This is a genomic window from Rhizobium sp. G21 (genome assembly GCF_014158035.1).
In the GTDB taxonomy this organism is placed as follows: Bacteria; Pseudomonadota; Alphaproteobacteria; order Rhizobiales; family Rhizobiaceae; genus Rhizobium_E.
Window position 1 is genome coordinate 1700839 of record NZ_JACFXW010000001.1, and the last position, 56560, is coordinate 1757398.

Sequence of the window (56560 nt, forward strand, 5' to 3'; positions counted from 1 at the left end):
TCAGCAAGCAGGAAGCTCGGGGGAACAAGGGGGCAGTCCGCTTCCTGCGGGGCTCAACGAGATCGAACAGGAAAGGTTCCCCGGCGCCGCGAGAATATAGCGATTTATCCAGTTTATTTTTTGATCATTGTCCCGCCGCGCGCCTCGGGGCATCCTGCTCGACCTGGCTAGGAATATCGTCGACCGGACCGGACAGGTATTCATCGTCGTCTTGGACTCTCGATTCGTCTTCAGCCTCCGACTGTGTCACGGGTTCGACCCGGCTCGGATCATCCGCCTGCACCGCAATCGCCTGATCGACGTCTTCATCGATCTCTGGGCCGTCGGCGGGGTCAGGATCTACGGCGTTTTGCATCTTCAGCTGCGCCACCACGCCGTCTATCGCGCCGAGGGCCTCGTCCGTGCTCCATCCGGCGGCGTTGGCATTGGCGATCATTGTCTGGATCGCGCGATCGAACGCCCCGGTCAGCGCCTTCATGCGCCTTTCATTCAAGCCTTTGGTCATTTGCCTCTCCTTTTGCCACATCAACTCCGCAGGATTTTCGAAGTTCCGGAGGAGGCGATCTGGCGGGAACCGAAGAGGAGGCAAAGCGGTTCTACCTATGGAAAGACCGCGCCGACGACGGTCTCGATGAGTAAGAGGAAATCCTATGGCGAGCAAAGACGATTTTCGAAACGACCGAAATCGCGAACGGACCTATCGAGACCGTGAGCGCTTCGACGTCGACCCGTTCTATGGGGCCCGTGGCTATCCCGATTGGGATCGCACCGGCTCCTTCCGTGAACGCGAGCGCGAGGATGTGAATTTCGCTGGCGATTGGCGCCAGAAATCTCCCGGCTTCGGCCGCAATGACGCTGGCTATGCGCAACCCGAATATCGCTATCGGGAACGGGATAGAGACGATAACGGCCGCCGCTATGGCGATCGCGAGGAAAAGCGCGATTTCATCGATCGCGCTTCGGACGAGGTCGCCTCATGGTTTGGCGATGAAAACGCCGAACGTCGTCGCGAACAGGACAAGCATCGCGGCAAGGGCCCCAAAGGCTATATACGCCGCGACGAGCGCATCCTGGAAGACGTCAACGACCGTCTGATGCAGGATCCCTACCTCGATGCGTCCGAGATCGAAGTGATGGTCGCTCAGGCTGAGGTGACGCTGACCGGCACTGTGGAAAGCCGCCAGGACAAGCGCCGGGCCGAGGATCTCGCCGATTCCGTCTCCGGCGTCGCGCATGTCCAGAACAACATCCGTGTCAAAACGGGAACAATCGCCAATATCGTGAGTTGAGGCGTTTGTTCGGCGGGCTCATCGAGCCCGCCTCCCAGGAGCGAGACATGCCCGCAAGATCGAAAGCCCAGCAGAAGGCGGCCGGCGCCGCCCTCGCCGCCAAAACGGGCGACGCGCGTGAAAGCCAACTGCGCGGGGCCTCGAAGAGTATGGCGGCCTCCATGTCCGTGAAAGAGCTTGAAGATCTGGCGTCCACCCCACGAAAGGGGAAGCCGGAACATGTGTCCAAAGATTGACCCGCGACAAGTTGTGCGTAACGTCGGGAAGGAAACATTATGACTGGCCTGTATCCCCAAATCATCTGGGACGTCATCGATCGCAGCATCACCATCATCGATGGCGATCGCGTCGTCGACCTGCGCGAGCGTTTTAGGAACCGAGAAGACGGCATTCGCGCGGCAGAGGCCTATTGCCGCCGTCACATGCGGCGTGAGGCCGACGCAATCCGTGTCGCCGGCTGAACCGACAGCATTTCCCGATTTTCGGGAAAGTAGAATCGCGCCGCGACCCAAGCGAAAGTTTTGAGCCGGGCGCGGCAGACGATCCCGCGATCATAGGCGCGGATCAGCAGCGACACGAATTTTTCCTGCCGCTCCCTGCATGCCGGATACCATTGCTCCGTCTCCAACTCTCGGATGACGCTGCGCAAGAAGGAGACTTCCGAGCCCGCAAAAACGCCTGGACTATGGATCTGGGTGTGTAGCGACATTCATCGTCCTCCACCGCCTCAGGCGAAACATGCTACGGCAGCGCTTCGTATTTGTGGCTCATTTATGTCGCAAGTGAAATAGCAAATATTAGCCCCCTGCATTTTGAGGGGTTTTCCCCATTCGCACTTCTTCGCGCGCGAGGAAGAACACTGGACGCAGGACTATGACTTCCTGGACGATCCGGGCTCTGCCATATTGCGATGGGCGCTCGCCAGCACGCCCGACGGCGTGACGTTGGCGATCGCCGCCTGCAACTTGTTCTTGACGCCGCTGACAATATCGCCCTCGCCATTCATCATGGCGCGGAAACCGGTCTCCGCCACGTCGGCGGGGTCGTCTTTCTCGGATTGGCCGATATTCGTATCCAGCAGTCCCGCACGCTCGAAGAACCGCGTTTCGGTGGCTCCCGGCATCAGGCAGGTGACGGTGACGCTGGTGTCCTTCAGCTCTTCGCGCAGCGCGAAGGAGAAGCTGTTCAGGAACGCCTTCGACGCATTGTAGACCGCCTGGAAGGATCCGGGCATGAAGCCGGCAATCGACCCGGTTATCAGGATGCGGCCGTGTCGCTGCGCCCGCATCATGCCGCCGACGGCGTGGAGGAGTTCGAGCGTGCCGGTGACGTTGGTGTCGATCACATGCCTGACATCGACGATGTCCTGATCCAGAAAGGCATGGCCCAGGCCGCAGCCGGCATTGGCCATCAGGAGTTCCGGCTCAGCGCGGTTGGCGGCGATCTGGTCCACCAGTTGCGCCACGCCGGCCGAGGTCAAGAGATCCGCCATGATGGAGGTGACGGTCGCGCCACTGGCGCGGAGATCTTCGGCTGCGGTGTGAATCGCCTCCTCATCGGCGGCGATCAGCAAGTCATAGCCTTCGCGGCCGGCGACCCGGGCCAGTTCCAGGCCAATGCCGGACGATGCGCCGGTGACGATAGCGAGTTTTCCCATGCCGATCGGCATGTTCGTTCTCCTTATGGCTTGAGGACGACTTTGATGCAGCCATCCTTCTTGTCGCGGAACGTCTTGTAGAGTTCGGGGCCGTCTTCGAGAGAACCGCGATGGGTGATCACGAAGGACGGATCGATCTCGCCCTCGGCGATACGGCGCATCAATTCCGGCAGATAGCGTTGCACCGGCGTCTGGGCCATGCGGAAGGTCAGGCCGCGATTGATCGCCGAGCCGAACGGGATCTTGTCGAGGAAGCCGCCATAAACGCCGACGATCGACACGGTTCCAAAATTGCGGCAGCAATGAATGGCCTGGCGCAGCACATGCGGCCGGTCGGTGCCCATGAAGGTGGCGACCTTGATGCGGTCGACGACCGAGTCGAAGCTCGCCACCGGCGAGGCTTCCGTGCCGACGGCGTCGATGCAGGCGTCGGCGCCGCGACCGCGGGTCAGTTCCATGATCCGGTCATAGATGTCTTCATCCATGAAATTGAGCGTGACGGCGCCGGCGGCGCGGGCAAGCTCAAGGCGCTCGGCGACGGTGTCGATGGCGATGACGCGCTCCGCGCCGAGCAGGGAGGCCGAGCGGATCGCCATCTGGCCGACAGGACCGCAGCCCCAGATCGCGATCGTGTCGGCCGGCTGGATGTCGCAGAAATCGGCGGCCATATAGCCCGTGGGGAAGATGTCGGAAAGGAACAGGACTTGCTCGTCCGTCAGCCCGTCCGGCACCTTGATCGGTCCGACATCGGCATAGGGCACACGCAGATATTCGGCCTGCCCGCCCGAATAGCCGCCCAGCAGATGAGAATAGCCGAACAGGCCGGCGGGCGAATTGCCCCACATGGTCCGCGCCTTCTCGTGATCGGGATTGGAGCGTTCGCAGGCGGAGAAATAACCGCGCTTGCAGAAGAAACACTCGCCGCAGGAAATGGTGAAGGGAACCACGACGCGATCGCCGACCTTGAGCGTGGTGTTGTCTTTGCCGACCTCGACCACTTCGCCCATGGTCTCGTGGCCGACGATGTCGCCGCTATGCATATCGGGGATCATCCCGTCGAAGATATGCAGGTCGGAGCCGCAGATGGCGCAGGCCGTGACCTTGATGATGGCGTCGCGGCCATGCTGGATTTTGGGGTCGGGCACGCTTTCGCAGCGGATGTCGGATTTCCCATGCCAGGTCAGGGCTTTCATCATCTTCTCCTCGGTTGATGAACGGCGAAGGCTCGAGACGGTCCAACCGGGCAATCGTGAAAGCGTTCCCATCGAGATCAGCATCATGCCGATACGAAAAAGCGCGCCGGGGAACGGCGCGCTTTTGCAGGCTGAGCTGGAAACGGATCAGTGGACGCGGGAGCCCGACTGTTCTTCTTCCTGCATCATCGCCTTGTCGGCGGAGACAGACAGATGAACACGGTTTTCCTGGACTGTCTCGACCAGCGACATTTCGATGAAATGGTGGTGGCCTTCATGTCCGGCGCCGTGGCTGTCAGCCTTGGTGAGCTTGATCCGATCGCCTTCGACGCGGTCGACCGTGCCGACATGCCGGCCGTCTTTGCCGATCACTTCCGCATGTTCTCTGATGTCGTGAATTGTCATGATCGTTCTCCTTGATGGTTCGCATCAGGAAAACGCGGAACGGCTCGTTTAGATCCAATCCGGTCAAATGATGGTGGGACGGCCGCCATTCTTGGGGATGAATTCGAGCGTCAGCCGGATCTCGACGATCGGGCGGCGGATCTCGTCGAACACTTCGACCGCGATCATGTTGAGCGGCTCACCCGGCAATCCATCCAGAGCCATCTCGGCGAGCGCCTTGCGGCCTTCTTCGACGGCTTGGGAGTCGTTGTCGAACTCGTAGGCCTTTTCGGCCGGCGACGCGCCGTCGCGGTCCAACACGGAAAAGAAATATTTGGGCATGGGCGACACTCCTGGTATCGCCCGTAAACACATGACCTTGAAGGCGGTTCCGTTATTTCCGCACCGCGAGCGCCGCTTTGAGCGCCCGCACGGTTGCTTCGTCCGTACGACGGGTCTGGCGGGGGCTGAAGCCCAGCGACACGACGCGGTCATCCGCCTCTTCGACCGTGGTCGAAAGAGAGCCGTGAACCTCGCGGACCGGCAGCCGGTCGAGGATTTCGCCTATGCTGGCGGGCGTCACGCCGGAGCCCGGCATGATGGAAATGCGGCCATCGGCGAGCCGGACGGCTTCCGCGAGATCATCGAGTCCTTCAGGCGCGGTTTTCGCACGTCCGGAAGTGAGGATGCGCTCGAAGCCGTAATCCACCGCGAGTTCGATCGCGGCGGCCATATCCGGCACGAAGTCGAAGGCGCGATGAAGCGTGCGCGGCATGCGGCCGACCGCGTTGGAGAGTTGGCGCAGAGCCTTGGCGTCGAGCGCGCCGGTCGCGAGATTTGCCCCGATCACCACGCCTGCAATCCCGGCGGAGGCGGCGAACTGGATGTCCTCGCACATCAGGTCGAGTTCGCGCTGGGTATAGACGAACGCGCCGATGCGCGGGCGGATCATGGCGTAGACGGGAATGGGCGATTTCGCCGCCGCGCTCATCAGGCCGGCTGAAGGCGTCAAACCTCCGGTTGAAAGCGCGCTACAGAGTTCGATGCGGTCGGCTCCCCGGAAATGGCGGATTCCAGTCCCGCCAGATCATCCACGCACACTTCCAGCAGAATTTCGCTCATACGCGCCTTCACTCCATCCCAACGCCGCCGCGCCGATCAAGCCCGCATCGGGTCCGCATTGGGCCCTGACAACCAGCGGTCGGTGGGAAACGCCGAGAACCCCGGGTTTCGTTTTCCGATCGATGTTAGATAGGAGCTTTTCGGAATTTGCAAGGCCTCCGCCCACGGGCGCGATTTCGGCCCCGGTGATATTGATGGCGAGCGCGAGAAGACGGGCGACGAGATCGCTATAGATGTCCACCGTCCGCCCGGCGGCGACGTCGGCGGCCTCCCAGGCAGACAGGATCGCATGGCTGTCGGCTTCCTTGTCATGAAGATGGCGGTGCAGCGCTTCCAGCCCCTCGCGCCGCCAACCGTGTTCAGGCAGCCCTTGCGACCGCAGCCACACTGGAAGGCGGGAATGAGCACCGACGGATCGCCCGCGACGGCCGGCAGAAAGGCGCCGTGGCCCCATTCGCCGGCAAAACCGCCGGCGCTGTTGACCAAGCGTCCGCCGCTGACCAGGCCGCCGCCGACGCCGGAGCCCAGAATCACGCCGAACACGACATGACGGCCGCGACCCGCGCCCTCGGCCGCTTCGGCGAGCGCAAAACAATCGGCGTCATTGGCGATCAGCGCGGGCAGTCCGAGCGCCGCTTCCAGCGCAGGAGCGAGGATGGTCTGGTGCAGCGCCGGGATATTCGCGCAGGTCAAGCGCCCGCTGTCGCGATCGACGACGCCGGTGAGCGAGATCGCCAGAGCCTTTGGTCGCGCCGGCGCGGCGGCCGCCAGTTCCGCCAGTGCGGCGATGAAAGCGTCCAGCGATCTCGACGGCGTTGCGACCCGACCGAGAGGCGCGAGGCTACCCGGGGCCGAAGACCACGCCGCCTTGATGAAGCTGCCGCCGATATCGAGGGCGAGGATCATGCCCCCGCCTACCTCATCGCCTTGCCGGCCGCGTCGAAGCGATGCAGCGCGGCGGCGTCCGGAGTCATATGGACGATCTCGTCGGGGGAATAGGGATGTTCACCGGAACATCCGGACAGTGATCATGCCAACCGCATCAGATTCGATATAGACGATCGTGTCGGCGCCGAGATGCTCGACATGCACGACCTTGCCGGACCACGTCCCACTGTCGCGGGACAGCGTGATATGCTCGGGTCGGACGCCGAGAGTCTGATAGCCGCTCTCGCCCAATCTGCCGGCCTCGACGAAATTCATCTGCGGCGAGCCGATGAAACCGGCGACGAACAGATTGGCGGGCCTATTGTAAAGCTCCATCGGCGAGCCGACCTGCTCGACCGCGCCGGCGCTCAACACGACAATCTTGTCGGCCAGCGTCATCGCCTCGACCTGGTCATGCGTGACATAGATCATCGTCGCCTTGAGGCGGCGATGGAGCGCGGCGATTTCGAGCCGGGTCTGCACGCGCAAAGCGGCGTCGAGGTTGGACAGCGGCTCGTCGAACAGGAAAAGGCTCGGCTCGCGCACGATGGCGCGGCCGATAGCGACGCGCTGGCGCTGGCCGCCCGACAGTTCCGCCGGCCGCCGTTCGAGGTAAGGCTCGAGCGACAGCATCGTCGAGGCCTTTTGACTTGCTCGGCGATCACGCCCGCCTCGACGCCCGCCTGCTTGAGGCCGAGCGCCATGTTGTCGCGCACCGTGAGATGCGGATAGAGCGCATAGGACTGGAAGACCATGGCGATGCCGCGCTTGGCAGGGGGCGTCACCGTCACATCCTTGCCGTCGATCAGGATCTGGCCGGACGAGATATCCTCAAGGCCGGCGATGGAGCGCAGAAGCGTGGACTTGCCGCAGCCGGAGGGGCCGACGAAAATCACGAATTCGCCGTCGGCGACATCGAGATCGATGCCCTTGAGCACTTCGAGCGGGCCATAGGCCTTGCGCACCGATTTCAGTTTCAGATTACCCACTGGAAGTCTCCGTTCAAAGCGCGATCTGCTGGCCGGTGCGCACGCTCTCGTCGGCGGCGAGGCAGATGCGCAGCGATTGCACCGCGTCCTGCATATGCCGGTCGAGATCGAAATCCTCGCGGATCGCCTTGAGCACGAAAGCCTGTTCGAGATCGCAAAGGTCCTGATGGCCGGGTTCGCCCGCCATCTGCAGGAGTTCGTCGCCGCTGACGAAGCGGCCATCCGGACCGGTCTTGGCCGGGTGGCGGCGGATCACCGAGGTCTTGGTGTGGGTGTCGATATCGTCGGACTTGGCGTTGGGATCCATGACGATGGAGACGCAGCCCTTGGGGGTGATGATGTCTTTGACGAAAAAGGCCGTCTCCGACATCATTGGGCCCCAGCCCGCTTCATACCAGCCGACCGAGCCGTCCTCGAAGGTCACCTGGAGATGGCCGTAATTATACATGTCCGGCGCGATCTCGTCCGAGAGCCGCACGCCCATGCCGCGCACCGAAACAGGCTTGGCGTCGGTGATCTGGCACATCACATCGACATAATGCACGCCGCAATCGACGATCGGCGACGTCGTCTGCATCAGCGCCTTGTGCGTTTCCCAAGCCTTGCCGGAGGACTGCTGGTTGAGGTTCATGCGGAAGACGTAAGGCGGGCCCATCTCGCGGGCGAGCTCGATCAGCTTCATCCAGGACGGGTGATGGCGGAGGATATAACCGATCACGAGCTTTCGGCCGGTGGCGCGGGCGCAGGCGACAACGCGCTCCGCGTCGGCGACCGTGGTGGCGAGCGGCTTTTCCAGGAAGACGTGGCAGCCCGCTTCCATCGCCTTGATCGCATAGGCGGCATGGCTGTCGGAATAGGTGTTGATCGAGCAGAGGTCGGGCTTCAGCTCGGCGAGCGCGTCGTCAAAGCTCGGCAGGATCTCGCGCCCCGCCAGAATGTCGGGCAGCACCACCGGCGAGCGGTTGACGAGGCCGACGATCTCGAAGCCGTCATTCTTGGCGTAGGATTGCGCGTGGCTGAGCCCCATATTGCCGAGGCCGGCGACGAGAACCTTGATCTTGTTCATTTGACTGCTCCTGCCGTGATGCCGCGAATGAGCTGGCGCGAGAAGATGACATAAAGGACGAGAACCGGGGCGATGGCGAGCGACAGCGCCGCGAGCACCGCATTCCAGTTGGTGACGAATTGTCCGATGAAGATCTGCGCGCCGAGCGTGATCGTCTTGGTCGCTTCAGACGGCGCGAGGATCAGCGGGAACCAGAGATCGTTCCAGATCGGGATCATGGTGAAAACGGCGACGGTGGCCATGGCGGGGCGGACCAGCGGCAGCACCAGCCGGAAGAAGATCTTGTATTCGCTGAGCCCGTCGATGCGGCCGGCGTTCTTGAGATCGTCGGACACGGTGCGCATGAATTCCGACAGGATGAAGATGGCGAGCGGCAGTCCCTGAGCGGTGTAGACCAGGATCAGCGCCGTCCGCGTGTTGACGAGGTCGAAAGCCACCATACCCTGCAGAATGCCGATCGTGCCCAGCCGGATCGGGATCATGATGCCGAGCGCCATATAGAGGCCGAGCAGCGTGTTGCCGCGGAATCGGTATTCCGACAGCGCGAAGGCGGCCATGGCGCCGAACAGCAGCACCAGCGCGATCGACACGACGGTGACGATCAGCGAATTCATCAGATAGATCTGGAAACTGCCGCCACTCAAGACAGTGGTGTAGCCGATGAGATCAAAGGTGCCCGGCAGCGGCGGCTGCATGGGATTGCGGAAGATGGCGTTGCGCGACTTGAAGGAGTTGATGATGGTCAGCACCACGGGGAAGAGCGCGATCGCGGTATAGGCGATCAGCACGGCGTGGGCGGCGGCGGCGCGACCGGAGGAGGAGCGGGTTTTCGACATCGTGATCTCCTCAGAACTGGTAGCGGCGCATGCGGCGCTGGATGGCGAAGAGATAGAAGGCGACGCCGGCGAGAATGATCAGGAACATCACGGTGGCGATGGTCGCGCCCATCGACCGGTCGCCGAGCTGAAGCTGGAAGCCGAAGAAGGTGCGGTAGAGCAGCGTGCCGAGAATGTCCGTCGATCCATCCGGCCCGGCAAGCGCGCCCTGCACCGTGTAGATCAGGTCGAAGGCGTTGAAATTGCCAACAAAGGTGAGGATCGAGATGATGCCGATCGACGGTAGGATCAAAGGCAGCTTAATCTTCCAGAACTGGCTGAATCCGGTGATCCCGTCGAGTTCGGCGGCCTCGATCACTTCGTCCGGAATATTGAGCAGGGCGGCATAGATCAGCATCATCGGGATGCCGACATATTGCCAGACCGAGATCAGAGATACGGCAATGAGCGCGGAGTTGGGCTTTCCGAGCCAAGGACCGAACATGAATTTCAGGCCGACCGTGTCGAGCAGGAAGGGCGTGACGCCCCAGATGGGCGACAGGATCAGCTTCCAGATGAAGCCGACGATCACGAAGGACAGAAGCGTCGGCATGAAGATGGCGGTTCGGTAGAAGCTCGCGAATCTGAGCCTGGGGATCGACAGAAGCGCCGCCAGCGCCACGCCGATCGGGTTCTGCACCAGCATATGGATGATGAAGAAAATGACGTTGTTCTTCAGCGCGTTCCAGAAGCCATCGGCCCATTTAGGCTCGCCGAACAGCGTCGCGAAATTGCCGAGACCGACGAAGGCCTTCTGCCCGTCGACTTCGTTGAAGAAGGACAGCCAGAGCGTGCTCCCCAGCGGAATGATCATCACCGCCGTGTAGATCAACACCGCCGGCATGAGAAAGACGGCGATATGCCAACGGACAGGCCGCCGCGGCGGGGCTTCGGGAAGTGTGTCGACGTCCATTTGGCTCGTCCAGGTCTAGGTGTAGAGGGGATATGGTTGCCCGTGCTTCGCCCCTCATCCCCCTGCCGGGACCTTCTCCCCGCATGCGGGGAGAAAGAGGGTGTGGCAAGGCCGGCGCTCCATCAGCCTTCTCCCCGCGAGCGGGAAGAAGGTGGCGGCAGCCGGATGAGGGGCGGAGCTCAGACGTCAAAGATGGCGGCGCGAAGCCGCCAGTCTCAAGCTTACTTCGCGGGCTTGTACCAGCTGTCGAGGCCCTTCTGGAGCTTCTCGGCGGCGACTTCAGGCGTGTCGGTGCCGTTGATCACATTGGCCGATTCCACCCAGGTCTCGTTTTCGAGGTTCGGGGTGCCGCGCGACAGGATCTGGTAGGTCGAGCGGATGGTCGACTGGCACTTTTCGCGCCAGGAGACGAATTCCTGGGCGAGCGGATCCTGCATCTTCACGGCCGTCTTGTTGAGGCTGAAGAAGCCCGGCAGCGAGTTGGCGTAGAGGTCGGCGAATTCAGGCGAGGCGACCCAGGTCAGGAAGGTCTTGGCCTGTTCCGCATGCGGGCCCTTGGCGTTCATGCCGATGGCGATGTCGGTGTGGTCGGAGATGTAGCACTTGTCGCCGTCCTTCTGCACCGGCGGCGGGAAGGCGCCCATCTTGAACTGAGCCTGCGTGTTGAAGCCGCCGATTTCCCAGGAGCCGGCCGGATAGATGGCGGCGCGGCCGAGCGTGAACAGGTTCTGGCTGTCCGGATAGGTCTGGGCTTCGAAGCCGTCGCCGAGATAGGGCTTCCACTTGGCGAGCGTCTTATAGGGCTCGACCCACTGGGCGTCGGTGAGCTTCTGCTCGCCCTTGATCAGCGCCAGACGACCTTCTTCGCCCTTCCAGTAGTTCGGGCCGATGTTCTGGTAGCCCATGGTCGCGGCTTCCCAGAGATCCTTGGTGCCCATGGCCATCGGGATGAAGTTGCCGTCGGCCTTGATCTTTTCGAGGGCGGCGAAGAACTCCTCTTCGGTCTTCGGCGGGGTGATGCCGAGCTGGTCGAAGGCGTCCTTGTTGTAGATGAAGCCGTGGATGACCGAGGCCATCGGCACGCAGAAGGTGGCCGCGCCGTCATCGGTGGTCCAGGCGGACTTGGCGACGTCGGAGAAATTCTCCATGCCGGCATTCTTGGTGATGTCGGCCAGATAGCCCTTCTTGTAGAGATCGAGCGATGCGTCGAAGGGGCGGCAGGTGATCAGGTCGCCGGCGGAACCGGATTCCAGCTTGGCGTTGATGGCCGAGTTGTATTCGGTCGGCGCCATCGGCGAGAAGACGACCTTGATGCCGGGATGCTTGGCTTCGAAGGCCGGGATCAGCTTGTCCTTCCAGATCGACAGGTCGTCATTGCGCCAGCTCTCGATGGTGAGCGTGACATCCTCGGCGCTCGCAGCCCCGGCATAGCCGAGAATGCTGGCGCTCAGGAGCAGAGCCTTGATTGCAGTGCGGGTCATATTGTTCTCCCTCTTCTTCACGCCACCATGGCGTTCTTGAACCCAGTTTTAAGCATGACCGAGGAGTTTGAGCGCGGCGCGCACATTTGCGCTTGTCCGGCTCAGAATTTCCTCGGCTTTAGATTTGTTTTTCGCGCCGGCTGCGAGCACGATCGCGGTCTTGACCGCGCCGCCGGCGGCCTCGATCGCCTCCGTGGCCTCGACGACGCCGACATCGGCGACGGCCGACACGATGCCGGCGGCGCGCTGTCGCAATTTTTCGTTGTCGGCAAATAGATTGACCATGCGTCCATCATGCACATGGCCGAGCTGAATGGCCATCAGCGTCGAGATCATGTTGAGCGCGATCTTCTGCGCCGTGCCGGCGCCCATACGGGTCGAACCCGACACCATTTCCGGCGGCGTCTCCAGAAGGATGCCGGCGTCGGCGAGCGCAAGAAGCGGCGTGTCGGCATTGTTGGCGATGGAGACGATGCGCGCGCCCAGGGATCTCGCTTCTTCCGCTAGCGCCAAAGTATAAGGCGTCGAGCCGCTCGCAGATACGCAGATGACGCAATCGCCTGCCGAAATCGCCCGCCGCGCATCGGCGCGGGCGGCGTCGAGATCATCTTCGGGCGCTCCGGCCAGATTGAGCAGGCTATCGGCTCCGCCTGCCAGCAGCACCTCTATCCGATCACGCGGAATGCCGAAGGTTCCCGGCAATTCGAGCGCATCGGCCATCGCCATCAAACCCGAGCTGCCGGCGCCGGCATAGACGAGACGACGCCCGTCCCGCAGGGCTTCGGCGGCCAGACGGGCCGCCTCGGCGATCGCCGCCAGCGCTCCTGCAGGAGACTTGGCTGCCTCTGCCTGCGCGGCGGCGAGAAGCGACAGCGCATCGAACGGGGAAAGGGTGTCTATCCCCTTCGCCTTTTCATGCAGCGCCTCTGTCGTCCGCTCAGCCATGCAATTGTCTCCTCAGTGCCGGCAATTAATGCCAACAAAATACCAATTGTCCAGCAGGAATTTACGAAAGGTAAAATTTCACGTTCTCCTGTCAGCTGTCCACATGATTTCACCTTTGAATCATTTGGTTAATTTTTAACGGCCGATTTTTTTGCCAAGGCCGCTTGGATATTGGTATTTTTTGGTATTGTCTCTTCAGGAGGCGTTCAATGGCCAGATATTTCGTTGGAATTGACGGAGGCGGGACGAGTTGCCGCGCGGCGGTCGCAGATGCGACAGGCCGCATTCTCGGCATGGGCAAGAGCGGCTCGGCAAACATCATGACCTCCGCCGACATCGCCTTGGCCAGCATTTCCAACGCAAGCCGCGAAGCTTTCGCCAGCGCCGGACTGAAGGAAGCCGCCATGTCGGACGCTTCCGCCTTTCTGGGCCTCGCCGGCAACAATGTCGAGGACGCCGTCGTCGCAGTATCCTCCCGCCTGCCTTTCGCGCGCTCGGTGATCGATTCCGACGGGCTGATTGCGCTCGAGGGCGCGCTCGGTGAAGGGGATGGTTCGGTCGCCATTCTCGGCACCGGCAGCATTTTCATCACCCGGCTCGGGACGGAGATCCGCTATCTCGGCGGCTGGGGCTTCGTGATCGGCGATTTCGGCTCCGGCGCGCGACTCGGGCATGCAGCCTTGCAGGAAGCGTTGCTCGCTTATGACGGCATAGCGCCGGTTTCGCCGCTGACCACCTCCATTCTGGTTGAGTTCGACCACAATCCGCCGCGAATGGTGGCCTTCGCCAAGACGGCGAGTCCCGGCGAGTTCGGCCGATTCGCGCCGCGCATCTTCGAATTCGCGAGACTGGGCGACGAGACGGCGTCCCGCCTCTTGGCCAACGCCGCCGCCCAGATCGACGCCGGTCTCGACCGGCAGGCCGAGATCAGTCGGGGTGGTCGGCTGGCGCTGCTCGGCGGACTGGCCGCGCTTTATGCGGATCATCTGGCGCCCCGCCATCGTGATCGCCTCATCCAACCCAAAGCGGACGCTTTGACCGGCGCCGTGGCGCTGGCCGTCAGGCGCTTCCAGGCGGAGGCGGCGCATGGGTGAGCAACTGGCGGATCTGCTGCCGCTCGGCGCGCTGCAGAACGAGGGTTCCGGCCCACTCTACGTCAAGCTGCGGCAATGGCTCGAGGAAGCGATCCATGAGGGCCGCCTCGCCCACGGCCAGGCCCTGCCGCCCGAACGCGATCTCGCCGACTATGCGCAAGTGAGCCGCGTCACGGTGCGCAAGGCGGTGGACGAACTGGTGCGCGACGGCCTCCTGAGCCGCAAGCATGGCTCCGGCACATTCGTGATGAAGCCGGTGGCGCGCATGCAGCAGCCGCTGTCGCGACTGACCTCTTTCTCGGAAGATATGGCGCGGCGCGGCTATTCGACCCGCTCGGAATGGCTGGAGCGCGGCCTCTTCCACCCCTCGCCCGACGAGATGATGAAACTCGGGCTCAAGGTGGACATGATGGTGGCGCGGCTCGCGCGGCTTCGCATCGCCAACGAATTGCCGCTCGCCATCGAGCGCGCCTGCCTGTCCTCGGACATTCTACCCGATCCGATGCAGGTGACCACCTCGCTCTACGCCGAACTGCAGCGGCTCAACGCCAGCCCGGCGCGCGCCGTGCAGCGCATCTGGGCCGTCAATGTCGGACGCGAAGAAGCCGGCCTGCTCGGCGTGCCGGAAGGCTCCGCCGGGCTCGCGATTGAGCGTCTCTCATATCTCGCTTCGGGACGGGTGGTGGAATTCACCCGCTCCCTCTATCGCGGCGACGCCTATGACTTCGTCGCCGAAATGACGCTCACCGACGCGTGAGCCCCAAACAGGATGACCACGATGACGACCCATATGCGCCAGGAAATCAACGAGATCCCGACTGCGGTTTCCCGGCTTCTCGACCGGCAGGGCCCGAGCCTGCGCGACGCCGGACTGGCGCTGAAGGCAGCCGACCCCGCCTTCCTGGTGACCATCGCCCGCGGCTCCTCCGACCATGCCTGCCATTTCCTCAAATATGCCGTGGAGCAATATGCCGGTCGCGCCGTAGCGTCGATCGGCCCGTCCCTCGCTTCCATCTACGGCAAGTCGTTGCGCCTGAACGGCGCCGCCGCCATCGCCGTATCGCAATCCGGCAAGAGCCCCGACATCGTCGCCATGACCAAGTCGGCGCGCGACGCCGGCGCGGTGACGATCGCGCTTACCAACACCCTGCCCTCGCCGCTGTCGGAAGCCTCGGATCACGCCATCGACATCCAGGCCGGCCCCGAACTCGCGGTCGCCGCCACCAAGTCCTATGTCAGCTCCATCGTAGCCGGACTGGCCATGCTCGGTGAATGGACCGACGACGTCGATCTCGCCCGCGCCGTCCGCGACCTGCCGGAAACGCTGAACCGGGCGCTGGCGCTGGATTGGAGCCCGCTGCAGGCGGCGCTCGACGGGGCTGATTCGCTCTATATGCTCGGCCGAGGACCGGCGCTCGCCATCGCCTCGGAGGCGGCGCTGAAATTCAAGGAAACATCCGAGATTCACGCCGAAGCCTATTCCAGCGCCGAAGTGCTGCATGGACCGGTGGCGCTGGTCGGCAAGAAATTCCCGGTCGTCGGCTTCGCCTCCCGCGACGCCGCCACCGCCTCCACCGTCGCGACCCTCGACGATCTCGCGCGCAAGGGCGCGGCGGCCTTCGTGACCGGCGACGGCGCCGACGCGGCCGCTGAATTGCCGGCGGCGCGAACCGGCCATCCGCTCACCGACGCCCTGGCGCTGATCATTCCCTTCTACGGTTTCGTGGAGGCGTTTTCACGCTCGCGCGGCTTCAATCCCGATGCGCCGGCGGCGCTGAAAAAAGTGACGGAGACCCATTGATGGCCCTGACCGCGATCGAAAACGCCCGGATCTTCGACGGCGAAACCTGGCATGACGGCGAGACGCTCCTCATCCGCGACGGCCGCTTCGCAGGCTTTTGCGGGGACGGCCAAGCGACGTCGGACGCGGAGCGCATGGACGCAGCGGGCGGCGTGATCGTTCCCGGCTTCATCGACCTGCAGGTCAATGGCGGCGGCGGGGCGATGTTCAATGACGACCAGAGCGTCGAGGGCATCCGCCGGATCTGCGCCGCCCATGCCCGCTTCGGCGCCACCTCGCTGCTGCCGACGCTGATCACCGATACGCCCGACATTACCGCTGCCGCCATCGAGGCGGGTCTTCAAGCGAAGGCGGAGCATGTGCCCGGCTTTCTCGGCCTGCATCTCGAGGGGCCCCATCTGTCGGTCGCACGCAAGGGCGCCCATGACCCAAACCTCATCCGCCCGATGACGGAGGAGGATCTGACACGGCTCGAAGCGGTCGGCCGCCGTTTCGACGCGATCATGATCACGATTGCGCCTGAGAATGTCACGGAAGATCAGGTCGCGCGATTGACGGCCGCCGGCTACACCGTCAGCCTCGGCCACACCAACGCCAGCTACGAGACGGCGGAACGGTATGCGAGGGCGGGCGCGCGCTGCGCGACGCATCTCTTCAACGCCATGAGCCAGATGGAGAATCGCAGCCCCGGCCTGGTCGGCGCGGCGCTCGATCTCGGCGCGCTCAATGCCGGAATCATCGCCGATGGCCATCACGTCCACAAGGGCGCGATGTCGGCGGCGCTCCGGGCCAAGCGCGGCCCCGGCCGCATCTTCGTGGTTACCGATGCAATGTCGACGATCGGCACCGACCTGACCGGCTTCACCCTGAACGGCCGCCAGATCTACCGGACCGACGGCAAGTTGACGCTGGCCGACGGCACGCTCGCAGGCGCCGACATCGACATGTTCTCTTCGGTCCGCTTTCTGATCGACAGTGTCGGACTATCGCTGGAGGAAGCCGTCAGGATGGCGAGCGTCTATCCAGCGGAGGTCATGGGGGTAAGTGAAAACAAGGGACGTATTGCTGTCGGATGCGACGCCGACTTCGTGATCTTGAACGCCGCCGCCACGCAACTGAGCTCGACATGGATAGCCGGGACATGCGTCCATGTGACCTGAAGCGACCGGCCGACCATGGTTGCAAATAAAAATATTGTGCGATAGTCAGTACGAATTCGTTACAGCACGGGTTGATTTCATGAAGTCGGGATCGGGGAGAAAGCTTCTGCGCCTTTTGTGCGCGCTGCTGCTCGTCATGCTCGGCTTTGCGCATAAGCCTCCGCCGTCCATCGCCGGCGAGACGCCCACCGGTGCGATTTATGCGCTGCCTGACGGCTCCATCGCCGATATCTGCTACGGCGATGACGAGGATGGCGCCAAGAAACACGCTCTCGGCCAGGGATGCGACGCCTGTCGTCTCGCCGCGAGCACTATCCTTCCCGTCGTCGATGTCGACATGCATGTTCCGAAGCCGGATCTGCAGGCCGCCGTCTTCGCCTGGGACGAGGCGTTTCAACGCCTGCTCCTGCCTCCCTCCGCATCCCCGCGCGGACCGCCTTCCCGATCCGATCTCGTTTGAGCCCGGCGCGTTTCTGCGCCGATTTCTGAGATTCGGATCCGGAAGCGTGGCCTAGGCCCACAATCCGGCATCCAAAGCCGGATGAAGCCATGCATATGCTCGCTATCGCCACGCCGGGCGCAAGCCCAGCAACCCGACGCCCTCGCGCGGCGTCGAAACACAATCATTTTCTAGAGCCGCGTCAGACGCTGCCCATCGATGCGACGACGGAGTTGCTGACCCTCGAAAGCGGCTGCCTCGCCCTTTCGCACTATCTCCCGGACGGCCGGCGGCAGATATCCGATATCGTCGGACCCGGACGCGTGTTCTCGATCGGGGCGGATTGCCGCGCCGAGTCGCTCACCTACAGTTCGGTCATGCCGGCCGACATGGCGAGCGACGCTTACGCCTCTCAAGGCCGCCTGATGCTGGCGCGCATGCAGGCGCATGCGCTTCTGCTGGGTCGGAAGACTGCGGCAGAGCGGGTGGCCACCGCCGTGCTCGATCTCGCGCGACAATTCGCGCCGCGCGACCGATCCTCACGGCCGTCGCGCGCCACCTTCATTCTCTATCCGACCCGCGCCGACCTGGCCGACTGGCTGGGTCTGACGATCGAAACGATCAGCCGGACGCTGAACAGCTTCAAACGGACGGGATTGATCGGCTTCGATCGACCCGAACGGATCACCATTCTCAACCAAACCGCTCTCGAACGGACGGCCGGGGGCCATGCCGCGTGAGGGGAACCAACTTTCCATCGGAGACAGAGGGGACACCATGACCATTGGAACGCTCGACGGCGCGCCGCCCAAGGACCGGGCCATCGCGCAAAAATTCTATTTCGCCGCCTGGAGATGGCATTTCTACGCCGGCCTCTATGTAATTCCTTTCCTGATCATGCTCGCGATCACCGGCATGGTCATGCTGTGGTTCACCACCATCGCGCCCGAATATGGCGAACGCATCGCCATTCCTGTCGGTCAGCGCGCGCTCAGCGTCACCGATCAGGCCGCGGCGGCGTTGCAGGGCCATCCCGACGGCTGGATCGCCAAATATGTCGCTCCTTACAGCCCCACGAATCCGGCGCTGTTTCAGGTCGATCTCGAAACCGGAAACCGGATGATCGCGCTCGATCCCTATACCGGAAAAGTGGTGCAGGATCGCGCTCAGGACGGCACATGGAATGAACTCGCCAACGACATCCATGGCACGCTCTTGATCGGCGCGGACGGCGGCGTCGGCGATTTTATGATCGAGATCGCCGCCTCGCTCGGCATCATTCTCCTGGCGACCGGGCTCTATCTGTGGTGGCCTCGAAATCGGCAGAGCTGGCGCGATGTGCTGGTTCTGAATCTGACGGCGCGCGGCCGCGCTTTCTGGAAGTCGCTGCATGTGACGACCGGTTTCTGGATGTCGATCATCCTGTTGTTCTTCCTGATCTCGGGCCTCTCCTGGGCCGGCGTCTGGGGCGGGAAATATGTGCAGGCCTGGAGCACGTTTCCGGCCGAGAAATGGGATAACGTTCCCCTCTCGGACAAGACCCATGCCGAGATGAATCATGGAGCGGAAAAGGATGTTCCCTGGGCGCTCGAACAGACGCCTATGCCGCTGTCGGATGGACAGTCAGGCGTTGCGGGCCTGCCGGAAGGAGTGCCAGTGGTGCTGCAGAACATCGTCGCCTATGCCCGGACGATCGGCTTCGACGGACGCTTCCAGGTCAACGCGCCCGCAGATGAGAGCGGCGTCTGGACCCTGAGCCGGGACTCGATGAGCTATGACAGCATGGATCCGACTTCGGACAGGACCATCCATATCGACCAATATTCGGGACGCGTGCTGGCGACGGTGGGCTATGCTGACTATTCGGTTCCGGGAAAAGCGATGGCGGTCGGCATCGCCCTTCACGAAGGGCAACTGGGCGTATGGAACTTGGCTCTCAACGCCCTTTTCTGTCTCGCCATCATCGCCATCTGCGTTTCGGGCATCGTCATGTGGTGGAAGCGTCGTCCGCAGGGCAGCCTCCGTCTCGGCGCGCCGCCGATGCCGGAAGGAATGCCGATGTGGAAAGGCGCCGTGTTCGTGATGCTGGCTCTGAGCTTCATCTTCCCCGTCGCGGGCCTGACCATGCTTGCAGTGCTGGCGCTCGACGTGATCGTGCTCAGCAATATCCCGCGTCTCAAGGCCGCCTTGAACTGACCGTTGCCGTCACGGGCCGTCCTTGTCGGCCCGTGACGGATGCATGCTCGCGCCCAGCCGCGCCCCCACCTGCAACCGGGCTGTGTTCTCGCTATTTCCGCAGCCTGGGTCGATCCCGCGAGGTTGCCTGTAGAGGGGAACCTTCATCGAACGCCATCGTTGGACTCGGGCATGACCGAAAGGAGACCATTATGGCCCATGCGAGCAAGAAGCACTTCGGGGAAGGCAGCAGCGGCAAAGGCGACAGTTCCGGCGCAATGACGCATATGAACATGAAGCTGATCGGCGAGAACGACATCTTGTCCACTCGCGACAAGTCTCGCCATTCCGAGGGAAGAGGGCTCGACAGCAAGGCGATCGCATCAGATCAGTATCAGGACCACGCCGCCAATCGGCAGGTGCCGGTCGACGAGATCGACGACGTGTTCGATCGCAAATAACCGAAGTCGGCGCCGCGCCGGCGCCGTTACATCGCCACCGACACTGAAGATGGAGTTTCGACGGGACTGTATGTCCCGTCGGACATACACACGCGCGCTCCTCGGACGCCGCGGGAATGAAGGGCGAAAGCGCAATGGCCGAGATTGCCGAGGGATAACAACCAAGCTGTTCGACGACCGGCATCCGCGCGCGCCGCCCGAAGGCGATATGTGGCGGAGACGCCGATCGCGACAAAACGCCGCATCAATCGCCCTGCGGCGGGCGCGATGCTCCGCCGCCTTGCCCGGAAGCGGAATATTATTCCAGGCGCGATCACAATTCTAAGCTTACCGCGCAGTCGAGCCGAAGCAGCGACGGGCCGCGTCCAGCGAATGAGCCTGCAAACGACTGCATCATGGAAATGTTCTCTCCACCTATAAAGAGCATATTTTGCTCTCACCCGCTATCCACAGCCGAAAAAACTCAATCAATCGGCCTGTTTCCCGCATTGCAATAGCGAGCGCCCTTCTCTAACCAAAAGTCAGTTTCCTTTCCGGGTATTCCGTGCAAAGCTGGGCGCATGACGAAATTAGTGACGAAGAAGCCAAACCCATCCGGTCACCGGCGAAATCTTCCGGCGCATGAGCGTCGGCAGGAACTGCTGGACGCTGCGATCGATATTTATGCGCAGAAGGGCATGGCGATCACGGTGCAGGAACTGGCGGACCGTGTTCACGTCACCCAGCCGCTCGTGCACCGCTACTTTCCGACCAAAGTGGACCTGCTGACGGCGATTTCAGACGTGGTGCAGAACGGTCATTGGGATCCGCGCTGGCGTGAGATTCTCGTCGATCCCGGCATGCCGTTTCCCGAACGGCTTGAAGCCTTCTACGCATATTATCTGCCGAACATTCACAAGCCCCGCTGGTTTCGGGCGTTCATGTTCCTGTCGCTTTCGGAGCCCGCTTTCGCGCAGGCCTACCTCAACAAATTCAAGGTTCAGCTGTTCAGCGAAATCGTCGAGGGCGCGAGACGTCAGTTTGGTTTTCCCTCGACTGCGGATCACGCCGCGACCGAACGGGAATATGAACTCGTCTGGAGCATGCATTCGTCGCTGATCTATGCGGGGATCCGGTTTTCGATCTACGAGATGCCGCCGCTGGCCGACATGGAGATCGTGATGAAGGATCAGGTCCGGGCGTATCTCTCCGTGGCCAGGGATGTCATCGAGCACGAATTGGCCGCCTGATCGTCAAGCCTGGCTCGTCGCGGCCGCCCCCTTCTTACGCTCCGACAACAAAGCCAGAGCGCCGGCAACCGCAATCAGCGCCGCGCCGCCGAAGACGTGCCATTGCGGCTGATCGCCCCAGATCGCGTAGCCGAGGATGAACGCCCAAACCAGAGACGTGTATTCGAACGGCGCGAGCAGGGAGACGGGCGCGCGGCGGATACTTTCGAAATAGGCGAACTGCGCGACGCCGGCAAATATGCCGACGCCGGCCAGCAAGGCCAGGAGCCCCAGGCTGACGGGCGTCCACAGAAAAATACAGGCGGCGCCGGTCATCAGGATGAAGAAGCCGCTGGAGATCGCCATCTGCACCAGCGTTCTCTCCGCCATCGCCGTCTTGCGAAGCAGAATGGCCGAAAGCGCCCAGAACACCGCCGCCGACAAAGCCAGCGCCACCGGCCGCGATAGTCCCAATCCATCCGCAAACGGGTCGCTCGCGAACAAGACGCCGCAGAAACCAACCGCCACTGCGAGCCAGCGCAGAGGCGGCACATATTCCTTCAACATCGGCGCGGCCAGCAGCGTCACGATGACGGGCGAGGCGTAATAGATCGTGGTGAGTTGCGCGAGACCGAGATCACGCGAGGCGGTGTAGAAGGTCAGCCAAGCGAGCAGCAGCAGCACGTTTCGCGACAACATCGGCACGAGCACCGGCGACCGGGCCATGGCGACCGGCAAGTTCTTGCCGCCCACAGCAAGACACAGCGCCAGGATCACCACGCTGCGCACGAACAGGATCTGGGCGATGGGCAGGCCGACGGCCAGGAATTTGACCGAAGCGTCCTGCAGCGAGAACAAGAAATACGCGAAGACGGTCAGCGCCACGCCGGACAACACGGACTTGTTCACGACGGCCTCGCAATAACCCGTTTCATATGCAGGGCGTCATTAACGCCCGGCGGCACAGACTGTGCAAGCGAAAATTTCCAGGCCTCACGCCCCGGTGGGAAAGCATCAGCGGAAGCGCGTTTCGCCCAGCGGCGCGCCGCGCGCGAGGGCCGCCGCGAGGGCTGCGCGCTGAGCCGGGACGATTTCCACCAGCGGGGCCAGCAGCGGCGATATCTCGGGATAAGCCCAGTCGCGATCCGGTCCGATCAGCCGCACCGCGCCGCCCGCGCCGCGAATATCCTCGGCAAGGGCGAGATTGGCGGTCAGATCGATATCCTTCGGGGCAAAGCCGATGACCTGGAATGCGCGGCCGACCGCCTCGATCGGACCATGGCGGAAAATGCCGCCCGTCATCGGCGTGGCGGACATATGCGCGATTTCATGAAACCAGAGCGCCGCAGCGCGGGCGGAGCCGACCGAGGGGCCGCGTCCGAGCACATAGAGCGGACCATCGTCCTTGGGGAAATCGCCTTCCATCGGCACGGACACCAGCGCCTGCACCGCCTGCAACGCCGGCTCGAAATCGCCGCTCCAGCAGGCCGGGACGCCCCGACAGCGACAGCAGCACCGCCATCGCTCCCATATAGGTCTGCACGGCGAATACGGTGTCGCGCGGACTGCCGACGATCAGCGGCAGATGCGCGCGGCGGGCGAGCGCGCCCGGCTCCTCGTTGGTGACGCCGATGGTGATGGCGTTGAGCTCGGTCATCGCATCCAGCAGTTCGACCGTCTCGTTCGTCTGCCCGGACTGGGAGATGACGACGACAACGGCATTGCGGCAAAGCAGGAGACGATGCCGGACGAGTTCACCCGTCTCGATCAGATTGGCGTTCACGCCCATCGCCGAGAGGTGATAGACGAGCGGCACGGCGACATGAAAAGACGCGCCCATGCCGGTCACGATCACCGGACGGCCGCTGAGCACGGTCGCCCGCGCGCCGTCGAGCGCCATTCGCCCTTCGCCGAACATTCGGTCCAGAACGATCGAGAGCGCCTGAGGTTGATCCTGGACATCGCGTTCGACGGTTCTGGGCGTTCTGGACATGAAGACGGGGCCTTTGCATATCGAGCATGAGCGGCGACAAGACGCGGGGGCCGCCAGCTTCCGCCAGAAATAGCGGAAAGCCGAGACGAACACAAAGCGCGTCGACGCATGTGACATATGCAGGAAATGCAGCCGTTCGGGCTGCGGTTCCACGAGGGGTTTACCGGACTTGCTAGGTTCCCAGCGCCTGGACCGCGCCGCCGATCGCCAGCACCCGCTCGTCCTGGAAACGATGACCGACAATCTGGAGGCCGACCGGCAGGCCATCGGGCGTGAAGCCCGCGGGGACCGACAGAGCCGGGCTCTGCGGCAAGAGATTGAAGGGGCACGTCATATCGAGGCCGGTAAAACGGTGGTGTTCGTCGTCGCCGACAAAGTCGTCGTCGATACGCTCAACGCTCGGCGCGGGAATGGCGCAGGTCGGACAGAGCAAGGCTTCGCGCCCTGTCAATATCGTCGCGAGTCCCCGCCACATCTCTGTGCGCAGAAGTTCTATGCGCTTGATGTCGACGGCGCCGAGCCTCAGGCCGCACTCGATCAGCTTGACGATTTCCGGATCCATCCGATCGCGCCAGGCTTCCAGCCGTTCGCCGAAATAGGCGGCCATGAACACGCACCAGAGATCGTACCAGCGATCATTGACGGCGCGGGTCCAGCCGAGATCCACTTCTTCGATCATTGCGCCGGCGCGGCGCATGCGCTCCACCGTCTCGGCGATCGCCTGGCGGACGCCGGCGTCGATCCGGTAATAGCCTAGGTCGTAAGAAAGCGCGAAGCGCCGACCGCGCAGGTCGAGCGTCTGACATTGTGCGGCGTCGAAGCCGATGGGCGCCGAGGACATGTCCTCATCGCTCGGGCCGGACGCGGCGGCCATGAAAGCTACGGCGTCCTCTGTGCGACGGGCCAGCGGGCCGAAATGCGAGATATCGTCCAACTGGCTCGGCAGGATGGTCATGGGAATGCGCCCGAAACTGGGCTTCAGCCCGACCACGCCGCAGAAGGCGGCGGGGATGCGGACCGAGCCGCCCATGTCCGTGCCCTCGGCAAAGGGTACGACGCCCGTGGCCACCGCCACCGCCGAGCCGCCGGACGAGCCGCCCGATGTCCGCGAAAGATCCCAGGGATTGCGGGTGACGCCGAAGCGCGGGCTCACGGTGAAACTCGAAAAGGCGAATTCCGGCGTCGTGGTCTTGCCCATCAGAATCGCGCCGGCGGCTTCGAGGCGCCGCACCACCAAAGCGCTTTCATCGGGTGTCCAGTCGCCCGAAGACCAGGAGCCGAGCGTGGTTATATCGCCCTTGGTCGGCGTGAGATCCTTGGCGGCGAAGGGCACGCCGATCAGCGCGCCCATGACGTCGCCGCGCGCGACCGCGGCATCCGCGACCACAGCCGCCGCCATGGCCTGGTCTTCGCGGATTAAAGCGAAGCAGTTGGCAGCTTTTTGAGCGATGCGCGCCCGGCGCAGGCTCTCGACCATGATGTCGACGGCCTTGAAGCGGCCGGAGCGCACGCCCTCGGCGATCTCCAGAGCCGGCAGGTCCAGCGCATGGCGATCGAAGCTGATTTCCATTGCCTTTTTCATGAGCGTTTCAAAGCATCGTGAACGCGATAGCGCGTTCTGAGGTCGGGGGAGAAGCGGATGGATCAATCCGCGACGATGAATGAGGCGAAGCTCGCCGCCTTCGCTGCGACTTTCGCCGAGGCGGTGACCGCGATCGGCGAAACTTCGTTTCCAGAACGTCTGGCGAAGGCTTTGCAGGCGCTTTCGCCTTTCGGAATGATGAACGGCTTCTATTACACCACGGACGGCGGAGCCGGCGATCTCCACAATATGCATGATCGCGAGCGGCACGGCGTGATCGTCGATCACTACCTCGACGGCGCCTATGTGCTCGACCCCTTTACGACGCGGTCAGAAGCGATGGCGGCGAGCGGCTTCTGGCCATGCGCGCGCTCGCGCCGGACGATTTTTTCGACAGCGAATATTTCCGCCGCCATTACCGGACGACGGGCATCATCGACGAAGTGGGTTTCGTGCTCTATCTCGGTCCCAACTCGACCGGCGTGCTCTCGGCGTCGCGCATGGAGGGCGAATCGCTGTTCAACGCCGACGACATCCGGCTTCTCAGCCTGTTCGCGCCGCTGATCTGCGCGGTCGCGCGACGACACTGGCAAGGTTCGGGAGACCGTGCGGCGGCCGGCGCGGCGCGCATCGAACATCCGCTTCTGACCAAGCGGGAGACGGAGATCGTCACCCTGATCCTTAAAGGCCATTCCAACCTCTCGATTGCAGCCGTTCTCGATCTGTCGCCGAATACGGTCAAGGTGCACCGGCGGCAGATCTATGCGAAGCTCAAGATCTCCAGTCAGGCCGAGCTTTTCCATCTGTTTCTCGCCTGACGGGAGCCTTATCCCGGATTATTCGGCGAAATCCATCTCCGGCGGGGCGCGGCGCAGACCACCCGTCAGATAGACGAGATAGACGGCGCCGACGGCTAGCCATACGAGACCGAGGATCTTGGCGTTGCCGTCGAGATTGCCGAGCAGATAGAGATCGCACACGGCCGCGACGGCGGGAACAACCAAGCCGACGAGAACGCCCGAAGCGCGCACCTGCGCTTCGCCGCGCAGATAGAGGGCGATCACCGAGAGATTGACGGCGGTAAAGGCGAGGAAAGCGCCGAAATTGATGAAGGAGGTCGAGGTGGTGATGTCCATGAACAGCGCCAGCAGACCGACAACGCCGACCATGACCAGATTGATCACCGGGGTGCGCCAGCGCGGATGAAGCCGCGCGAAGATCGCTTTCGGCAGGACATCGTCGCGGCCCATGGCGAAGAGCAGCCGTCCGACGCTCGCCTGTGCGGCGAGACCCGAGGTGAACTGTGCGACGATGAGGGTGGCGAGGAAGATCGCCACGAAGGCGTCGCCGCCGATCTTGGCCGCGATTTCGGTGGCGGCGGAATCGACCGACTGGAACACTGCGCCGGGATGGGCGAGCTGCGTGACATAGGAGGAGAGCACGAAGATCGCGCCGCCCGCAACGGCCGTGATCAGAATGGCTTTCGGCATGGTGCGCGAGGGATCGCGCGTCTCCTCGGTCAGCGTCGAGACCGCGTCGAAACCCAGGAAGGAATAGGCCGCGATCGCCGCGCCGGCGATGGAGGCCGAGAAAGGCACGTCGGCCTTGAAGAAGGGTTCGACGGAGAGAAGACCGCCGGGGCCTTGCGCCGCGATGACATAGCGCGCCGCCAGCGCCACGAAGGCGACGAGCACGAGAAGCTGAACGGCCATCAGGATGAGATTGACGCGGCTCGCGAAGACGACGCCGACGACATTCACCAAAGTGGTCAGGAGAATGAAGGCGAGGATCCAGACGAAGGCCGGGACATCGGGAAAGGCGGAGGTGAGATAGGCGCCGCCGATCAGCCAGATGACCATGGGCAGGAAGAAATAGTCAAGCAGGACAGCCCAGCCGACCAGAAAGCCGACATGGCCGTTCAGCGAGCGGCGCGCATAAGTATAGGCGGAGCCCGCCACAGGATAGACGCGCGCCATGACGCCGTAGCTGATGGCGGTCAGCAGGATGGCGCCGGCGGCGATCAGATAGGCCATCGGCGTGGTGCCGCCGCTGGTGGTTGCGAGCGCGCCGAACGTGCCGAACACGATCATCGGCGTCATGTAAGCAAGGCCGAACAGAACGACCGACCAGAGGCCGAGCGCGCGTTCGAGTTTGATAGGCTGGTTCATCTTCGCCTCCGGAGTTTTTCTTGGCGCCGTCAGACGCTTTCCTTTGAGAGGCCTCGCCACTTTTTAGGCGAGGCAGGCGACGATGATGTCGAATATGCGGCGACGGCGACATAACACCAAGGGGTTATGTCGCCGTCTGAAAATGCCGACACGAGACACGATCTGTCTTCGCTGCACGCGCCAGAAAAGGAGCGCCCGCGATCAGACCTTGCTCGCGGCGATCACGCCCTGCGCCAGCAACTGGTCGATGCGCGTCTCGTCATAACCGGCTTCCTTGAGGATCTCGCGGCTGTGCTCGCCGGCGAGCGGCGCGCCGCGTTCGACGGTGGACGGCGTCTTGGAGAAACGGATCGGAAAGCCCGGCGTCTTCACGCGTCCCTCGGTCGGATGGTCATATTCGACGAAGGAGCCGTTATGCTTGATCTGCGGGTCGTCGACGAGATCGCCGTAACCATAGACGGGACCGCACCAGATGTCGGCGGCGCGCAACAGTTCCAGCCATTCCGCCGATGACTTCGTCTTCAGCTTCTCGCGCGTCTTGGCGAAGATTTCATCGCGGCGGCTCCAGGTGTCGACCTCGTCGTTCATGGTCAGGAAGCTGTCTTCGCCGATCACCTCGCCCAAGGTTTTGAGCTTGGGGAAAGCGACGATGATGAAGCCGTCGGACGTCGCGAAAGCGCCGTAGGGCGCGCGAATATAGACATGCGCATGCGGCTCGGCGGAGCGTTTCTGCTCCTTCTTGCCGACCGTGAAGACGGAAAGCTCCTGCATCTGGATGGTGGTGATGGCGTCGAGCATGTTGACCTGCACCAACTGCCCCTCGCCGGTGCGCTCACGATGCAGCAATGCCGCGAGCACGCCCTCGAAGGCTGTATAGGCGGTGATCGCGTCGACCAGATATTGGCCGGCGGCCGTGGGCGGCTCGCCTTCGCGGCCCGCCGATAGCATGGCGCCGGACATGCCCTGCAGCACGAGATCCTGGCCCGGACGATCGACATATGGCCCGGTCTCGCCGTAGCCCGACATCGATACATAGATAATCGACGGATTGATCGCAGACAAGCTTTCGTAATCGACGCCGAGACGCTTCGCGACCCCGGGCCTATAGTTCTGCAGGAAGACGTCGCAATCGCGCACGAGGTCCATCAGGACAGCCTTGCCTTCGGGCGCTTTCAGGTCCACCGCAAGCGACCGCTTGTTGCGATTGAGCGACAGGAACGACACGTTGACCCGGTTGCCGCCCGCCCCACCCGCCGAGACATGCCGCTGCCATTCGCCCGTTACGGGTTCGACCTTGACGACGTCGGCGCCGAGATCGCCCAGGCGCTGCGCCGCGAACGGCCCCGCCATGGCGATCGAGCAATCGAGAACGCGATAACCGCTGAGTACGCCCACATCTTCCTCCTACAGGTGCATTTGTGCTTGGCCTTACCCTACCCGCATTCCCGATCAGGTCAAGAGTGAGCGCTAACATTTTGGATCGGATTTTTCTTTCGTGTTCGGCATCAGGCGCTCTGCCGGATGACGAGTTCGTAGCCGACATCGATACGCTTTTCGGCGGCGAGCTGTCCGCTCATCGCGGAAAGCAACATTTCGCCGGCTCTGCGGCCGATCTCGCCGGCAGGGATGCGGATGGTGGTCAGGGCCGGATTGAGGTGACGCGCCAATTCGAAATCGCCGAAGCCCGTAATCGCCAGCCTTTCGGGAACGGCGATCCCCTTCCGCTGGCTGACCAGCAACGCGCCGGAAGCGAGAATATCGCTGGAAAAGACCAGGGCGTCGGCGTCGGGAATTTCCTTGAGCGCCCGTTCGAGCAGACGCGCGCCGGCATACATATCCGCGCCGCGGTCATGCTCTACGACCAACATCGGCTGTGGGTGCGCCGAGAGCGCCTGCATCGCTTCTACGAAGCCGGCGCGCCGTTCTTCGGCGCGCGTATCTCCGCGGGTCATGACGCCGCAGAACACTATCCGCCGCCGTCCCCGACGCGTCAGATGCTCGACGAGCAACCGCATCGGCTCTCGGTTCGAAAATCCGACGACGCCATCCAGTGGATCTTGGATGAGATCCCATCCCTCGACCACGGGAATAGCCGCCCGTTTCAACAAAGCGGTGGTTTGACGACTGTGGCGCGCGCCGACGATGAAGATGCCATCGGGCCGCCGGCCGAGAAGCCCGCGAATGACTTTCTCTTCCATGTCCAGATCGTAATTGGTGGCGCCGAGAAAAATCTGGTAACCGCCGGCGTCGAGAACCTCGGAAAATCCCTGGATCGTGTCGGCGAATACCGAGGCGGCGATGGTGGGAATGATGGCGGCCACCGTATGGCTGCGCTGAGAGGCGAGATGACTGGCGGTGAGATTGTGCACGTAATGGGTGCCGGCGATGGCCGCCCGGATCGCCTCGGCCGTCTTTTCGGTCACCGTGTCGGGAGCGCGCAGAAACCGCGACACGGTCTGCATCGACACGTTGGCGGCGCGGGCGACATCGGCCATGGTCGCGCCCTCGCTCTTGCGGCGCGGCCGGCGTTGCGGCGTCTCCTTCTCCATTCCGTTCTCCCGCCTCGTCCTGTTTCCCAAACCAATCCGAGCCATGCAGCATTGATACGCCAATGCTCACCTCACGCGCGTCCGCCAAGATTTCATAGAAGATGTGAACGGATTGTTTAGGCCGCACAGCGATGATCCATGTTTCAGAGCGCGGAATGGACTCGATGCCAAGCAGAACAATACAAACCAGCGAGTTGACGGCGTGAAACCACTGCCTGCGCCACGCACATTGCCCGATTGGATCGTGACAGAGATACTCTCTGCGCTCGACTTGTTGCCGGCGCCTGCGGTTTTGGTCGACGAGCGGTTGCGAATATCCGGCGCCAATGAAGCGGCGCGTCTGCTTCTGCCGTCGATATCAGCATCGTCTTCACTTCTGGACCAGGCGGCCGTCGAAGACGGTGACAAGCTGCGCAACCTGGTCATCCTGTGCCTCGATAGTCCCCGCAGCGCCGCGGGCCTCGATCTAAAACTCGGATCGGCGGCCGCGGAGCGCAAGTGGCGCAATCTTCAGGCCAAACCAGTCCCCGGATTTCAAGGTTTTTTTGTCGTCACCATCCTCGATATCCACGCCGCAAAGACGACGCAGATCGAAACGCGCCACTGGGAAGAACGCTGGAACGCGGCTCTGGTCGGCTCCGATCTCGGCGTCTGGGATCACGATATTAGGCGCGGCATCTATTTCTATTCCGGCAAATGGAAAGAAATTCGCGGGCTACAACGCGATAGCGACGTCGAAGCGGACTACGAAACCTGGATAGGCGCCGTCCATCCAGACGACCGCGACCGTGTCCGCAGCTATATCGAAAAACAGGCGGCGGGCGATCTGTCGGTCACGTCTTGCGAATATCGGGAGCGGCGCGCCGACGGCGAATATGTGTGGATCGAATGCCGTGGCGCCTGCTTCGAGACTTTCTCCGACGGGACCGCCGCCCGCATCATCGGCACCGACCTCGACATAACCGCGCGAAAGGAAGCCGAGGGACAGATCGAGAGGCTGAAACAGCGTTTCGAACTGGCGTTGGAGGCCACGCGAATCGGGGTCTTCGAAGCCGACATCGCCGACCAGACCGTGCAATTCGACGACACGCTTCTTGAGATTTTGGGCTTCCTCCCGGCTCGAACATCATGGGAGGAGACGACTGGCTGCACATCATCCATCCCGACGATCATGTCGCAGCGACGCGGCGCATCGACGATGGAACGGCATCCGGAACCGACTTCTCGAATGAATTCCGGATCATTCGCCCCAGCGACGGAGCCCTGCGGCATATTCGAGCGCGGGCGGCTCGCTTCGTGGACGGCAATGGCCGGCAGAAGATCATCGGCGCCAATTGGGATGTGACCGACGACATTTCGGTTCGCGACGAGCTGGAGCGCGCCAAGGTTCTCGCGGAGACCCGCAACACCGAGCTCGAAACCATTCGCACCCGCCTGGAATTCAATGCGCTTCACGACGATCTGACAGGGCTTCCGAACCGGCGCTACCTCGACGAGACGCTGGCGCGTCGCTCGGGAACCGCAGGCCTGGCCATCCTTCATATCGATCTCGACCGTTTCAAGCAGATCAACGACACGCTCGGGCATCGCGCCGGCGACTTCATGCTGGGCCATACCAGCGCCGTTCTCAGATCCACGGCCGGGCCGGCCGATTTCGTCGCCCGGATCGGCGGCGACGAATTCGTCATCGTCTCCCCGTTCGAAGGCAATCTCTGCCGGCTGCAGGCCATGGCGACGCGGATCATCGACCAGTTGCGCGCGCCGGTTCATGTGGACAAGACGCCCTGCCGCGTCGGGGCCAGCGTCGGGATCGCCTTCGACGCGCGGTCGGATTGCGACGCGACGCAATTGCTGCAGAACGCCGACATGGCGCTCTATCGCGCCAAAAGCAACGGCAAGAACCGCTACGAATTCTTCACCATCGAACTGCAGGACCAGATCGTGGTCAAGAAGCGGGTGTCGGACGAGATCCTCGCTTCGCTGGAACGTGGTGAGTTCATCCCCTACTTCCAGCCGCAATTCGATGCGCAGAGCCTCGATCTCGCCGGTCTCGAAACGCTGGCGCGCTGGGCCCATCCGCTCGAGGGCATCTTGCCGCCGGCAGCCTTCCTGGCCATTGCCGAGGAGCTCGACGTTGTTTCGGCGATCGATGCGATGGTGATGGAAAAAGCGCTCGACCACATGAAGGCGCTCGGCGCATCGGCGCCGAAGATCTCTTTCAACATCTCCGTCCGGCGGCTGAGCGATCCCGAACTGATGACCAAGCTGGACAGGTTGCCGATACCGCCGGAGAAAATCTCGTTCGAATTGCTGGAAACGATCTTCCTCGACGAAAGCGAAGGCGATCTCGCCGCCAATATCGAGGCGCTGCGCAGTCGCGGCTTCGGCCTTGAAATCGACGACTTCGGCTCCGGCCACGCCTCGGTCATCGGTCTTCTCAAGGTCAAGCCGCATACTCTGAAGGTCGACCGCGCCTTGATCAAGCCGATCGTCGAAAACCGGGAACAACGCCAACTGGTGGAGGCGATCATCGGCATCGGCCATTCGCTGGGCATGAAGGTGACGGCGGAAGGGGTGGAAACGTCCGCTCATATCGATCTGCTGCGCGATATGAATTGCGACCTGCTCCAGGGCTTCGCCCTCGCCAAGCCGATGAGTTATACGGACCTGCGCGGCTTCATCGCGCGGGAAGACTGGCGGCGCTGAGCGCCGCCAGCAAGACAATCATCAATCGCCGTAGCCGATGATCGATTTGATTTCAAGGAAATCGTGAATGCCGAAATCGGCATATTCGCGACCATTGCCCGATTGCTTGTAGCCGCCGAAGGACGAGAAGACGTCCCAATCCGGATAATTGAGGTAGACCGAACCCGCGCGCATTTCGGCGGCGACGGCGCGGGCATGGGTGATGTCGCCGGACTGGACATAGGCCGCGAGGCCATAGACCGTGTCATTGGCGATATCGATGGCTTCGGCTTCGTCCTTGTAGGGCAGGATCGACAGCACCGGCCCGAAGATTTCCTCGCGCGCGATGGTCATGTCGCGGGTGACGCCGCCGAAGATGGTCGGACGGATGTAGTAGCCGCGGTTGAGATGTTCGGGACGACCGGTTCCGCCTGTGACCAGCGTCGCGCCTTCGTCGATGCCCGCCTGGATGAGGCGCTGGATCTTGTCATACTGCAGTTGGCTGACCACGGGGCCGAGATCGGTGTCGGCGGCCTTGGGATCGCCGGTCTTGAAAGCTTCGGCGGCGAGCTTGGCGAAACCAAGCGCTTCATCATGGCGATCGGCTGGCACGAGCATGCGGGTCGGCGCATCGCAGGACTGGCCGGTGTTGCCGAAGCAGCCTTGGACGCCCTTGGTGACGGCCTCTTCGAGATCGGCGTCGGGCAGGATGATGTTGGCGGATTTGCCGCCGAGTTCCTGGGCGACGCGCTTGACCGTGTCGGCCGCGGTCTTCGCGACGATGATGCCGGCGCGGGTCGAGCCGGTGAAGGAGACCATGTCGACATCGGGGTGGCCGGCCATGACCTGGCCGACATTCGGACCATCGCCATTGACGAGGTTGAACACGCCCTTGGGCACGCCGGCCGCATGCATGACTTCGGCGAAGACGATTCCGCTGATCGGGGCGATTTCAGACGGCTTGAGCACGACGGTGCAGCCGGCGGCGATGGCGGGGGCGACCTTGCAGACGATCTGGTTCAGCGGCCAGTTCCACGGCGTGATCAGCGCGCAGACGCCGATCGGCTCCTTCACGACCGTGGTCGTGCCGCGCTTTTCGCTGAAGGAGTAGTCCTCTAGCGCCTTGATGGTGGCTTCCATATGCGCGCGGCCGGCCCAGGCCTGGGCGTCGAGCGCGAAGGACATCGGCGCGCCCATTTCATCCGACACGGCCTTGCCGATGTCTTCGAAGCGCTCATTGTAGACTTCGAGGATCTTCTTCAGAAGCGCCACACGATCAGCGTGGCTTGTCTTGGAAAAGGTCTTGAAGGCGGCCTTTGCGGCAGCGACGGCTTTGTCGACATCGGCCTTCGAGCCGACGGAAATCTTGGTGTAGGCCTCTTCCGTGGCGGGATTGATCACATCCAGCGTGGCGGGGACGACAGGGGCAACCCATTCGCCGTTGATGTAGAAGAGTTCGTGATTGCTCATGATTGATTTCCTCTTGCTTCAGCTTTCAACCCGCCATCAGCGGGCAGGCCGCCCCGGGACGCAGCGACAGAGCCACGGTCGCGCCCGGTTCGACGATGTTTTGTTCCCCTTGCCGCGGCACATCCACGGACAGCGTCTTGCCCCGGCTCGTTTCGACGCGCAGTCGAAGCGACTTGCCGTGGAACACGACGCTGACCGCCGTTCCTAGCAAATCTCCGGCGCCCGCGTCACGCGAAACGAACAGGTCCTCAGGCCTGACGCCGATTGTGACGTCGTCTCCAGGCCGGGGCGCCGGCGCCCCATCGGAGGGTATGGTCAAGGACCAGCCGTCGACATCGATGCGGATGTCGGAATCCGCGACGCCGACCACACGGGCCGGCAGAAGGTTCATGGTGCCGATGAAGCCGGCGACGAAGCGGGTGGCGGGCCGGTCATAAAGTTCGGCCGGGGAGGCCGCCTGTTCGATGCGGCCCTTGTTCATCACCACGATGCGATCGGAGATCGACAGCGCCTCGGTCTGGTCATGGGTGACCATCACGAAAGTCGCGCCGATCTCGTGCTGCAGCCGCTTCAGCTCCACCTGCATCTGCTCGCGCAGATGCGCATCCAGCGCCGACAGCGGCTCGTCGAGCAAGAGAAGTTTGGGCTCGCAGACGATGGCGCGGGCGAGCGCGACGCGCTGGCGCTGGCCGCCGGAGAGCGCGCCAACCCGGGCTTCGGCTTTGTCCGGTAGGCCGACCATCTCCAGCGCCGCCTGAACCTTTTTGCGGCGTTCGGCGGACGGGATCTTTCGCAGCGACAGACCGAAGGCGATATTCTCCGTCACATCCATATGCGGAAACAAAGCGTAGTCCTGAAAAACGGTGTTCACCGGACGGTCATAGGGCCGGAGCGGCGTGATATCGCGCCCTTCCAGCCGGACCGAGCCTGACGTCGGGCTTTCAAAGCCGGCGATCACACGCAACGTGGTCGTCTTGCCGCAGCCGGACGGCCCGAGCAGGCTCAGAAATTCGCCGGGCGCGATGTCGAGATCGATATTGTCGAGGCCGACCAAGCCGCCGGGAAACACTTTTCGAATCTTGGAGAGCGACAGCAGAGGATCAGCCATTGTCGGCCTCCGGCGGCTTGTTGGTGTTGACCCAGAGGATCTCGGCGCTGACAGCGCCATGATTGGTGAAGGCGTGCATCAATGTGCTCTTGAAGGCGAAGCTGTCGCCCTGCTTCAATTGATAGGTTCCGCCGTCGATCTCCAGTTCCACATCGCCCGTCAGCACATAACCGAATTCATGACCGCTATGGGCATAGGCCTCGGCGGTGCCGCCGCCCGGCTCCACCGTCACCAGCATGCCGGTCAGTTGCGATCCCGGCGGCGACAGCAGCCATTTGGCGATGCCTTCCGAATGGACCGGCAACGGCCGGCGCGACTGGGATCGGACGCAATAGAGATCGTTGGCATTGTCGGTCCCCTCGCCGATCAGCGCGCCCGGCTCCACCGACAACGCCGCCGCCAAAGGCCAGATGACCTTGACGCGCAGGGAGCTCAGACCGCGCTCGATCTGGCTGAGCGCGCCGATCGAAATGCCGGTGCGGGCGGCGAGTTCCGTCAGGGACATGTTGCGCTCGAGCCTAAGCGCGCGCACACGCCTGCCGACGATGACATCGGCTTCCGCCGCATCGCGCATCTGTCTTGCCGTCATCTCTTCCAAGGGCAGGTCCTTTCTGTATGGGCGCCGCCGCCCTGGAGGACGGCGGCGACGCGCTGGGCTCAGCCGCCCGCCTTGACCTTCTCGAACATCTTGGCGAGGTCGTCGTTCTGCTTCATCGGCCCGGTGAACACCGTGGTCTTTAGCATGTCGTCCGGATTGGACGGCAGTTCAAGCGTCTTGAGCGTCTCGGCCGGAACCGCGGCGAAAGCGGTCTCGGTGGAGGCGCCATAGCCGTAATCCTCGATCAACTTCTTGCCGGATTCGGCTTCGAGGCGGCTGTTGATGAAATCATAGGCCAGATCGACATTTTTGGCGTCCTTCAGCAGCACATAGCCGCAGGTCCAGGTCAGCATGCCCTCTTTCGGCTTCATGAACTCCACCGGCACGCCCTGTTTCTTGAGCGCCACGGCGGAGGCGTTCCAGGTCATGGCGGCGACCAGTTCGCCGCTCGCCAGCGACTGCTCCACCGAGGTCATGTCGGTGGTGTAGGTGGAGATCAGCGGCCGCTGCTCGCGTAGTTTCTCGGCGACCTTGTCGAGGTCGGCCGCGCTCATGTCGAAGGGGTTGACGCCGGCGAGAATGGCGGCGACCAGCGGCGTGTCATGCACGGCGTCGATCGTGGCCATGCGGCCGGCATATTGCTTATCCCAAAGGAGCGACCAGCTCTTCTTGGGATTTTCGACCAGATCGGTACGGTAGAGAATGGAGGTGTTGCCCCAATCCCAGGGCACCATCCACACCTTGCCGTCTCCCGCCTGAAGATCCGGAAGATTGCGGAAGGTCGGGAAGATCTTGTCCCAATTCTTGATGCGCTTGGTGTCGATCGGCTGCAGCAGGCCTTCCTTGTTCCAACGGGCGATCTTGTCATAGCAGGGATGGGCGACATCGGGGCGGAAGCCGGCCTTGACCTTGGTGAAGGCGTCGTCGTCATCGCCGAACATCGAATATTCGATCGCATCGGGATGGGCGGCGAGATAGGACTTGCTGAATTCCGGCAATTCATAGCCGGACCAGGTGAAATAGGACAGCTTGTCGGCCGCCTGCGCCAACCCGCTCGTGGAAATCAGAGCCGCCGCGAGCGCGCCGCTCAGGATCCTGGTCAGTCTTGCAGTTTTCATGCGCGTTCTCCTCTTCGTTATTATGATTGGATCATTCACGTCTGGCCGCGCCGGCGGAGCAGTTCCGCAGCGGCGGCAATAGCGATGCTGACCGCCAGGATGACGCTGCCCAGCGCCATCACCATCGGCAGCGATTTCGGAAAACGCAGCTGGCTCCAGATGAACAGCGGCAGCGTCTGATCGGAGCCGGCCAGGAAAAAGGCGATGATGAATTCGTCGAAACTGGTCAGGAAGGCCAGCATGAAGGCCGAGCCGATGGCCGAGGCCGAGAGCGGCAGCATGACTTTCCAGAGCACCAGGAATTCCCGCGCGCCGAGATCTTCGGCGGCCTCGGGAATGCTGCGGGGAATATTCTGGAAGCGCGACCGCATCACCATGACGGTCGTGGGCAGGCCGGCCAGCACATGCCCCGCCACCATAGCCGTCAGCGACGGGCCGAGACCGGCGAGATTGACGAGGATCAGCAGCGAAATGCCGAGAATGACGCCGGGAATAAGAATGGGCAGGCGGGCGATGGCCGAGACGAGATTGGCGAAGACCGATTGCCCGAAGACATCCATATAGGCGATCGCGCCGCCGCAGAGCGTCGCGAGAAAAGCCGAGGTCAGGCCGACGATCAGGCTATTGGCGACAGCGGCAGCCAACGCTTCGTTGCCGATGAGCGCCTTGTACCAACCGAGCGTGAAGCCCTTGAGCGGGAAAGACGCCTGCACCGCGTCGTTGAACGAGAAGAGCGGGATCAGGCAGACCGGCAGATAGAGAAAGACAAGATAGGCCGTGACATAGATCCAGAGCAGGCCGCCGGCATCGAGACGAGGAGCGCGCGCGGTCATTGACGGCTCCCATAGCGGCGGTCGACCATGCGAGCCACGAGGATCAGCGTCAGGATCAGCCCCATCACGGAAACAGCAAGCGCCGCGCCGAACGGCCAGTCATTGGCCTTGCCGAACTGCGCCTGGATCAGCGAGCCAATCATCACGCTTTGCGGACCGCCCACCAGCGCCGGCGTCACATAGTCGCCCACGGTGGGCACAAAGACGACGAGCGCGCCGGAGAGCACGCCCGGCATGGAGTAAGGAAGCACGATGCGGCGAAAGGCGGTCATGGGCTTGGCGCCGAGATCGGCGGCGGCCTCCAGCAGCGATCGCGGCATCGTGTCAAGCGCGACGAAGATCGGCAGGATCGCGAAAGGCGCATAGGCATGGGCGAGCGTCAGCACCACGGCGGCCGGCGTATTCAAAAACGCCAGAGACGGTTCGCTGAGGAGGCCGCTGCCGACCAGCGCCGAATTCAACACGCCGTTATAGGCGAGCACGACCTTCCAGGCGAAGACCCTGAGCAGATAGCTGGTCCAGAACGGCAGCGTGACCAGAAACAGGATGAGGCCGCGGTGACGACCCGCATGGAAGGCGAGGAAATAGGCGACCGGATAGGCCGTCGCCACGGTCGCCGCCGTCACCAGTCCGGCAACGACCAGGGAGCGCAGCGCGACCATGACATAGAGCGGATCGGTGGCGATGGTGACATAGTTGGCGAGCGTCACGCCGGCGCCGGTCAGCGAACCGTCATTGACGCGAAGCGAGAGAAACAGCACCAGCGCTAGCGAAAAGAGGATGAGCACGAAGGCGACGAAGGAGCCGGGCGTCAGCAGCACGGCGCGAAACACCGCATGCGATGCGCCTCCCTGCCGCTCATTCCCCTCAATCACCATCATGGCGCCTATCCAAACATGAAATCTGCTTCATCATTTTCACTTTTCAGAAAGAGTCAAGCTCGCTTCACTGCTCGAGAGCATCCAGCATGCGGTACCAGGCGATCATCGCGCCGACGCCGATCTGACGAAAGCGGTGGAAGGGAATGGGCGCGATCGGGGTCAGCGGCAAAGGCAGCCGGTCAGGATCGCCGCTCAGGAGATAGTCGACAAGACGTGGTCCGGACGCGGTCATCAGGCCGACGCCGCGCCCCTGACAGCCGACAATTGTCACCAGCCCCGGCTCGGGTTCATTCACATGCGGCAGATGATCGAGTGTGACGGCGACGCGGCCGAACCAGCGCCGCTCGATCGCCACGCCGCGCAAGGACGGGAAGAGGCGAACCAGCGCGCGTTCGAGATGCGCCCAATCCTGCGGGCGGCGCGACAGGCGCATCGGCCCTCGACCACCGAGAATGAGGCGGTTGCCGGCGGCTCGGCGATAATAGACGAGGATGCGCCGGGAGTCCGACACCGCCTGCCCCGCCGGCAGGATCGGCCTGAGATCCTCGTCCGCGATCGGGGCAGTCGCGATCTGCAGGGAATGCAGCGGCACGAGCGTAGCGGCGAGGCCGGGGATCAAGCCATCGGAATAGGCGTTGGCGGCCAGCAGCACCTTGCCTGCCCGCACTTCCGACCCATCAGCGAGTCGTGCGATCCAGGCGCCATCGCGGCGCAAGAGGCTGACGCAACGGCTGTTTTCCTGGATATCCACGCCGTTTTCGCGAGCCAGTCGCGCCAGTTCCAGCGTGAGCGCCAGCGGATTGATAACGCCGGCGCGGCGATCATGAAAGCCGCCGAGATAATTGTCGGCGCCGATTGCGGACTGGATGCCCTTTGCATCCAGCATCTCGACCTGATCGCTGTAGCCGCGCCATTGTTTGTAGCGCGCAGTCGCGGCGGCCAGAGCTTTTTCCGTATGGCAGGCCTGAATCCAGCCCGAACGCGAGCGGGGCACATCGAGCTTTTCACGATCGATGAGATCGAAGACGGCGTCCGCCGTGCGCGAGACGAAATCGACGACCGCAGCGCCGCGATTTTCGTCGAAATGCCTGAGAAGCCAATCCGGATCATATTTCAGGCCGGGGATGACCTGGCCGCCATTCAACCCGCTCGCGCCGTCGCCGATCCGACCAGCGTCCACCAGGCGGACGCCGAGACCTTGGCGCGCGGCGTGGAGGGCGCCGGTCAGCCCGCAAAAGCCGCCGCCGATCACCAAGAGATCGACGACGCCTTGGCTGACTTTGGTGTGCGGCATGTCTTGCCGCCGCGCTTCATAGGACCAGACCGGATCGTTGGTCAGCATCATCCCGCCCCTGTTTTCAAGTCTTCATCAGCATATCGCTGAAAAATGAAATTGGAACAGGAATTTTCATTTATTTGAAGCGTGTCTTCAGCCGAGGCCAATTTCCGCCAGCGGGCGATAGCCCGCCTTGAGCGCAGCGAGAATGGGCGCCGGCGTCAGCGGCTGGACCTCGCTTTCGGGATTGCAGGCGCTCGCGGGACCGTAGCCGGCATGGCTCCAGGGATGAAGCCTGTTATTCCAGAGGAGATGCGGCGCCTGGCGATGGAGAACGAAAGCGCCGTCCGGCAGGGCTGCGATTTTTTCAACGGCCGCCGCTGCATCTCGCGGCAGACGCGCCTGATGCAGGATCTGATCCATCGCGGGCGCCGAAAGAGTACGCACACTGACATCAAGCCCCTCCGCCAATGCTGCACGGAACGCATTGTAGGCCGGGCGGCGGCAGAGCGCACAGGGACGATGACCCGCTGACAGCGCCACCGCTTCATCGAGAAAAAACAGCGGCGTGTAATGGCCCCGCTGGTCGAAAATCACCCGATAGCCCGGAGTCCATGGTTCGAGCGTGCAGCTGATCCAGGCTCTGCTCCGCCAGGCCCTCGCAATTCGACCTTCCCTGTCATGCAGATCGCCGCGATTGCCCATCAGAGACCCGCGCGCCGGCGACGCCTCGAAGGTTCCGAACGGCGTCACGCGGTTGGCGCGGGGCATCAGGTCACCAGCCTTCGTCGAGAACGCGGGCGAGCATTCCGACGAAATAGTCGGCGCTGGCCTTGGACAGGCACATCGGCGGCTTGATCTTGAGGACATTGAGGTGATCGCCTGTTGGCTGCATGATCACGCCGAGGTCGAGCAGGCGGTCGCAGATCCGCGCCGTTTCGACGGTGGCGGGGGCGAGCGTCTGGCGGTCGCGGACGAATTCGAGGCCGAGATAGAGGCCCATTCCATGCACCGCGCCGACGAGATCGAAGCGCTGGCCAAGCGCCTCCAACCGCGCCTTGAGGTGATCGCCCACCTCACGCGCATTATCCTGCAGTTTCTCCTCGAACAGTGCGTCGAGCACGGTCATGCCGACGATGCAGGAGACCGGGCTGCCGCCGGCGGAGGAGAAGAAATACCCCTCCTTCTCCAGGCTGTCGGCGATGGCGCGGCTGGTGATGACGGCGCCCAACGGGTGGCCGTTGCCCATGCCCTTGGCGATGGTGATGATATCGGGCGTGACGCTCTGCTCCTCGAAGCCCCAGAAATAATGGCCGAGACGGCCGTAGCCGACCTGCACCTCGTCGGCGATGGTGACGCCGCCGCGGGCGCGGACCATATCATAGACCGCCTTCAGATAGCCTTTGGGCAGGGGAATGCCGCCGGAATTGCCATAGACGCATTCGCAGATGAAGCCCGCCAGCGCCTCGCCTTTTTCATCCAGCCGCGCGAGCGCCTTTTCCACCTCGCCGATATAGCCGGGGGCGGACTCCGGCCCGCGATAGGGGCCGCGATAGGTGTTGGGCGAGGTGACGGCGTGCACCCAAGGCGGACGCGTGGTCAGCGCCTGCGGATTGTCGGCGATCGAGGTGGAGACGGCGTCGGAGGCGACCGTCCAGCCATGATAGGCCTCGAGCAGGCACAGCATGTTGCGCGCGCCGGAATGCGCCCAGGCGAGCCGGAGCGCGAGATCGTTGGCTTCCGATCCGGAATTGACGAGGAAAACGGTATCGAGACCTTCGGGCGCGAGATCGACCAGGCGTTTCGAGAAATCGGCGATGCCGGCATAGTGGAAGCGGGAATTGGTGTTGAGCAGGCTCCATTGCCGGCCGACCGCCGCCGAGAGCTTCTCGTGGCCATGACCGAGGATGGCGACATTGTTGACCATGTCGAGATAGGCACGGCCATTGGTGCCGTACATCTGCTCGCGCCAGCCGCGTTCGATCTGCGGCGGGTTCTGGTAATAGTTCTTCTGCGGCTTGGCGAAATGCGCCTGACGCACCGCCATCAGATCATCGTTGGCCAGCTCCGGCGCGTCCAGATCCATGCCCAGAAGCGCAGATGGCGACGGGCAGAGATGTTTCCAGGCGGTCGCCTGATGGTCGGCGACAAAAGCCTGCGGCTTTATCTCGCCGAGGCGGCTCAACTGGATGCCGATCACGCCGCCTTCGCCGACAGCGGCGATCGCCTCTCCGGTCCGGACCGTCCCGCCGATGGGCGCCAGCGGCTCGGCGCCGGTCAGCCACAGCGTGAGATCCTGCCCGACCAGCGCGAGGGCGTCCTCAGATTGGAGGAGGCTACCGGCGAAGGGCGCCTTCAGGCGCGCGCCCTTGCGAGCTGCGAGATCCACGCCGAGCGCTGTCGATGCCGGCGCCTGCGGCGCGTGATGGGTCGCGCGGCTGAGGCGGCGTTCGCCGTAGCAGGTGGCTGCGAAGCCGGTTTTCGCGGCGGCTTCCGTCAGCAACCGCCGATCGATATCGGCTTCCAGCCAGTTGCCGGAACGGTAGACCTCGGAGAGCGGATCGAGCCGGAGCACGGTCAGCGACGAAACCTCAACCTGATCGAGAAGCGGCGCCACGTCGGACGCCGGTGCCGCCGGCAAGGCGCCGACGGCGTCGAGGATAACCGTCTGCATGACCGCGATGGGCAGGCTGACGGCGACGCGAAGGATCTCGCGTTCATGATCGATATTGCCGGCGACATAGGCGTTGTCCGGATCAACAGCGAGTTGTTGCTCGCCCGAGGCGGCCAGGACGCAGGCGCGCTGCACGATCAGCGGCCAGAGCGCCCGCAATTCGCTCTCGGTCAGCGGATAGGCGGCGTGAAAGGCCTCGACGGCCGGCAGGATGAAGAAAGGATCGCCATCGGCGTGGTGCAGAAGCGCTGCGCAGGTAACCGCGAGATCGCCGACCAGCCAGCCGCGCATGAGATCGCCGAAATCGATGACGCCGACAGGAACCGGATGACCATCATCCCCGATCCGGGCGACGACATTGTCGTCGGTCACGTCGTGATGCACCGCCTGCAGCCTGAGTTTGTCGCGCAACGGGGCGAGATGCGCCTCGGCGGCCTCCGTCGCCGTCAGCACTGCGGCGCGACAGGCGGGATCGGCAATGGCGGCGGCAATGGCCAGGGTGACGCCGTGGGCGGCGCGCATGTCCCATTGCAGGGCGCGGTCCAGGCCGGGGTGGTCGAAATCGGCGAGCGTCGCCGCCACCTCCGCCGAAACGCGACCCAGCGCGCGTCGCGTCTTGTTCGACAGATGCTTGCGGCGGGTCAGCGGTTCGCCTTCGAGATAGGTCAGCAGGCGGGCGCGGCAGGCCTGATCGCCGATGACAAGCTGCAGAATTTCGGCGCCCGACCGCGTGGCGACCGGCTGCGGCGCTTCGAAGCCTTGGGCTTTGGCTGCTATGACGCGCATCGCCTCGTTCTGGGCCTCGAGTTCGGTGAGCGAATACTCCGCGCGGGAGATTTTCAGCACGAAGGCGTCGCCGGCCTCAGTCCGAATGCGGAAATTGCGATCCTGCTGGCTGCCGAGTTCGACGATCCGCCCTTCCAGGCCATAGTCGTCTCGCAGAATCGCGGCCGCCTGTCCAATGCTGACGTCAGGCCGCGGGAGATCTGCGCGTTGGGCGGCGTTCTGATGGGTCATGGGCGTTTCTCCCGAGCAAGACGACATGACCTGGTTTCTTAATCGCTGGAATGATTTAGAGCAATCGTCATGACGCCGGCGGCCTTGCCAGACATGCCGCGTCCCCTTAAATGAAAGCCGGCGGGCAGTCGCGCCGGTTTGGAACTCAGCGCCTGATGGAAAAGTCTCCCAGCCGCAGACGCGGAACCCTGTTTTTCTGGTTCGCACTCGCAGTGATCGCCGGTGCGATCGGCGCGACGGTTCTGCTTGCGAGGGACGGCGCCAATCTGAGGCGGATGCTCGACGCGCTGGGGATTTCATCCCCGCCGCAAACGACCGGCGTCGAGACCTCTTCCACCAAGACCAAACGACTGCGCAATCTTGCCATTCCGCTCGATCCCATCGTCTTTCTTCGTGAGATGAAGGATGCGGAAAGCGCGTTTCTCCGGCGCCTCACCATCGACGGCAAAGCGCTTTGCCAAGGCTTTTCCGACGCCGGCTTTGCGATGAGCGGCTGGGCGCCGGGCGTCTTCACCAGCAAGACCTATGAATGCTGGGGGAACAGGTGTTCGGCGCGGACGGTCCGCCGGACAAGCAATCCAGCTTCTTCCTGATGGTCAAAGGCCGGCCGGACGGCGAACTTCTGTCGGCGCGCGTCAAATTCATCTTCACCACGCCGGAGATGCGCGCGCGGATGACCAAGGAGGCGGCGCGAATGCTCGCGCTCCTGGCGGAGAAGACCCGCTGGGGCGATCTCGCCGACCATGCGCGCGACATCAATGCGCTGAAGCCGTTTTCACTCGACGCATTCGGTCTCAGGGTGAAATTTTCCAACGAGTTCAGCGGTCCCGGTCGCTATAATCTCGTCGTGTCGCGCGACGGCGCCTTGACCGACGCCGAAAAGCGCACAAGGCGTTTCTTCGACCGCACCGTCTATCTGCCGTTGCCGGCGGATTTGACGGACAAGACCGCAGCGGCGGACAACAGTGAGACGAAACCAGAGCCATGACCGACTTCACTCCCCTGCAATCGCTGATCGGCGGCGGCCTGATCGGCCTGTCCGCGGTTCTGCTGATGGCCTTTCATGGCCGCATCGCCGGCATGACTGGCCTTCTCGCCGGCGTCCTGCCGCCTCTGGCGGCTGACTGGCCGTGGCGGGCTGCGTTTCTCGCAGGCGCGGCGATCGCACCGATGCTCTGGCTCGCAAGCGGCTGGGAAATCAGCTTCTCGTCGCCCGCAACGCCCTGGACCTTGGCGACAGGCGGCTTCGTCGTGGGCGTCGGCGTGGTGCTGGGCGGCGGCTGCCCCTCGGGACACGGCGTGTGCGGCATCGCCCGCTTCTCAAAACGATTGATCGCGGCGACGCTCACCTTCATGGCGACGGCCTTTGTCAGCATTTTCGTGCTGCGCCATCTGATCGGAGCCGGATCATGAGAGAACTTCTCGCTCTCGGCTTCGGCGCGATCTTCGGCCTGGGCATCGCGATTTCCGGCATGATCAACCCGGCCAAGGTGATGAACTTCTTCGATATCTACGGGACGTGGGATCCGAGCCTCGCCTTCGTGATGATCGGCGCGCTCGCGGTCGCCATTCCCGGCTATGCGCTGATTTTCCGGATGAGCCGCGCGCCCGTTCTCAACGCGCAATTCGCCCGGCCGACCAAGACGGCGCTCGACCGCAGGCTGATCGGCGGGGCGGCGCTGTTCGGTCTCGGCTGGGGCGCGGCGGGCTTCTGCCCCGGCGGCGCCATTCCGGCCATCGGTCTCGGCGAAGCCTCGGTGTACGTCTTCCTGCTGGCGATGATCGCCGGCATGATGGCGATGCGACAGATCCTCGCTCGGCTGGATTGATCCGGGATCAGCGATGCATGCGGGCGCCCTTGGAGATCTTGTCGGCGATCTTCTTGGGCGCGCGATAGCCGAGGCCGACGAATTTGGCGTCGTCAGCGCCGAATTCCGAAAAGACGGCGCGATTGGCGGCGTCGTGGCCGGTCGAGAACATCTCTTCGATATAGGCGGCGCCGTCAACGTCTTGCTCCTTCATGCGCGCCGCCGCCTTGCGGATCGTCTCGCCGTCGGCTTCGAGCACGATGACCGGCTGAGTGCTCACCGGCAGAAAACGCCTGCCGTCGCGATCGAGATAGGGTTCGCCGATAATCTCGGGCGCGCCGGCCGTCACGCCGCTCATCAGAAAGGCGCTCACATTCAGCGCTTGCCAGGATGGCAGGTCCTCGCGCAGGATCAGGACGATTTTGGTGTCGAACATGGGGACTCCCTTGGCTGGCAATGAAGACAGGCGCTTAGCAACGACAGAGACCCCCGGTCTTGAACGTCTGTGCGCGGAAGGCGATCATATCCGCCGGGCGCCCGACGCCGGGGCGCTCGAACGAATCGAGGTGGTGATGTCGCGCTTCGCCTATGCGGCGCATCGCCATGACAGCTATGCGCTGGGGCTGACGATCCGCGGCGCGCAGACATTCGCCTATCGGGGCGAGCGGCGCGTCAGCCTGCCCGGCCAATGGCTGGCGCTGCATCCCGACGAATTGCATGACGGACAGGCGGGCGATGAGGCGGGCCTGCGCTACCGCATGCTCTATCTGGAGCCGTCGAGGCTTTATGACGCGCTGCCCGAGGGCATCAGGACATTGCCCTTCCTCAAGCAGCCGGTCGGCGACGATCCGGCCGTGGCGCGCTTGCTCGCAGGCCTTCTCGACGGCATGGAGGACGACATCGATCCGCTCGCGCTCGACGGATGTCTCGGTGAACTCGCCGCAAGGCTGGCGGCGCTGGGGGATTGGTCAAGGGTCCCGGCAAGACGTCGCCCGATATGCGGCGCATCCGGGATTATCTGATCGCGCATGCGTTCGAGCCGGTTACGTCCGAGGATCTCGAGCGCGTTTCGGGGCTCGACCGTTATCAGATCGCCCGCGCCTTTCGCCGGGTGCATGGATCGAGCCCGCACCGGTTTCTGGTGATGCGGCGGCTACAGGCGGCGCGCAAGCGTATCGGCGAGGGCGCGAAAATTGCCGATGTCGCGGCCGAAACAGGTTTCGCGGATCAGGCGCATCTGACCCGCTGGTTTCGCAGCGCCTATGGCACGACGCCGGGACGCTGGGCGCAGATGGCGGCGCGGAAGGCCTGAAGCGCCAAACATTTGCGGCCTCCGCCCTTCCCTTTGCCAAAAAAACCGCCTAAGACAGCGCCCATCATGGATCGCGCGCGGCTTTGGATCATATCGCGAATTATTAGCCCGGCCTTTGCAGCCTGACCGGCGAGAGCAAAGGTCCGGGACTTCTGGCGTTTGCGCCACTCCAATCCAAGATAGTTCCCATTTTTCGCAGGCGCTGTCCGCCCCTCCCCGCGACCGGGCGCGAGCGCATAAGACGGTATGACGATGAACGACACCGCAGACAAGACCGACTATTCCACCACGCTTTATCTTCCGCAGACGGATTTCCCGATGCGCGCCGGCCTGCCGCAGAAGGAGCCTGAAATCGCCAAGCGCTGGAAGGAGCAGGATCTCTACAAGCAGCTGCGCGCCTCCGCCGCCGGCCGGCAGAAATTTGTGCTACATGACGGCCCGCCCTACGCCAACGGCAACATCCACATCGGGCATGCGCTCAACAAGGTGCTGAAGGACGTCATCACCCGCTCCTTCCAGATGCGCGGTTACGACGCCAATTACGTGCCGGGCTGGGATTGCCACGGCCTGCCGATCGAATGGAAGATCGAGGAAAAGTACCGCGAAAAGGGCAAGGACAAGAACGAGGTCCCGGTCAACGAATTCCGCCGCGAATGCCGCGACTTCGCCCAAGGCTGGATCAACATCCAGTCGGAAGAATTCCGCCGCCTCGGCATCGAAGGCGATTTCGACAATCCCTACACCACCATGAACTATCATTCCGAAGCCCGCATCGCCGGCGAGCTTCTGAAGATCGCCATGTCGGGCCAGCTCTATCGCGGCTCCAAGCCGATCATGTGGTCGGTGGTCGAGCGCACGGCGCTTGCGGAAGCCGAGGTGGAATATCACGAGGTCGAAAGCGACACGATCTGGGTGAAGTTTCCGGTCACCGAGGGCGCTGCCGAACTCAAATCCTCTTCCGTCGTCATCTGGACCACCACGCCCTGGACCATCCCGGGCAACCGCGCCATCTCCTTCTCGTCCCGCATCGAATATGGCCTGTATGAAGTCACGGCGGCCGCCAACGATTTCGGCCCGCAGCCGGGCGAAAAACTGATCTTCGCGGACAAACTGGCCGCTGACGCCTTCGTCAAGGCCAAGCTTGAATTCACCCGCCTTCGCGGCGTCACCGGCGATGAACTCGCCGCCATCACCTGCGCGCATCCGCTTGCGGACATGGGCTACACCTTCGCCGTTCCCATGCTCGACGGCGATCACGTCACCGACGACGCCGGCACCGGCTTCGTGCATACCGCGCCGAGCCACGGCCGCGAAGACTTTGACGCCTGGATGGCCAATGCCCGGGCGCTCGAAGCGCGCGGCATCTCGTCCAAGATCCCCTTCCCGGTCGGCGACGACGGCTTCTACACCGATGAAGCCCCCGGTTTCGGCCCCTCCGCCGAAGGCGGCGCAGCGCGGGTGATGGACGACAACGGCAAGAAAGGCGACGCCAACAAGCGCGTCATCGAGGCGCTGATCGCCGCGAACAACCTCTTCGCCCGCGGCCGCATCAAGCACGACTATCCGCACTCGTGGCGCTCCAAGAAGCCGGTGATCTTCCGCAACACGCCGCAGTGGTTCGTCTATATGGACAAGGACCTCGGCGATGGCGCAACGCTGCGCTCGCGCGCGCTCAACGCAATCGACCAGACCCGCTTTGTGCCCGCCGGCGGCCAGAACCGTCTGCGCGCCATGATCGAACAGCGCCCGGACTGGGTGCTGTCGCGCCAGCGCGCCTGGGGCGTGCCGATCTGCGTCTTCGCCGACAAGGACGGCAATGTGCTGAAGGACGAGGCGGTCAACGCCCGCATTCTCGCAGCCTTCGAGACCGAAGGCGCCGACGCCTGGTTCGCCGAGGGCGCCAAGGAACGTTTCCTGGGTTCAGACCATGATGGCGAGACCTGGCAGATGGTCACCGACATTCTCGACGTCTGGTTCGATTCTGGCTCGACGCACACCTTTACGCTCGAAGACCGTCCGGACCTGAAATGGCCCGCCGACGTCTATCTCGAAGGCTCGGACCAGCATCGCGGCTGGTTCCATTCCTCACTGCTCGAAAGCTGCGCCACGCGCGGCCGCGCGCCCTATGACACGGTCATCACCCATGGCTTCACCATGGCCGAAGACGGCCGCAAGATGTCGAAGTCGCTCGGCAACACCGTGACGCCGCAGGAAGTGATGGGCCAGTCGGGCGCCGATATCCTGCGCCTCTGGGTGATGAACACCGATTACTGGGAAGACCAGCGTCTCGGCAAGACGATCATCCAGACCAATATCGACGCCTATCGCAAGATCCGCAACACGATCCGCTGGATGCTCGGCACGCTCGCCCATGACCAGGGCGAGGACATCGCTTACGCCGATCTTCCGGAACTCGAAAAGCTGATGCTGCATCGTCTGTCGGAACTGGATGCCGTGGTGCGCCAGGGCTATGACGAATTCGACTTCAAGCGCATCGTCCGCTCGCTGTCGGATTTCGCCAATGTCGAATTGTCGGCCTTCTATTTCGACATCCGCAAGGACACGCTCTATTGCGACGCCCCGTCGAGCCTGAAGCGACGCTCGGCGCTGTTCGTGATCCGCAAGCTGTTTGACTGCCTGGTCACCTGGTTTGCGCCGATGATGCCCTTCACCATGGAAGAGGCCTGGCTGTCGCGCGATCCCTCGGCTCAATCGGTGCATCTCGAACAGTTCCCGGCGATCCCGGCCGACTGGTCGAACGAAGCGCTGGCCGAGAAGTGGAAGAAGGTGCGCGCGGTGCGCCGCGCCGTCACAGGCGCGCTGGAGATCGAGCGCAAGGACAAGCGCATCGGCTCCTCGCTCGAATCGGCCCCCGTCGTCCATATCGCCGACGCCGAGCTGATGGCGGCGCTGGACGGGCTGGACTTCGCCGAGATCTGCATCACCTCCGACATTGCGCTCGTGACGGGCGAAGGCCCCGCCGACGCCTTCCGTTCGGAAGACGTGGCTCAGGTGTCCGTGGAGCCCAAGCGGGCGGAAGGCGTCAAATGCGCCCGCTCCTGGAAGATCACCCGCGATGTCGGCTCCGATCCCGATTATCCGGATGTGTCGGCGCGCGATGCGCAGGCGCTCCGCGAACTGGCCGCGCTCAACGGCTGATCACGACTCGAAACGGCGCCTCCGGGCGCCGTTTTCCGTAGAGGACAACGGCCTCGCGAGTTGACAGGATGCAATTCCGGATCGGAATCATTTGCGCTTGCGGCCCATCTCCGGTAAAAGCTGCCTGAAAATGGCCGGAATTTTCGTTAAACCGACTATTCCACACCACTTCCAATGAGCATCTTTCGCCGGAAAGGCTTGGACGGCATGACAAAGTTGTATCGCGTGGCTGGCGCATTTGCGGCGCTTTCCCTTATCGGACTGGCGGCGTCCGGCTGCATGGGGCCGACCTACGGCACGGGAAAGTCGTCCAATGAACAGCTGTTCGACGACCTCGGCGACGCGATTTCGCTCAGGCCGCAGAAGCAGCCCGATCTCGCCTACCAGCCGCGCGGCCAGCTGGTGAAGCCCAGCAACGTCAATGCGCTGGTGGAGCCGGAAAAGAACATCGCCACCAAGGACAATCCGCAATGGGTGGAAAGCCCCGAGGAGCTGCGCAAGCGCCTGCGCGCCGAGGCCGACGCCAATGCCGACAATTCGAGCTACCGCTCGCCGATCGCCGTATCGACCGCCAATGGCCAGGGCTTGTCTCCCGAGCAGCAGCGACAGGCGTTCCGCGAAGCCCGCAAGATACAGGACGGCCGCTATTCCGACCAGCGCCGCTTCATGAGCGATCCGCCGCTCGACTATCGCCGCGTCGACGATCCCTCCAAGCTGACGGATCTCGGCACGCCGGAAGCCAAGAAGGAAAAGGAACGCAAGAAGGAAGCCGAGATTGCCGGCAGCGGCAAGAAATGGTGGCAGGTGTTCGACTGATGGAAAGCGGCCTTCGGGCCGTTTTTTTGCGTCGAAACCTGTGCAGCCGCTCGTAAATTTCCCGAGACCGTTCATTCAATGTTTACGAAGACGTAAACTATTATCGCGAATTTTAGCGGTTAAAAATCCTGTTAACTTTCAGCGCCTATCGCTGGGGCATGAAGGTCAGCAACAAGATACTCGTCAAGTCGAGCGCGGTGGCGGTGATATCCGCGATCATCTCCGTATCCATCTGCCTGTTCGTGGTGCCCTTGCTCGGCGGCGCGCCGGATGGGCCCGGCTTCGTCATGAGCATCGTCTGCCCGCTGGTCATCGCCTGGCCGGCCAGCGCCTATCAGTTTTCGCAGACGGAAAAAATCCGACAGGCGCGCGATGAACTCGCAAGGGCGCATGCCGACCTGGACCGACTGCATGGCGAACTCACCCGCGCTCATGATCTTCTGGCGCACAAGGCGCGGATCGACGGCCTGACGGGCGGGCTGAACCGCGACACCTTCCTCGCCATGTTCGAAACCGCCTGCGGAAAGGACGGTTGCGCCGCGCTGCTGCTCTGCGACGCCGATCATTTCAAGAAGATCAACGATGCGCATGGCCATCTCGCCGGGGACGAAGCCTTGCGAGGCATCGCCCGCGCGATTGCGCGTTCGCTCCGACCCTTCGATTTCTGGGGCCGGGTCGGCGGCGAGGAATTCGCGATCTTTCTCGATGGGGCCGACGACGAGGAAGCGTTCTACGTCGCCGATCAGATCCGCTCCGCGGTGCAAGACATGGGCCTGGCGTATGAGGGGCGCGCGGTGAAGACGACGCTCAGCATCGGCGCGGCCATTTTCGAGGGTCCGGGAGAGGCGCTCGACCACTACCGCTTCGCCGATCGGCGGCTCTATCGCGCCAAGACCAGCGGCCGCAATCGCATCGTCCTGCAGGACGCCGACGAGGCGGAGGCGGCCTGATCAGCCGCGCCTGCCTCGAAAGAAGTCTTTGAGCATTTGCGCCGCCTCGGCCTCGGAAAATCCGGAATAGACATCGGGCGCATGATGACATGTGGGCTGGTTGAAGAAGCGCACGCCGCTGTCGACGGCTCCTCCCTTGGGATCGGCGGCGCCGTAATAGAGCCGACGGATGCGCGCGAAAGAAATGGCGGCGGCGCAAAGCGTGCAGGGCTCCAACGTCACATAGAGATCGGCGTCGATCAGACGCTCGTCGCCGACCTCTGCGCAAGCCATGCGGATCGCCTCGACCTCGGCATGCGCGGTAGGGTCGTTCTTCTCGCGCGTGCGGTTTCCGGCGCGGGCCAGAAGCCGCCCCGACTTGACAATCACCGCGCCGACCGGCACCTCCCCGCGGCTTGCGGCGGCGCGCGCCTCCTCGAATGCGATCTCCATGAAGGGATTTGCCGGCTTCACACGGTATTTCCTCTTAACCCGGGCATGATGTCCTGATAGGAGAGCGTAAGAACAAAGGCAAGGACAGATGAAAGACACCAAGAAACCGGCTGGCCGGAAACAGATACGGGCCAAAACGGGCGGAGACAAGGGCGGAAAATTCGGCTCCGGCAAGGGCGCAGGCGCCCGGTCGGCGAAGGCCCCGGGCGGCAAGGACAAGAACCCCGCCCATCTCGAAGTCACGGGCGAAGGCGAACGCATCTCCAAGATCATGGCGCGCGCCGGCGTCGCATCGCGCCGCGATTGCGAGCGCATGATCCTCGAAGGCCGGGTGTCGCTGAACGGCAAGGTGCTGACCACGCCCGCCGTCAACTGTACGCCCGACGACAAGATCGAGGTCGACGGCCAGCCGATCGGCGCCATCGAGCGGACTCGGCTGTGGATCTATTACAAGCCCGCCGGATTGGTGACCACCAATTACGACCCCGAAGGCCGTCCGACCGTGTTCGACAATCTGCCGGAAGACCTGCCGCGGGTGATCTCCGTCGGCCGCCTCGACATCAACACCGAAGGCCTGCTGCTGCTGACCAATGACGGCGGTCTGGCGCGCATGCTGGAACTGCCGACCACCGGCTGGCTGCGCCGCTACCGCGTGCGCGCCTATGGCGCGATCGATCAGGAAAAGCTCGACAGCCTGAAAGAGGGCATCGCCGTCGACGGCGTGTTCTACGGCGCGATCGAAGCCACCCTCGACCGCCAGCAGGGCCACAATGTCTGGATCACCATGGGTCTGCGCGAAGGCAAGAACCGGGAGATCAAGAATGTTCTCGGCGCGCTCGGTCTCGACGTCAACCGCCTGATCCGCATCTCCTACGGCCCGTTCCAGCTCGGCGAACTCGAAGAAGGCGACGTGGTGGAAGTGCGCAGCCGCACGCTGCGCGAACAGCTCGGGCCGCGCCTGATTGCCGAAGCCAACGCCAATTTCGAAGCGCCGATCAACAATCTGCCGAAGGACGCCGCCGAAGAGCCGAAGGCGGACAAACCGGAAGCGTCGGAACGGCCGCGCCGCGAAAGCCGCGAGGAACGCCGGGACCGCGACCTCGCCAGCATCGACACCAAGCGTCCGCCGAGGGGCGAGGCGCGCGGCAAAGGCGACTGGGCCAAGGGCGACCGCGACAAGAGCGATCGCCCCCGAGGCGATCGGGAACGCGGCGGCGATCGGGAACGCCGGGGACGCGATGACGACCGTCGCAGCGAAAAGCCCAAGCGTCCGCCGCTGGGCACGATCCGCACGGCCAATGTCTGGATCGCTCCGGGCGGCCGCCCGGCGGAAACCGTAACCGCCAGCGACACGATTACCGATCGGGCTGGACGTCAGATCCTGCGCGTGCGCAAGCCCAAGCAGGAAACGGACAAGAAGCCGTCCAAGCCCAAGCGCCCGGCAGCTGCGAAAGCGCGACGCGACGAACGCGGCGACGCCGGCCGGGACGAGCGCGACGCCCGGCCGTCGCGTCGTCCACGCGAAGACGGCGCAACGGGCGAGCGCCCCGCGCCCGCTCCGCAAGACCGGGCGGCAAGCCGGATTTGCAGGAGCGTGGGGATGCGCCCAAGCGCTCCTTCGCGAAGGGCAAGCCGGATTTCGCCCGCGATGGCGACAAGCGCCGGGACGACCGGCCGCGCTCCGACAAGCCCAGGGACGATAAGCCGAGACAGGATCGTCCCCGGGACGACAGCCGTCGCGACGACACGCGCAAGCCGGGCGGACGTCGCCCTGACGCGCGCTCGGGCGAAGGCCGCAGCGATGACAGAGGCGGCCCCCGCAAGGGCGGACCGGGCGGAAAAGGCGTAAGGGGCGGCGGTGCGGATCGTCGGCGGTGAATTTCGAGGGCGGCCGCTCGCGACCCCGAAAAGCCAGGACATCCGGCCGACCACCGACCGGACGCGCGAGAGCCTGTTCAACATCCTGAACCACAAATATCCCGAGGCGCTCGACGGCGGCCGCGTCATGGACGTGTTCGCCGGCACCGGCGCGGTGGGGCTGGAAGCCCTGTCGCGCGGCTGTTCGCAGGCGATGTTCGTGGAAATGTCGGTCGAGGGCCGCGGTCTCATCCGCAGCAATATCGAGGCGCTGGGGCTGCAGGGCCGCACGCGCATTCTCCGGCGCGACGCGACCGATCTCGGCTCGAGCGGCACGATCGACCCGTTCGACTTGCTTTTCGCCGATCCGCCTTATGAGAAGGGTCTGGGCGAAAAAGCGATGGGCTCGGCGGCCGCCGGCGGCTGGTTGAAGCCTGGCGCGCTCGCTATCCTCGAAGAACGATCCACGGTCGATCCCGTGGCTCCCAAGCCGTTCGCTTTCCTGGAAACTCGGGAATTCGGCGATACGCGCATGCATTTCTACCGCTACGCTCCCGACCGGTGAGGACGAGATGATTACGCAGGGCAACTCTGCGCCGAGAGTGGCGATCGCCTTCGGCGGCGGCGGCGCGCGGGGACTTGCGCATATCCATGTCATAGAAGCGCTCGACGAACTCGGCATACGCCCGGTGCGGATCACGGGCTCTTCCATCGGCGCGATCATGGGCGCCGGCATGGCGGCAGGGCTATCCGGCGCCGAGATCCGCGACTTCACGCTGAAGACGGTCGGCGACCCGCGAGCGGTGATGAACCGTATCTGGTCGCTGAGGCCGACGACGCTTCAGGAATTTGTCTCCGGCGGCGGCTTTCGTGTCGGCCAATATAATCTCGAACGTATTCTGAAGGCCTTCCTGCCGGAGTCCCTGCCGGAGGATTTTTCCGGGCTCGCCATTCCGCTCGGCGTCATCGCCACCGACTATTACGGCGAACGCGAAGTGCTGATCGAGCAAGGGGCGCTTTTTCCAGCGCTTGCGGCCTCGGCGGCCATTCCCGCCGTGTTCATGCCGGTCATGCTGGACGGCCGCGTGATGATCGATGGCGGCATCTACAATCCCGTGCCGTTCGACTATCTGTTCGACGACGCCGACATCGTCATCGGCGTCGATGTGGTCGGCGCGCCCGTCGGCGAAGACCAGCAGATTCCTCGCCGCATCGAAAGCGTGTTCGGCGCGAGCCAGTTGATGATGCAGTCGATCATCGCCGCCAAGCTCAAGATCCGTAAACCGGACATTCTCCTGCGGCCCAATGTCGGCAAGATCGCCGTGCTAGATTTCATGAAAGCGGCCGACATTCTCGCCATGTCGGCCGACATCAAGGACGAACTCAAGCGTTCGCTGGACGCCGCGATCGCCTTCCGCGCCTGAGCGCTTACTTCGCCTTCAGGAGATCGCGAATTTCGGTCAGCAGCACGACATCCTCGGGCGGCCCGGCGGGCTTCGGCTCTTCCTTCTTCGGCATGGCGCGATTGACGACTTTGATGAGCAGGAAGATGATCCAGGCGACGATCAGGAAGTTGATCAGGATGGTGATGAAGTTGCCATAGGCGAATACCGCCCCTTGTTCTCGCGCCGCGGCCAAAGATGTTGCCGTCACAGTGCTCGACAGCGGAATGAAATAGTTCGAAAAATCGACATTGCCGATGATGGCGCCGACGACGGGCATGATCAGATCTTCGACGAGCGACTTGACGATGGCGCCGAAGGACGCGCCGATGATCACGCCGACGGCGAGATCGAGCACGTTGCCGCGCGCGATGAAGGTCTTGAATTCGTTCAACATGGGCCTCTCCTTGCTTGTCCACCCGAATAAAGTAAACGCTAATAATCGGTTAACCGCAAGACAGCCGACGGTCCATTCCGGAACATCCTAGCCGAAGGAATGACTTTTCCACGACCCCGCTTGGGCCTATGCTCCTCAAGGCGCGGGAGGCGCATCAAGGAGAGGGCATGCTTCCAGGCTGGGTGCTTTTCGGCTCGACGATCGGCTATTTGGGGCTGCTGTTCGCGGTGGCCTGGTTCGGCGACCGCAAGGCGCGGGCGCCGGAGGCGATCGAGCGCAGCCGTCCACTGGTCTATGCGCTCAGTCTCGCCATCTACTGCACATCCTGGACCTATTTCGGCGGCGTCGGCCTGGCCGCCGAGCGCGGCTGGGAATTCCTCGGCATCTATATCGGCCCGATGCTGATGTTCACCCTGGGCCTGCCCTTGATCCGAAGGATCATCGTGATCGCCAAGCGCGAACGCCTGACCTCCATCGCCGATTTCATCGCCGCCCGCTACGGCAAGAACCCGGTGGTCGCCATGATCGTGGCGCTGGTGGCGCTGGCCGGCGCCGTGCCCTATATCGCGCTCCAGCTCAAGGCCGTATCCGCCTCCGTCGCCGCGCTCGTCGATACGTCGGGCTATGCGATCGGGCTCGACTCGCACCAGTTGATCGACCTGCCGCTCATCGTGTCGCTGTCGCTCGCGCTGTTCGCCGTGATCTTCGGCACCCGCCACGCCGACGCCACCGAGCACCAGAACGGGTTGATGGTGGCGATCGCCACGGAATCCGTCGTCAAACTGATCGCCATCGGCACGGTCGGCGTCACCGTCGCCTTCTTCCTGTTCGACGGTCCGGCCGATCTGTTCGCCGCGGCGGGACGCCATGCCGAAGCCGCGGCGGCATTGGCCTATCAGACGCCGCCCGGCCGCTGGATCACGCTGACCGCGCTGTCGGCCTTCGCCATCGTGATGCTGCCGCGGCAGTTCCATGTCACTGTGGTGGAAAACCGCAGCCATGGCGAACTGAAGCTCGCGGCAATCTTCTTCCCGCTCTACCTGATCGCCATCAATCTCTTCGTGCTGCCGATCGCGCTCGGCGGCGTCATCCTGTTCAACGGCGCGGGAGACGCTGATCTCTATGTGCTGACGGTGCCGCTGCAATCCGGGCTGAAGGCGATCACGCTGATCGCGTTCATCGGCGGCTTCTCGGCGGCGACCGCCATGGTGATCGTGGCCTCGGTGGCGCTGGCGATCATGATCTCCAACGACATC

55 protein-coding genes and 6 pseudogenes (1 of these 61 cut by a window edge) are annotated in these 56560 nt (G+C 63.4%); 29 read left to right on the top strand and 32 right to left on the bottom strand.

All coding sequences use genetic code 11. The annotated features are described in order from the left end of the window. Positions 1–124: 124 nt before the first annotated feature. Positions 125–505: a hypothetical protein gene (locus H2O14_RS08735; protein WP_182827333.1), complete on the bottom strand. Its 381-nt coding sequence runs from the start codon at positions 503–505 to the stop codon at positions 125–127. 145 nt (positions 506–650) lie between these two features. Here H2O14_RS08735 and H2O14_RS08740 point away from each other — a divergent pair, with 145 nt between their 5' ends. Genes H2O14_RS08740 through H2O14_RS08750 form a run of 3 tightly spaced genes read left to right on the top strand, consistent with a single transcriptional unit; the run spans position 651 to position 1750 of the window. After that, positions 651–1289: a BON domain-containing protein gene (locus tag H2O14_RS08740; RefSeq protein WP_182827334.1), complete on the top strand. Its 639-nt coding sequence runs from the start codon at positions 651–653 to the stop codon at positions 1287–1289. A 47-nt stretch (positions 1290–1336) separates the two neighbouring features. Further along, positions 1337–1525, top strand: a complete 189-nt coding sequence (locus H2O14_RS08745) for a DUF3008 family protein (protein WP_182827335.1) — start codon at positions 1337–1339, stop codon at positions 1523–1525. A 39-nt stretch (positions 1526–1564) separates the two neighbouring features. Continuing rightward, positions 1565–1750 (top strand): hypothetical protein, encoded by a 186-nt coding sequence (locus tag H2O14_RS08750; protein ID WP_182827336.1) that lies wholly within the window; start codon positions 1565–1567, stop codon positions 1748–1750. A 410-nt stretch (positions 1751–2160) separates the two neighbouring features. Here the strand turns inward: H2O14_RS08750 and H2O14_RS08755 are convergent, their stop codons facing one another. From H2O14_RS08755 to H2O14_RS08805, 12 genes and pseudogenes are all read right to left on the bottom strand, one after another. After that, positions 2161–2958 (bottom strand): SDR family oxidoreductase, encoded by a 798-nt coding sequence (locus tag H2O14_RS08755; RefSeq protein ID WP_182827337.1) that lies wholly within the window; start codon positions 2956–2958, stop codon positions 2161–2163. A gap of 11 nt (positions 2959–2969) precedes the next feature. Further along, a complete protein-coding gene (locus tag H2O14_RS08760; RefSeq protein ID WP_182827338.1) occupies positions 2970–4139 on the bottom strand; it encodes a zinc-dependent alcohol dehydrogenase in 1170 nt (389 codons plus the stop codon). 147 nt (positions 4140–4286) lie between these two features. Then, positions 4287–4544 (bottom strand): DUF2171 domain-containing protein, encoded by a 258-nt coding sequence (locus tag H2O14_RS08765; RefSeq protein ID WP_182827339.1) that lies wholly within the window; start codon positions 4542–4544, stop codon positions 4287–4289. A 63-nt stretch (positions 4545–4607) separates the two neighbouring features. Beyond that, positions 4608–4865 (bottom strand): DUF6894 family protein, encoded by a 258-nt coding sequence (locus H2O14_RS08770; protein WP_182827340.1) that lies wholly within the window; start codon positions 4863–4865, stop codon positions 4608–4610. A gap of 52 nt (positions 4866–4917) precedes the next feature. Beyond that, a pseudogene (locus H2O14_RS08775) lies at positions 4918–5645 on the bottom strand (copper homeostasis protein CutC). Further along, positions 5611–6551, bottom strand: a pseudogene (locus H2O14_RS08780) (ROK family protein). Before H2O14_RS08780 ends, H2O14_RS08775 begins: the two co-directional pseudogenes overlap by 35 nt. Before the next feature lie 8 nt (positions 6552–6559). Next, a pseudogene (locus H2O14_RS08785) lies at positions 6560–7561 on the bottom strand (ABC transporter ATP-binding protein). A 13-nt stretch (positions 7562–7574) separates the two neighbouring features. Then, positions 7575–8627, bottom strand: coding sequence for a Gfo/Idh/MocA family protein (locus H2O14_RS27295; protein ID WP_246697333.1), 1053 nt, complete (start codon positions 8625–8627; stop codon positions 7575–7577). Further along, entirely contained in the window at positions 8624–9463 is an 840-nt protein-coding gene (locus H2O14_RS08790; RefSeq protein ID WP_182827341.1) for a carbohydrate ABC transporter permease, read from the bottom strand. Before H2O14_RS08790 ends, H2O14_RS27295 begins: the two co-directional genes overlap by 4 nt. Before the next feature lie 10 nt (positions 9464–9473). Next, complete coding sequence (locus tag H2O14_RS08795; protein ID WP_182827342.1) at positions 9474–10415, bottom strand: carbohydrate ABC transporter permease; 942 nt, start codon at positions 10413–10415, stop codon at positions 9474–9476. A 221-nt stretch (positions 10416–10636) separates the two neighbouring features. Further along, the gene (locus H2O14_RS08800; protein WP_182827343.1) at positions 10637–11896 is read right to left on the bottom strand and encodes an ABC transporter substrate-binding protein; all 1260 of its coding nucleotides are present in this window, start codon (positions 11894–11896) and stop codon (positions 10637–10639) included. Between the two features lie 48 nt (positions 11897–11944). Next, positions 11945–12841 carry an N-acetylmuramic acid 6-phosphate etherase gene (locus H2O14_RS08805; protein WP_182827344.1) on the bottom strand — a complete coding sequence of 299 codons (897 nt, stop codon included), beginning with the start codon at positions 12839–12841 and terminating at the stop codon, positions 11945–11947. Positions 12842–13050: 209 nt separating this feature from the next. On the opposite strand from H2O14_RS08805, the gene H2O14_RS08810 reads away from it, so the two are divergent. The 9 genes from H2O14_RS08810 to H2O14_RS08850 all read left to right on the top strand — a co-directional run bounded on the left by H2O14_RS08810 (position 13051) and on the right by H2O14_RS08850 (position 21200). Beyond that, a complete protein-coding gene (locus tag H2O14_RS08810) occupies positions 13051–13935 on the top strand; it encodes a BadF/BadG/BcrA/BcrD ATPase family protein (protein WP_182827345.1) in 885 nt (294 codons plus the stop codon). After that, the gene (locus tag H2O14_RS08815) at positions 13928–14692 is read left to right on the top strand and encodes a GntR family transcriptional regulator (RefSeq protein WP_182827346.1); all 765 of its coding nucleotides are present in this window, start codon (positions 13928–13930) and stop codon (positions 14690–14692) included. Before H2O14_RS08810 ends, H2O14_RS08815 begins: the two co-directional genes overlap by 8 nt. Before the next feature lie 21 nt (positions 14693–14713). Next, positions 14714–15736, top strand: a complete 1023-nt coding sequence (locus H2O14_RS08820) for an SIS domain-containing protein (RefSeq protein WP_182827347.1) — start codon at positions 14714–14716, stop codon at positions 15734–15736. Next, positions 15733–16896 (top strand): N-acetylglucosamine-6-phosphate deacetylase, encoded by a 1164-nt coding sequence (nagA, locus tag H2O14_RS08825; protein WP_409526911.1) that lies wholly within the window; start codon positions 15733–15735, stop codon positions 16894–16896. Before H2O14_RS08820 ends, nagA begins: the two co-directional genes overlap by 4 nt. A 79-nt stretch (positions 16897–16975) precedes the next feature. Further along, positions 16976–17356 carry a hypothetical protein gene (locus tag H2O14_RS08830; RefSeq protein WP_182827349.1) on the top strand — a complete coding sequence of 127 codons (381 nt, stop codon included), beginning with the start codon at positions 16976–16978 and terminating at the stop codon, positions 17354–17356. An 89-nt stretch (positions 17357–17445) separates the two neighbouring features. Beyond that, positions 17446–18075, top strand: a complete 630-nt coding sequence (locus H2O14_RS08835) for a helix-turn-helix domain-containing protein (RefSeq protein WP_182827350.1) — start codon at positions 17446–17448, stop codon at positions 18073–18075. Between the two features lie 37 nt (positions 18076–18112). Then, positions 18113–19531, top strand: coding sequence for a PepSY-associated TM helix domain-containing protein (locus H2O14_RS08840; protein WP_182827351.1), 1419 nt, complete (start codon positions 18113–18115; stop codon positions 19529–19531). A 191-nt stretch (positions 19532–19722) separates the two neighbouring features. Next, complete coding sequence (locus H2O14_RS08845; RefSeq protein WP_182827352.1) at positions 19723–19971, top strand: hypothetical protein; 249 nt, start codon at positions 19723–19725, stop codon at positions 19969–19971. Between the two features lie 560 nt (positions 19972–20531). Further along, positions 20532–21200, top strand: coding sequence for a TetR/AcrR family transcriptional regulator (locus tag H2O14_RS08850; protein ID WP_182827353.1), 669 nt, complete (start codon positions 20532–20534; stop codon positions 21198–21200). Between the two features lie 3 nt (positions 21201–21203). Here H2O14_RS08850 and H2O14_RS08855 read toward each other — a convergent pair whose 3' ends face one another. The 4 genes from H2O14_RS08855 to H2O14_RS08870 form a co-directional block, all read right to left on the bottom strand. Further along, a complete protein-coding gene (locus H2O14_RS08855) occupies positions 21204–22088 on the bottom strand; it encodes a DMT family transporter (RefSeq protein ID WP_182827354.1) in 885 nt (294 codons plus the stop codon). 105 nt (positions 22089–22193) lie between these two features. Next, positions 22194–22616, bottom strand: coding sequence for a hypothetical protein (locus tag H2O14_RS08860; protein ID WP_210275570.1), 423 nt, complete (start codon positions 22614–22616; stop codon positions 22194–22196). Further along, positions 22507–23172, bottom strand: a complete 666-nt coding sequence (locus H2O14_RS08865; protein WP_182827355.1) for an SIS domain-containing protein — start codon at positions 23170–23172, stop codon at positions 22507–22509. Before H2O14_RS08865 ends, H2O14_RS08860 begins: the two co-directional genes overlap by 110 nt. 172 nt (positions 23173–23344) lie before the next feature. Continuing rightward, positions 23345–24754 carry an amidase gene (locus H2O14_RS08870; protein ID WP_182827356.1) on the bottom strand — a complete coding sequence of 470 codons (1410 nt, stop codon included), beginning with the start codon at positions 24752–24754 and terminating at the stop codon, positions 23345–23347. 362 nt (positions 24755–25116) lie between these two features. Between H2O14_RS08870 and H2O14_RS27300 the strand changes: the two genes are divergently transcribed. Next, positions 25117–25572 (top strand): helix-turn-helix transcriptional regulator, encoded by a 456-nt coding sequence (locus H2O14_RS27300; protein WP_246697334.1) that lies wholly within the window; start codon positions 25117–25119, stop codon positions 25570–25572. An 18-nt stretch (positions 25573–25590) separates the two neighbouring features. Here the strand turns inward: H2O14_RS27300 and H2O14_RS08880 are convergent, their stop codons facing one another. The 3 genes from H2O14_RS08880 to H2O14_RS08890 all read right to left on the bottom strand — a co-directional run bounded on the left by H2O14_RS08880 (position 25591) and on the right by H2O14_RS08890 (position 29471). Next, positions 25591–26922 carry an APC family permease gene (locus H2O14_RS08880; protein WP_182827357.1) on the bottom strand — a complete coding sequence of 444 codons (1332 nt, stop codon included), beginning with the start codon at positions 26920–26922 and terminating at the stop codon, positions 25591–25593. Between the two features lie 201 nt (positions 26923–27123). Further along, the gene (locus H2O14_RS08885; protein WP_182827358.1) at positions 27124–28317 is read right to left on the bottom strand and encodes a CaiB/BaiF CoA transferase family protein; all 1194 of its coding nucleotides are present in this window, start codon (positions 28315–28317) and stop codon (positions 27124–27126) included. Between the two features lie 110 nt (positions 28318–28427). Beyond that, the gene (locus H2O14_RS08890) at positions 28428–29471 is read right to left on the bottom strand and encodes a LacI family DNA-binding transcriptional regulator (protein WP_182827359.1); all 1044 of its coding nucleotides are present in this window, start codon (positions 29469–29471) and stop codon (positions 28428–28430) included. A 244-nt stretch (positions 29472–29715) separates the two neighbouring features. Here H2O14_RS08890 and H2O14_RS27305 point away from each other — a divergent pair. The 3 genes and pseudogenes from H2O14_RS27305 to H2O14_RS08895 form a co-directional block, all read left to right on the top strand. Further along, positions 29716–30447 (top strand): annotated as a pseudogene (locus tag H2O14_RS27305) (PAS domain-containing protein); the annotation flags it as partial. Between the two features lie 152 nt (positions 30448–30599). Then, positions 30600–30740: pseudogene (locus H2O14_RS29370) on the top strand (PAS domain-containing protein); the annotation flags it as partial. Between the two features lie 27 nt (positions 30741–30767). Then, positions 30768–32177, top strand: a complete 1410-nt coding sequence (locus tag H2O14_RS08895) for a GGDEF and EAL domain-containing protein (RefSeq protein ID WP_312858577.1) — start codon at positions 30768–30770, stop codon at positions 32175–32177. A gap of 21 nt (positions 32178–32198) precedes the next feature. Here the strand turns inward: H2O14_RS08895 and H2O14_RS08900 are convergent, their stop codons facing one another. From H2O14_RS08900 to H2O14_RS08940, 9 genes are all read right to left on the bottom strand, one after another. Further along, positions 32199–33626 carry an aldehyde dehydrogenase family protein gene (locus H2O14_RS08900; protein ID WP_182827361.1) on the bottom strand — a complete coding sequence of 476 codons (1428 nt, stop codon included), beginning with the start codon at positions 33624–33626 and terminating at the stop codon, positions 32199–32201. Between the two features lie 25 nt (positions 33627–33651). After that, positions 33652–34734 (bottom strand): ABC transporter ATP-binding protein, encoded by a 1083-nt coding sequence (locus tag H2O14_RS08905; protein ID WP_182827362.1) that lies wholly within the window; start codon positions 34732–34734, stop codon positions 33652–33654. Beyond that, entirely contained in the window at positions 34727–35323 is a 597-nt protein-coding gene (locus H2O14_RS08910; protein WP_409526946.1) for a cupin domain-containing protein, read from the bottom strand. Before H2O14_RS08910 ends, H2O14_RS08905 begins: the two co-directional genes overlap by 8 nt. A gap of 68 nt (positions 35324–35391) precedes the next feature. Continuing rightward, entirely contained in the window at positions 35392–36450 is a 1059-nt protein-coding gene (locus tag H2O14_RS08915; RefSeq protein ID WP_182827363.1) for an ABC transporter substrate-binding protein, read from the bottom strand. 35 nt (positions 36451–36485) lie between these two features. After that, positions 36486–37283, bottom strand: a complete 798-nt coding sequence (locus H2O14_RS08920) for an ABC transporter permease (protein WP_182827364.1) — start codon at positions 37281–37283, stop codon at positions 36486–36488. After that, on the bottom strand, positions 37280–38161 hold the full coding sequence (locus H2O14_RS08925) for an ABC transporter permease (RefSeq protein WP_246697565.1): 882 nt from the start codon (positions 38159–38161) through the stop codon (positions 37280–37282). The genes H2O14_RS08920 and H2O14_RS08925 overlap by 4 nt, the downstream gene beginning before the upstream one ends. A 67-nt stretch (positions 38162–38228) precedes the next feature. Further along, positions 38229–39506 (bottom strand): NAD(P)/FAD-dependent oxidoreductase, encoded by a 1278-nt coding sequence (locus H2O14_RS08930; protein WP_182827366.1) that lies wholly within the window; start codon positions 39504–39506, stop codon positions 38229–38231. A gap of 87 nt (positions 39507–39593) precedes the next feature. Further along, on the bottom strand, positions 39594–40211 hold the full coding sequence (locus H2O14_RS08935; RefSeq protein ID WP_182827367.1) for a hypothetical protein: 618 nt from the start codon (positions 40209–40211) through the stop codon (positions 39594–39596). A gap of 4 nt (positions 40212–40215) precedes the next feature. Further along, positions 40216–43131, bottom strand: a complete 2916-nt coding sequence (locus tag H2O14_RS08940) for an aminotransferase (RefSeq protein ID WP_182827368.1) — start codon at positions 43129–43131, stop codon at positions 40216–40218. A 155-nt stretch (positions 43132–43286) separates the two neighbouring features. Between H2O14_RS08940 and H2O14_RS08945 the strand changes: the two genes are divergently transcribed. The 4 genes from H2O14_RS08945 to H2O14_RS08960 are packed head-to-tail and all read left to right on the top strand — an operon-like array spanning position 43287 to position 44960. After that, the gene (locus H2O14_RS08945; protein ID WP_182827369.1) at positions 43287–43724 is read left to right on the top strand and encodes a DUF6030 family protein; all 438 of its coding nucleotides are present in this window, start codon (positions 43287–43289) and stop codon (positions 43722–43724) included. Further along, entirely contained in the window at positions 43661–44119 is a 459-nt protein-coding gene (locus H2O14_RS08950; protein ID WP_182827370.1) for a DUF6030 family protein, read from the top strand. The genes H2O14_RS08945 and H2O14_RS08950 overlap by 64 nt, the downstream gene beginning before the upstream one ends. Continuing rightward, positions 44116–44544, top strand: a complete 429-nt coding sequence (locus H2O14_RS08955; protein ID WP_182827371.1) for a YeeE/YedE family protein — start codon at positions 44116–44118, stop codon at positions 44542–44544. Before H2O14_RS08950 ends, H2O14_RS08955 begins: the two co-directional genes overlap by 4 nt. Continuing rightward, entirely contained in the window at positions 44541–44960 is a 420-nt protein-coding gene (locus tag H2O14_RS08960) for a DUF6691 family protein (protein ID WP_182827372.1), read from the top strand. Before H2O14_RS08955 ends, H2O14_RS08960 begins: the two co-directional genes overlap by 4 nt. 7 nt (positions 44961–44967) lie before the next feature. On the opposite strand, the gene H2O14_RS08965 is transcribed toward H2O14_RS08960, so the two are convergent. Next, positions 44968–45375 (bottom strand): DUF2000 family protein, encoded by a 408-nt coding sequence (locus H2O14_RS08965; RefSeq protein WP_182827373.1) that lies wholly within the window; start codon positions 45373–45375, stop codon positions 44968–44970. Between the two features lie 10 nt (positions 45376–45385). Here H2O14_RS08965 and H2O14_RS28825 point away from each other — a divergent pair, with 10 nt between their 5' ends. From H2O14_RS28825 to H2O14_RS08985, 5 genes are all read left to right on the top strand, one after another. Further along, positions 45386–45961, top strand: coding sequence for an AraC family ligand binding domain-containing protein (locus H2O14_RS28825; RefSeq protein WP_312858578.1), 576 nt, complete (start codon positions 45386–45388; stop codon positions 45959–45961). Then, positions 45937–46251, top strand: a complete 315-nt coding sequence (locus H2O14_RS28830; RefSeq protein ID WP_312858579.1) for an AraC family transcriptional regulator — start codon at positions 45937–45939, stop codon at positions 46249–46251. The genes H2O14_RS28825 and H2O14_RS28830 overlap by 25 nt, the downstream gene beginning before the upstream one ends. A gap of 252 nt (positions 46252–46503) precedes the next feature. Further along, positions 46504–49410 (top strand): isoleucine--tRNA ligase, encoded by a 2907-nt coding sequence (ileS, locus tag H2O14_RS08975; protein ID WP_182827374.1) that lies wholly within the window; start codon positions 46504–46506, stop codon positions 49408–49410. 207 nt (positions 49411–49617) lie between these two features. Then, entirely contained in the window at positions 49618–50226 is a 609-nt protein-coding gene (locus tag H2O14_RS08980; RefSeq protein WP_182827375.1) for a hypothetical protein, read from the top strand. Between the two features lie 158 nt (positions 50227–50384). Further along, the gene (locus H2O14_RS08985) at positions 50385–51176 is read left to right on the top strand and encodes a GGDEF domain-containing protein (RefSeq protein WP_182827376.1); all 792 of its coding nucleotides are present in this window, start codon (positions 50385–50387) and stop codon (positions 51174–51176) included. Here H2O14_RS08985 and H2O14_RS08990 read toward each other — a convergent pair whose 3' ends face one another. Continuing rightward, positions 51177–51608, bottom strand: a complete 432-nt coding sequence (locus H2O14_RS08990) for a nucleoside deaminase (RefSeq protein ID WP_182829318.1) — start codon at positions 51606–51608, stop codon at positions 51177–51179. It abuts the gene before it with no gap. Positions 51609–51696: 88 nt separating this feature from the next. Here H2O14_RS08990 and H2O14_RS08995 point away from each other — a divergent pair, with 88 nt between their 5' ends. The 3 genes from H2O14_RS08995 to H2O14_RS09005 are packed head-to-tail and all read left to right on the top strand — an operon-like array spanning position 51697 to position 54889. Further along, on the top strand, positions 51697–53457 hold the full coding sequence (locus tag H2O14_RS08995) for a pseudouridine synthase (RefSeq protein ID WP_409526912.1): 1761 nt from the start codon (positions 51697–51699) through the stop codon (positions 53455–53457). Between the two features lie 9 nt (positions 53458–53466). Then, positions 53467–54030, top strand: coding sequence for a 16S rRNA (guanine(966)-N(2))-methyltransferase RsmD (rsmD, locus tag H2O14_RS09000; protein ID WP_182827377.1), 564 nt, complete (start codon positions 53467–53469; stop codon positions 54028–54030). 7 nt (positions 54031–54037) lie between these two features. Then, on the top strand, positions 54038–54889 hold the full coding sequence (locus tag H2O14_RS09005) for a patatin-like phospholipase family protein (protein WP_182827378.1): 852 nt from the start codon (positions 54038–54040) through the stop codon (positions 54887–54889). 4 nt (positions 54890–54893) lie between these two features. On the opposite strand, the gene mscL is transcribed toward H2O14_RS09005, so the two are convergent. Next, entirely contained in the window at positions 54894–55304 is a 411-nt protein-coding gene (gene mscL / locus H2O14_RS09010) for a large conductance mechanosensitive channel protein MscL (protein ID WP_182827379.1), read from the bottom strand. A 167-nt stretch (positions 55305–55471) separates the two neighbouring features. On the opposite strand from mscL, the pseudogene H2O14_RS09015 reads away from it, so the two are divergent. Next, positions 55472–56560: pseudogene (locus H2O14_RS09015) on the top strand (PAS-domain containing protein) (it continues 2418 nt past the right edge of the window).

Coding starts and splice junctions, on each gene's coding strand:
- H2O14_RS08735 (WP_182827333.1), bottom strand. CDS start 505: ATGACCAAAGGCTTGAATGAAAGGCGCATGAAGGCGCTGACCGGGGCG.
- H2O14_RS08740 (WP_182827334.1), top strand. CDS start 651: ATGGCGAGCAAAGACGATTTTCGAAACGACCGAAATCGCGAACGGACC.
- H2O14_RS08745 (WP_182827335.1), top strand. CDS start 1,337: ATGCCCGCAAGATCGAAAGCCCAGCAGAAGGCGGCCGGCGCCGCCCTC.
- H2O14_RS08750 (WP_182827336.1), top strand. CDS start 1,565: ATGACTGGCCTGTATCCCCAAATCATCTGGGACGTCATCGATCGCAGC.
- H2O14_RS08755 (WP_182827337.1), bottom strand. CDS start 2,958: ATGCCGATCGGCATGGGAAAACTCGCTATCGTCACCGGCGCATCGTCC.
- H2O14_RS08760 (WP_182827338.1), bottom strand. CDS start 4,139: ATGAAAGCCCTGACCTGGCATGGGAAATCCGACATCCGCTGCGAAAGC.
- H2O14_RS08765 (WP_182827339.1), bottom strand. CDS start 4,544: ATGACAATTCACGACATCAGAGAACATGCGGAAGTGATCGGCAAAGAC.
- H2O14_RS08770 (WP_182827340.1), bottom strand. CDS start 4,865: ATGCCCAAATATTTCTTTTCCGTGTTGGACCGCGACGGCGCGTCGCCG.
- H2O14_RS27295 (WP_246697333.1), bottom strand. CDS start 8,627: ATGAACAAGATCAAGGTTCTCGTCGCCGGCCTCGGCAATATGGGGCTC.
- H2O14_RS08790 (WP_182827341.1), bottom strand. CDS start 9,463: ATGTCGAAAACCCGCTCCTCCTCCGGTCGCGCCGCCGCCGCCCACGCC.
- H2O14_RS08795 (WP_182827342.1), bottom strand. CDS start 10,415: ATGGACGTCGACACACTTCCCGAAGCCCCGCCGCGGCGGCCTGTCCGT.
- H2O14_RS08800 (WP_182827343.1), bottom strand. CDS start 11,896: ATGACCCGCACTGCAATCAAGGCTCTGCTCCTGAGCGCCAGCATTCTC.
- H2O14_RS08805 (WP_182827344.1), bottom strand. CDS start 12,841: ATGGCTGAGCGGACGACAGAGGCGCTGCATGAAAAGGCGAAGGGGATA.
- H2O14_RS08810 (WP_182827345.1), top strand. CDS start 13,051: ATGGCCAGATATTTCGTTGGAATTGACGGAGGCGGGACGAGTTGCCGC.
- H2O14_RS08815 (WP_182827346.1), top strand. CDS start 13,928: ATGGGTGAGCAACTGGCGGATCTGCTGCCGCTCGGCGCGCTGCAGAAC.
- H2O14_RS08820 (WP_182827347.1), top strand. CDS start 14,714: ATGACGACCCATATGCGCCAGGAAATCAACGAGATCCCGACTGCGGTT.
- H2O14_RS08830 (WP_182827349.1), top strand. CDS start 16,976: ATGAAGTCGGGATCGGGGAGAAAGCTTCTGCGCCTTTTGTGCGCGCTG.
- H2O14_RS08835 (WP_182827350.1), top strand. CDS start 17,446: ATGCATATGCTCGCTATCGCCACGCCGGGCGCAAGCCCAGCAACCCGA.
- H2O14_RS08840 (WP_182827351.1), top strand. CDS start 18,113: ATGACCATTGGAACGCTCGACGGCGCGCCGCCCAAGGACCGGGCCATC.
- H2O14_RS08845 (WP_182827352.1), top strand. CDS start 19,723: ATGGCCCATGCGAGCAAGAAGCACTTCGGGGAAGGCAGCAGCGGCAAA.
- H2O14_RS08850 (WP_182827353.1), top strand. CDS start 20,532: ATGACGAAATTAGTGACGAAGAAGCCAAACCCATCCGGTCACCGGCGA.
- H2O14_RS08865 (WP_182827355.1), bottom strand. CDS start 23,172: ATGTCCAGAACGCCCAGAACCGTCGAACGCGATGTCCAGGATCAACCT.
- H2O14_RS08870 (WP_182827356.1), bottom strand. CDS start 24,754: ATGAAAAAGGCAATGGAAATCAGCTTCGATCGCCATGCGCTGGACCTG.
- H2O14_RS27300 (WP_246697334.1), top strand. CDS start 25,117: ATGCGCGCGCTCGCGCCGGACGATTTTTTCGACAGCGAATATTTCCGC.
- H2O14_RS08880 (WP_182827357.1), bottom strand. CDS start 26,922: ATGAACCAGCCTATCAAACTCGAACGCGCGCTCGGCCTCTGGTCGGTC.
- H2O14_RS08890 (WP_182827359.1), bottom strand. CDS start 29,471: ATGGAGAAGGAGACGCCGCAACGCCGGCCGCGCCGCAAGAGCGAGGGC.
- H2O14_RS08900 (WP_182827361.1), bottom strand. CDS start 33,626: ATGAGCAATCACGAACTCTTCTACATCAACGGCGAATGGGTTGCCCCT.
- H2O14_RS08905 (WP_182827362.1), bottom strand. CDS start 34,734: ATGGCTGATCCTCTGCTGTCGCTCTCCAAGATTCGAAAAGTGTTTCCC.
- H2O14_RS08910 (WP_409526946.1), bottom strand. CDS start 35,323: ATGACGGCAAGACAGATGCGCGATGCGGCGGAAGCCGATGTCATCGTC.
- H2O14_RS08915 (WP_182827363.1), bottom strand. CDS start 36,450: ATGAAAACTGCAAGACTGACCAGGATCCTGAGCGGCGCGCTCGCGGCG.
- H2O14_RS08920 (WP_182827364.1), bottom strand. CDS start 37,283: ATGACCGCGCGCGCTCCTCGTCTCGATGCCGGCGGCCTGCTCTGGATC.
- H2O14_RS08925 (WP_246697565.1), bottom strand. CDS start 38,161: ATGGTGATTGAGGGGAATGAGCGGCAGGGAGGCGCATCGCATGCGGTG.
- H2O14_RS08930 (WP_182827366.1), bottom strand. CDS start 39,506: ATGCTGACCAACGATCCGGTCTGGTCCTATGAAGCGCGGCGGCAAGAC.
- H2O14_RS08935 (WP_182827367.1), bottom strand. CDS start 40,211: ATGCCCCGCGCCAACCGCGTGACGCCGTTCGGAACCTTCGAGGCGTCG.
- H2O14_RS08940 (WP_182827368.1), bottom strand. CDS start 43,131: ATGACCCATCAGAACGCCGCCCAACGCGCAGATCTCCCGCGGCCTGAC.
- H2O14_RS08945 (WP_182827369.1), top strand. CDS start 43,287: ATGGAAAAGTCTCCCAGCCGCAGACGCGGAACCCTGTTTTTCTGGTTC.
- H2O14_RS08950 (WP_182827370.1), top strand. CDS start 43,661: ATGCTGGGGGAACAGGTGTTCGGCGCGGACGGTCCGCCGGACAAGCAA.
- H2O14_RS08955 (WP_182827371.1), top strand. CDS start 44,116: ATGACCGACTTCACTCCCCTGCAATCGCTGATCGGCGGCGGCCTGATC.
- H2O14_RS08960 (WP_182827372.1), top strand. CDS start 44,541: ATGAGAGAACTTCTCGCTCTCGGCTTCGGCGCGATCTTCGGCCTGGGC.
- H2O14_RS08965 (WP_182827373.1), bottom strand. CDS start 45,375: ATGTTCGACACCAAAATCGTCCTGATCCTGCGCGAGGACCTGCCATCC.
- H2O14_RS28830 (WP_312858579.1), top strand. CDS start 45,937: ATGCGGCGCATCCGGGATTATCTGATCGCGCATGCGTTCGAGCCGGTT.
- ileS (WP_182827374.1), top strand. CDS start 46,504: ATGAACGACACCGCAGACAAGACCGACTATTCCACCACGCTTTATCTT.
- H2O14_RS08980 (WP_182827375.1), top strand. CDS start 49,618: ATGACAAAGTTGTATCGCGTGGCTGGCGCATTTGCGGCGCTTTCCCTT.
- H2O14_RS08985 (WP_182827376.1), top strand. CDS start 50,385: ATGAAGGTCAGCAACAAGATACTCGTCAAGTCGAGCGCGGTGGCGGTG.
- H2O14_RS08990 (WP_182829318.1), bottom strand. CDS start 51,608: ATGGAGATCGCATTCGAGGAGGCGCGCGCCGCCGCAAGCCGCGGGGAG.
- H2O14_RS08995 (WP_409526912.1), top strand. CDS start 51,697: ATGAAAGACACCAAGAAACCGGCTGGCCGGAAACAGATACGGGCCAAA.
- H2O14_RS09005 (WP_182827378.1), top strand. CDS start 54,038: ATGATTACGCAGGGCAACTCTGCGCCGAGAGTGGCGATCGCCTTCGGC.
- mscL (WP_182827379.1), bottom strand. CDS start 55,304: ATGTTGAACGAATTCAAGACCTTCATCGCGCGCGGCAACGTGCTCGAT.